This window comes from Paracoccus stylophorae (assembly GCF_028553765.1).
Lineage (GTDB): Bacteria > Pseudomonadota > Alphaproteobacteria > Rhodobacterales > Rhodobacteraceae > Paracoccus > Paracoccus stylophorae.
Window position 1 is genome coordinate 3,474,592 of record NZ_CP067134.1, and the last position, 56,786, is coordinate 3,531,377.

A 56,786-nucleotide genomic window follows, 5' to 3' on the forward strand; every position below is an offset into this window, starting at 1 on the left:
TCCCTGCCGCCCCGACAGGGTCGCGCCGCTGTCCATCGCGGCGGCGTTGGCCAGATCGCGGCCGCGGCCCAGAAAGGCGCGCCGGTCGGTCTCGGCCTCGGTCGCGGGGGTCAGCGCGCCGTCGGGGCCGGTCACCAGATGCGCCAGATACAGCGACTTTCCATGCGGATCGCGGGGCCGGCGCCGCGCCACGATCAGCGCGCCGTCGTTGCGGATCTCGGTTTCGACGAACATCTTGGAAAAGGCCGGATGGGCGCGGTCGGATGCCGGATCGTCCAGCACGATTTCGCCGTAAGATGTCACCTCGATGGTCCGGTCGCGGCCCGACAGGTTGCGCAGGGTCAGGCGGCGGCCGTCGGCGTTGCCCTCGGTCGCGGCGATGATCTCAAGCCGGCTTTCGATCGCGTTCGCGGTCTTGAAGAATTCCGCCTTGTGGTCGGAAAAGACCGCCGTGCTGCGTTCGTCGGGGCCGCTGCACGGGGAATGGGTGGCCGACCACCATTCGCTGGACTGCATGTCGCGCATGAACAGATGGATGCCGCCATCGTCCCGCGTCGGGTCGGGCGACCAGCGGTTCAGCGCGACATTGCCCAGCATCGCCCGCCCGGCGCCGGTCGAGGACACGAAGACCGTGAAGGCGGCGGTGGACATCAGCGCGACCTCGCGTTCGGCCCGGCCGGGTTCGGTGACGATGGACAGCGTCTCGCCCCCTGTCAGCAGCGCGTCGCGCCCCAGACCGGGCGCGGCCGGCGCGCGCGTCACCGGCGTGATGTCGCGCGGCGTCTTTTCCTGCAACAGCAGTTCGGAGGCGCGCACCACCGGATCGGCGTGGAACCGTTCGCGATGGATGCCGTCCAGAACCGCGTTGGCGATGGCCATCATCGACATGCCGTGATGATGGGCCATGACGTTCTTCACGACGCTGTGGCTGGTCCCCTCGCGCTGGCGGGTGGGGGTGAAATCGACCGCGTCATAGAACCCGAACCGGCCTTCGGCGCCCAGATCGCGCAGCGCGGCTAGGTTGCGGATCGCCGCCTGCGGATTGATCTGCGCCGCCAGGATCGAGGCATAGGGCGCGACCACGTAATCGCCGCCCGACCGCTTCAACGCCAGGCGCGGAACGCCGAAGGCGTAATACTGATAGTTCATGTCGCGGTCGCGCGCGTTGAATGCGCTTTCGGAGATGCCCCAGGGCAGGCCGTGCGACCGGCCCCATTCGATCTGCACCGTCACCGCCATCTTGTCGGCCAGGTTCAGGATGCCGCCCTGCCGTTCTTTCAGCAACAGCGGCGGCATCAGATATTCGAACATGCTGCCCGACCAGGACAGCAGCGCGCCCTGATGCCCGATCATGGCAAAGGGCCGGCCAAGGCGCGACCAGTGTTCCTTGCCCAGATCGCCCTTGGCGATGGCCAGAAAGCTGGTCAGCCGCGCCTCGGACGCCAGCAGATCGTAGCGGCTGCCGTCCAGCGTCTGGTCGTCGGCGCGATAGCCGATGGACATCAGCGATTTCTCGGGATCGACGAACAGCTTGAAATCCATGCGGAACGCCAGCAGCCGCGCGCGTTCGGCCAGAAGCCTTGTCTGCTGCACGAAGCTGTCCAGCGACGCGTTGCCGTTGGCGGCCGGGCCCAGCACGTCGGCGGTGTCGCGCGCCAGCGCCTTCGACCAGGCCAGCACCTCGGCCGCCTCACCGCCGGGGGTGGCGGCGTCCAGTTCCCGCGCCAAACGGCAGATCGCCTCGGCCCGGCTGTTCAGCTGCGCGGCGGCGACCGGGTCGGACAGCGGCCCGTCCAGCGTCTGGTCCAGCGACTGGGCATAGCCCTGCAAGGCCGCGGTCAGCGCCCCCTGAAGGTCGCGCAGCGCGCGGCGGTCATCGCTCAGCCGGTCCAGCTCGTCGCGCAGGATGTCCAGCGTGTCGCGCAGGCCCAGCGTGACGGGCATCCGCACCGAGGGCGCGTTGGCGGCCCATCCGCGCAGCCCCGCCGACAGCGCGATCAGCATCCCCGCCAGATTGCCGCTGTCGACCGAGGACAGATAGGGCGCGGGCAGCACCGCCAGCGTTCTGGTGTCATACCAGTTGAAGAAATGCCCGCGCAGCCGCGACATCCGTTCCATCGTGGCGATGGTGGCCTCGATCCGGGTCAGCGCCGTGTCCAGCCCGATCCAGCCGAAATCGCGCGCCGACATGACCGACATCAGGTAAAGGCCGATATTGGTGGGCGATGTGCGCTCGGCCAGTTTGGGCGCAGGCAGTTCCTGATAATTGTCGGGCGGCAGGTGGTGGGTCGTCTCGTCCACGAACTCGTCGAAATAGCGCCAGATGCGGCGGGCGATGCGGCGCAGCTCGGCCTTGTCCTCGGCCGAGATCTGCAACTTGTCCACGGTCTCCAGCGACCGCGAGGCGCGCGACGTGATCAGCGGTGCGGCGATCCACAGCGCCCCGAACAGCAGCGCGACCGGCAGGGCGGTGGGGTTGATCGCGGCGGTCAGCAGGATCGCGCCGCCGCCGATCAGCGGCGAGACGATCATCCGCCGGTATTCGGCCGCCACATCGACGCCGCCCGCCCGGCCGGCCTGCTGCGAGGGCGTCCATTCCAGCAGGTTGCGGCGCGTGACGATCAGCCGCCACAGCGTGCGAAAGATCGCGTCCAGCGTCGATCCGGCGCGGTGCGCGATCGTGGCCAGCCGCAGGCCGAACTGCGTGAACGAGATGCGGGCGTCGCGCAGCACCTGATGGATATGGTATTCCCACGACACGCCGTATTGGCGGCGGATCACCTTGGTGTCGATCTGCAGGATCGGCACCAGCACCATCAGCAGGATCAGCGCCAGTTGCCAAAGCGCGGCCGTGGTGCCGGGCAGCAGCAGCCACCCCGCGACCGAGGTCGCAAGCCAGCCCGGCGCGATCAGCGAGCGGCGCAGATTGTCCAGCATCTTGAACCGCGCCAGCCCGTCCAGCCCGTTGCCCGGCGTCAGGATCATCGGCAGCAACTGCCAGTCGCCGCGCATCCAGCGATGCTGCCGCGCCGCCTCGGTCGCATAGCGGATCGGGAAATTCTCGACCACCTCGATATCGGATACCAGCGCCGCGCGCGCCAGGCTGCCTTCCAGCAGATCGTGGCTGAGAACGGCGTTTTCCGGCACCCGCCCCGCCATCGCCGCCTGAAACGCATCGACATCGTAGATGCCCTTGCCGGTAAAGCTGCCCTGCCCGAACAGATCCTGATAAAGATCCGAGACGGCAAAGACATAGGGGTCCAGCCCCCGGTTGGCCGAAAACGCCCGCTGGAATACCGACGCATCTGTCCCGGTCGTCAGGGACGGCGTGACGCGCGGCTGCATGATCGCATGTCCTCGGATCACGATGCCGTCGGGGTCGCTGACAGGCGTGTTGACCGGATGCGCCATCTTGCCGGCCAGTGCCGCGACCGTGTCGCGCGGCAGGCGCGTGTCGCTGTCCAGCGTCACGACATAGCGCACCCCCTCGGGCGGGGTCGGGCCGGTGGACACGAAGCTGGTGCCGGTCTGGCCGCGCAGCAGCATGTTCAGTTCGGTCAATTTGCCGCGCTTGCGTTCCCAGCCCATCCAGACCCGGTCCGAGGCGCTCCACTGACGCCGGCGATGCAGCAGGAAAAAGCGCCGGACGCCGCCATGGGCGTAATGCTCGGCCAGCTCCTCGATCCGGTCGCTGGCATGGTCCAGCAGCGCCTGGTCGCGCGGCCGGGTCTCGGTCGCCGCATCGCCCCAGTCGCTGAGCAGCGCGAAAAAGATCTCGTTCTGCGGATTGGCCAGGTAATGCGATTCCAGCGTGTCCACCAGCTCGTCGATCTCGTCCATGCTGGTGATCAGGCAGGGAATGACCACAAGGGTCCGGGCCTCGGCGGGCAGGCCGTCGCGGAAATCATAGCCCGCCAGACAGCGCGGCGACAGGCTGCGCGCGGCCAGAAACGCCAGCGCCTGCATCGCCGTCTCGCTGGCTGGCACCAGCGCCAGCGCCAGCAGGACCCCGAACTGCCAGCCCGGCAGGTTCTGGGGCAGCGCCCACGCCATGATCGCCAGCAGGGCCACGGTCAGGATCAGCAGCGGCAGTTGCAGCGACCACCAGCCCAGCCAGCGCGTCAATGCCCCGATCATCTCGTGCAGCGATTTGCGCCCGCCCGCCAGCTTCTGGAATCGGAACCGGTCCTCGCCGACCAGAAGATGGCCGATTTCGACCTGCCCGTTCACGTCCGGCCCGCGCGCCCCGCCCCGGTCGGCGGTCCGCCCGGCATCGGCGGCGGCGGTATCCAGCGCCAGTCTTGCGACCTCGATCTCGCTCAGCTTGGATCGGCGTGCCGTCCGCTCGACCGCCGAGCGATAGGCGGTGCGTGTCGTCTGGTCCAGCCGCGTGAATTCGGATTCCCGCGACAGCATCCGGTCGACATGGCTGACATCCTCGAACCAGTCCAGCCAGTCGATTTCGCCCATCCGCCGCAGGCTGTTGATGATGTTGCCCACCGTGACGTTGCCGGCCGATTGCTGGGCGTATTCGCGCTGCACCGCGCGTTCCAGCGCGCGCTGATCGCCCCATCGCCGTTCCAGCGCGGACAGCGCCGCCTGCGCGTCCGCAGCCCCCTCGCGCAGGCGATACAGCAGCTGCGCGGCGACGGTGTCGCGAAAGACCAGATCGCCGTGCCGCTCGATGATGGCGGCGGCGTTCTGGGGATGGTCGGCCACCGAATCGGCGATCTCGTTGGCGGTGTTGCGGCATTTGCGCGCCAGCGAGACGCGGTCGGTCATCCGCCGCAGGTTTTCCACCAGAACATAGCGCAGAAACGCGGGCACCGCCCATAATTCCGCAATGTCCAGCGTCGCCACCGACTGGAACCCATGCAGGAATTCGGACAGGTCGGCCGCCTTGACCTCGGAATTGGTCAGCGCGACGAAATACCACGCGATCAGCAGGCTGCGCGGCGTGCGCCCGCCGCCGGACAACACCACCTCGTGCTGGCGCCGCAGGAACGCGCCGTCGAACCCCTGCCGCAGCTGGCGCAGGTTTTCCTCGACCATGTGATAATTGTCGATCAGCCATTCCGCCGCCGGGGTGATCAGCTCGTCCCGCTCGGCCGCGGCGACGGTGTCCAGATAGTTGCTGCGGATCGCGGCCTGATTGTCGATCAGCCGCCTGACGGGCGCGACCGGAACCTCGGCAAATTCGGGAAAGCGGTGCGCGGCCAGATCGCGCCCCGCCTCGGACAGCGACTTGGCGGTCCACAATTCGACCCGGATCGGCGCCGAGATATCGGGGATCGCCGACATCCCCTGACCGTCCCACGCGCCGCCCTTGATCCGGTTGAACATCCTGCAAACTCCCTTCGCCGTGGCGGGACATCCCGACTGTAGCACAAGACCGGATCGAAGCGCCCGCTTTCGATGATCGGCGGGCGGGGCGATGGAAACGCAAAGCGCGACCATCATCCGAAGGCATTACGGGATGATGCATGTCGTCGCGAAACGGCGAACTGTGATGCAAATCGGCCGGATTTGCGGTAACGTGGCCTTTATCCCGAAGGCGATTTTCTGCGAGGTTTCATGACAGCACATCGTGTCGGAAGAACGGCAGCGGCGGCGGTGGTGTGGCTTGGTTGCGCCACGCTGGCCCCCGCGGACGAGATCGAGCGGTTTCACAACAACTACACCTTCGACGCGGCCCAGCGGTTCAAACCCGCAGAAGCAGAACAGGTCGCCGTCGATCCAGAGGTTCTCGCCAAGGCGCTTGAGGATTACGAGATCGCCGTGAAAAAGCGCCTTGCGAAGAAAAAGCTTGAAATATCGCGTCCCGATGGGGTGTTGCGGTTCGTCCTGCGATGGGACGACTACGATACGACCGACACCACCATCGACATGAAGTTCAAATCCGATCAGGCCGCCTGCTTTGAACGCAATGACGTGTTGCGGTGCTATGTGCTTGTCAGTTTTCGAAAGATCACCAATCCCCGTGACCGGATCGAATCGCGAGCGTTCAGTGATTATCAGGCTGAATACGTGATCGACAGGCAGGAGGATGGGTCGCTCCGTCCCTTCGCCGTCTGTCAGCAGGATCGCTGTCCGGGCGTGACGTGGAAATGATAATGGCGCTCGCCCTGTCCGCGATCCTCTGCCTTCTCTCGGGATTCGCGTTTGCTGGACCGTTCCTGGAATCGGATTTCGAGGCCGCGCCCGGCATTCTTCCCGACGGCCAGTTTGCCTTTGCGGTCAGAGTCGTTGAAAGCGGCAATACCGAACTTGCGGAACGCGGTATTCCGCCGGGAACGCTGATCACCCATCTTCATCGGATATCTCCGGACAAGGTCGTCCTTTCGGACGGACCTGACGGCATGATCGAGAACCTGTCGTCGCTGATGCCCGGCGACAAGCTGATCATCACCTGCTATCTTCCCGGCAACGCGGAGAAATCGGAAATCACCGTCTATCTGCCCTCAGCGGCGGAACGGTTTGCGGCGCAGCGCGCGGCGCTGATCCAGACGCAGACAGCAGCGGCCCGGGCAAGCATGAATGCCGGCGATCCCTTCGGAAACGCCTATTGGGGTGTCCGCCTCAGGCTGTTCTCGCTTGGGTATTTCGAGACGCTTCGCGACCTGCTTGACCAAGAGGGCGCGGCCTGGGGAACGGCCATGGACAGGCTGGGCGGCGACACCCTGCCCTGGTTCGGCGATCTCGTCGAGTTGTCGATGCGGCTGGAAAGTGCGACCTCACCCTATGGCGGCGTTCTCTCGGCCTACGCCGTCACCCGTCTGTCCGTGCTGGGCGATTGCGGAGAGCCGGTGGACCGTCTTACCGCGACCCGCACCGAGTGGACGGAATATCGCAACGGTCTTGGCACGTATCAGGGAAGTTCTTCCAAGACGGTGACAAGCGAGGATCTTGAGGTTCCGGCCGGGTTTGGCGACATCCTTCGTCGCAACGGCAGCGGAAGTGTCAGCTTCGTCGCGCGATGGGATCTGGTTCCGATCGTGCGCGCGCTTGGCTGCGACAGCGACACGCGCCGCCGGATGGAGGCCAACATGCTGGCCTTCTATCACGCAAGATCGCCGGTTTGGCGTGCACCGACAGACGTCGATGCGCCCTGAGATGCGCCATGAATTGCCCGCACTGACCACTGACTCTAACCAGACGATCACCGCACGCCGCCGCTAGTCTCCGCTCACCGCGCCGGCTTTGACAGATGCGGCCGCGTTGGACATGCTGTGGCGCATGAGCAGACATCGCCCCCACGAGATGCGGTTCGGCGCCGATCTGCGCGCTGCCTGCGGTGCGTTCACGGTGGTCGGCGGGGTGGCAAAGGGTGCCTTCGTGCGCAAGCGCAGCCTGTGCGGACGCCAGGCGGTGCAGGTGGCGACGGCGCGCAACGCCATCCTGCACGACGAACGGGTCGCGCGGTCCGAGGATCGGGCGCATTATTTCCTGATCCGTCAGCTGGGCGGATCGGCCCGCATGGATCAGGGCCGCTCATCCGTGCTGTCGCCCGGCGATTTCTTTCTGGCGACCTCGCGCGAGGGGTCCGAGTTCTCCTATCCCTCGGCCTCGCTGCAACTGTCGATCCATCTGCCGCATGACGAATTGTCGCGCCTGATGGGCACGACGCTGGCCGTCGGCCGGCACATCGCGTTCGACAGCGTGATCGGCCGCGCGCTGGATCGCGCCTGCCGCGGCGGCGGCGCGGATCGCGGGTTAGAGGATTTGCTGGCGCTGGCGGTGCGCGACGGCGCCGCGCCCGATCTGGATCTGGTCGATGCGGCGATCGGCCTGACCGCGCGCCGCGCCCGCGACATCGCGCTGACCCCGCGCGACCTGGCAGACTTGCTGGGCGTCAGCCTGCGCAGGCTTCAGCGGGCATTGGCGGCGCAGCAGCTGACCGCGGGCCGGCTGATCCAGCAGGCGCGGCTGACGCATGTCCGGCGGCTGCTGGCCGAACGTCCCGACCTGACCATCCTCGCCTGCGCGACCGAGGCGGGCTTTGCCGACATCTCGGGCTTCAACCGCGTCTTTCGCCGGGAATGCAACATGACGCCGGGCCAGTTCCGGCAGGCGGCGTGTCGCGATTCACCAAGACGACGCTGATCGGTGCCGCCTAGGCTGGCGTGACGGTCAACCTTGGGGAGGAGCCATGACCATCTTTGCCAATATCATCGACGGGGCGGAGGACACGACCGGCGCGACATTCGACGTCGTGAACCCCTCCACCGGTGCGGTGGTCGGACAGGCCGTGTCGGCGGATGCCGCGGCGCTGGATCGCGCGGTGGCGGCGGCCCGCCGCGCCCATCCGGGCTGGGCCGCGACGCCTTGGGCCGACCGGCAGGACGCCTGCAACCGGATCGCCGCCCTGATCGAGGCGAACGCGGACGAGCTGGCGCGGCTGTTGTCGCAGGAACAGGGCAAGCCGCTGAACGGCGTCGGCGCGCGGTTCGAGATCGGCGGCGCGCAGGCCTGGACCGCCTATACCGCCTCGCTGACGCTTGAGCCCGAGATCCTTCAGGACAATGACGAAGGCCGGGTCGAACTGCACCGCGTGCCCATCGGCGTCGTGGGCGCGATCACGCCGTGGAACTGGCCGGTGCTGATCGGCATCTGGCATCTGGTGCCGACCATCCTTGCGGGCAACTGCGTCATCATCAAGCCTTCGGAAAACACCCCTTTGTCGACGCTGCGGCTGGTGCAGATCATGCAGCAGGCGTTGCCTCCGGGTGTCGCGCAGGCGCTGGCGTCGGATGGCGGGCTGGGATCGCAGATGACCGCGCATGAGGGGATCGACAAGATCAGCTTCACCGGCTCGATCCCGACCGGATCGAAGGTCATGCGATCCGCGGCCGGCACGATCAAGCGCATCACCCTGGAACTGGGCGGCAACGACGCCGGCATCGTGCTGCCCGACGTGGACCCGGACGCCATCGCCGAGGATCTGTTCTGGGGCTGTTTCATCAATAACGGCCAGACCTGCGCGGCGCTGAAGCGGCTTTATGTCCACGAGGACGTGCATGACGGCGTGGTCGATGCGCTGGTCCGGGTGGCGACGGGCCTGCCGATGGGCGACGGGCTTGACGAGGCCAATGTGATCGGCCCGGTCCAGAACCGCGACCAGTATAATATCGTGCGCGATTTCGTGCAGGACGCGCTGGATCAGGGCGCGCAGATCGCCTGCGGCGGCATCCCGCAGGGCAACGATCTGTTCTTTCCCACGACGATCCTGACCGGGGTCGGACCGGGGATGAAGCTGCACGATCTGGAACAGTTCGGCCCCGCCATCGGCATCACCCGATGGCGCGACGAGGATGCGGTGATCGCGCTGGCCAATGACGACCGGTGCGGGCTTGGCGCCTCGGTCTGGTCGTCGGACCCGGATCGCGCCCGCGCCGTGGCCGACCGGGTCAGCGCCGGAACCGTCTGGATCAACAAGCACGGCGCGATCCAGCCCAACGCCCCCTTCGGCGGCGTGCGCCAGTCGGGCATCGGCGTGCAGTTCGGGGTCGAGGGGCTGCGCGAATGCACCAACGTGAAAACGATCATCCGCTGATCGACAATCCAAGGGAGGACACCATGAAACATCACCTGACGGCCGGATTTCTGGCCGCCGCGCTGCTGGGCGGAACCGCCGCCGCGCATCCTCTGGACGGGCTGACCGGAGAGGAAATCAGCCGCGCCACCCAGATCCTGCGCGATTCGGGCGAGGCCGACGAGCAGACGCTGTATCCGCTGATCGAACTGAAAGAGCCGCCCAAATCCGAGGTGCTGGCCTTCGACGGCGAAAACGCCCCCGACCGCCGCGTGATCGTCGATTACGCCACGCCCGAGGGCTTCAGGCGCGCCACCGTCAACCTGACCAGCGGCGAGGTCGAGGAGACCGCCCCGACCGAGGGACAGCCGATGGTGCTGTTCGACGAATTTCTCAGCGCCATGAAGATTGCCGTCGCCGATGACCGCATGGTCGCGGGGCTGGAAAAGCGCGGCGTGACGCCGGACCAGGCCTTCTGCCTGCCGCTGACCGCCGGCAATTTCCTGACCCCCGAATATGCGGGCAAGCGGCTGATGAAGGTGCCCTGCTACGAGGCGCCGCAGGAAAGCTCGAACTGGTATGCCAAGCCGCTCGAGGGGCTGTATGCCGTCGTGGACCTGGCCGAACGCACGGTGATCGAGGTCATCGACGAAGACCCCATCGCCAAGCCGACCGATCCCTGGGGCTATACCGAGGACGAGATCGCCGAACGCGTGCCGCTGCGCGAAATGGGCAACCCGCCGCAGCTGAGCCAGCCCGGCGGGCCGAATTTCACCCTGAATGACGGGCTGGTCGAATGGGACATGTGGCGCTTTCGTTTCCGCACCGACAAGCGGCCGGGGCTGGTGCTGTCCAATATCGACGTGAAGGACGGCGACGACTGGCGCAGCGTGCTGTATCAGGCGCATCTGTCCGAGGTGTTCGTGCCCTACATGGACCCGTCCGAAGGGTGGTACTGGCGCACCTATATGGACAGCGGCGAATACGGCTTCGGCCTGTTCCTGACGCCGCTGCGCAAGAACGTGGATTGCCCGGCCTATGCGACGTTCCTGCCCGCCATCGTCAATGACGATGCCGGCAACGCGCTGGAAATCCCCGATGCGATCTGCATCTTCGAACGCGCTTTGGGCGACCCGGCCTGGCGGCATTTCGAGGTGTTCGCGCAGGGCGAGGGCCGGTTCGTCCCGGCCGAGGGGCGGCCCGAGACCGAACTGGTCGTCCGCTCCGCCTCCGAGGTGGGCAATTACGACTATCTGATCGACTATCGCTTCAAGACCAATGGCGACATCTATATCAAGATCGGCGCGTCCGGGCTGGATGCGGTCAAGGGCGTGGAATCGACCAGCATGGACGATCCGACCGCGGCCGAGGACACGAAATACGGCACGCTGATCGCCCCGCATCTGGTCGCGGCCAATCACGACCACTATTTCAACTTCCGGCTGGACTTCGACATCGACCGGCCTGAAAACATGGCCTCGACGCTGGACATCGTGCCGGCGCAGGATCTGCCCGACGTGCCGCGCAAGTCGATGTGGGCGGTCAGCGAGGACATGGCCGACAGCGAACTTGACGCGCGCTATACGTTCAGCGCCCTCAAGCCGCGCTATTTCCACGTGATGAACGGCGGCCGCAAGACCGATCTGGGCCACCACCCGTCCTACATGATCCATCACGGTTCGGTCGCCTACGGGCCGTACGATTTCGACAACGACCCGCCGTTCAAGCGCAACCGCTATCTGGAATACAGCCTGTGGAACACCGTCTATGACCCGGATCAGCGCTATGCGGGCGGCACGTTCGCGATGCAGTCGGACGGCTCGGACACGCTGGCGCAATGGGTCGAGGATGACCAGTCGCTGAAGGATGCCGACATCGTGTCGTGGTTCACCGCCGGCTTCCACCATATCCCGCGGGTCGAGGACTGGCCGGTCATGTCCACCGACTGGAAGACCATCCATCTGATGCCGATGAACTTCTTCGGCATGAACCCCGCAGCCACCCTTCGCCTGCCGCAGGGCGCGGACGCACCCGAGGCCGATGCCGCCGCCCCGACCGACGCAGGCGAGGCCGCCGAGACGGCAAGAACGTCCGAGGACGGCGACGAGGCGACGACCGAATGACCACGATCTCCGCGCCGCCCCCGGCGGCGCGGAGAAACGGCCCGGCGCGCATGGGACGCCACCCGCGCGCAGCCGGGGCCGCCCGCCGCGCGATTTGCATGCGCAGGCCGTTTTTCCCTTTCCTGACGCGCGGTCATGGTCAAAGCTGACCGGACCATGGACCACGACCACCGGCGGCGATGACGCCGGGTCGTGGCCGCACGGGTCAGAAACGGAGGTCTCATGTTTCGCACCGCAGCCCTGGCCGGAATGGCCGCCTTCCTGTCGCAGGCCGCTTTCGCGCAGGTGACAGTGTTCGAGAATGTCCGGATCTTCGACGGCACCTCGGACCAGCTTTCGCAGCCGATGCATGTGCTTGTCCGCGACAACATCATCCAGCAGATCGCGGCCGACCCGATCCCCGCGGACCGCAGCGGCACCACCACGCTGATCGACGGCGGCGGACTGACGCTGATGCCGGGACTGATCGACGCGCATACGCATCTGGTCATGGGCTCGATTCCGCAAGGCGCGGTGCTGAGCCGCGACCAGAATTACGTGATGCTGCGCGCGGGTGCCGCAGCCGAAGACTATCTGATGCGCGGCTTCACGACCGCGCGCGACGCGGGCGGGCCGACCTTCGGGCTGAAAGAGGCGATCGACGAGGGGTTCGTTGTCGGGCCGCGCATCTATCCCTCGGGGGCGACGATCTCGCAGACCTCGGGGCACGGCGATTTCCGCATGCCGCTGGAACTGCCCGCTGCGGGCGACAATCCGCATTTCTCGGAACGCTATGGCTATGCGACCATCGCGGACGGGACGGATGCCGTCCTGCGCGCCACGCGCGAGAACCTGATGCGCGGCGCAAGCCAGATCAAGGTGATGGCCGGCGGCGGCGTCGCCTCGAATTTCGACCCGCTGGACGTGACCCAATACACCGAGGAAGAGATGCGCGCCGCCGTCGATGCCGCCGCATCGTGGAACACCTATGTCACGGTCCACGCCTATACCCCGGCGGCGATCCAGCAGGCCATCCGCGCGGGCGTGAAATCGGTCGAACACGGGCAGCTGGCGGATGAGGACACCATCAGGATGATGGCCGAAAACGATGTCTGGCTGTCCTTGCAACCCTTTCTGGACGACGAACACGCGATCCCCTTCCCCGAAGGCTCGGCCAACCGCGAAAAGCAGCTGTCGATTGTCGCCGGCACCGACACTGCCTACGACCTCGCCCGCAAGCACGGGGTCAAGCTAGCCTGGGGCACGGACACGCTGTTCGATCCGGAACTGGCCACAAAGCAGAATGAGCAGCTGACCAAGATGACCCGCTGGTTCACTCCGGCCGAGGTGCTGAAGATGGCGACCCACGACAACGCCCAGCTTTTGCAGCTGTCAGGCCCGCGCAACCCCTATCCCGGCAGGCTGGGTGTGGTTAAGGAAGGCGCGCTTGCCGATCTGCTGCTGGTCGATGGCGATGTGATCGCCGATCTGGAACTGCTGGACGACCCCGAGGCGAACCTCGTGGTGATCATGAAGGACGGCAAGATCTTCAAGAACACGCTTTCCGCGGACCAGTGACAGGGGCGGCCGCGTCCTGACAAACGGCGCCGGCGGATGGGCTTTCGCCGGCGCGACCGTTTCGCTCAACGGGTCCGGGTCTGGTCGCCCATCTGCTTGAAGACATAGATCGGCAGCAGGATCGACGCGACAAGGCTGCCCAGCCAGACCAGCAGCGTGGCGGCCAGCCAGTTCGAGATGCCGCCGATCACCATGCCGTCCATCAGCAATTCGGTCACGAACAGGCCGAAAAAGATCGTCACCAACGCGATCCCGCCCATCAGCTGCGGGAATTTCTTCAGCGAGATCTTCGTGATCAGCGGCCCGAAGATCGTCTGCACCACCGAAAAGATGACGACGGCCAGCAGAAAGGACAGCGCGTTGATCTGAAAGCCGGGCAGGAACAGCACGGCCAACAGCAGACCCACGGCATTGGCGATCAGATAGGATACGGTGGAAATCGCGAAACGGACCAACGATCTTTTCCTTTACGCAGGGTCAAGTTATCCGCTCACGTTAGGCGGAACGCCCTGGCCTGACAACAGGCTTTCCCCGCTTGGCGCGCACCTGCTTCCCGCCGACCTCACAGACCGTCCAGGAACTGGCGTGTGGCGCGGGTCGCGGCGGCGGTGGTTTCGGCGTTGAACTCCAGACTGCTGAGAAAGGATTTCTCCTCCTGATCGAAGCTGTGGGTCGCCCCCTCATAGGTGGTGACCGCGACGGTCGCGCCCTGCGACAGCAGCGATCCGGCGATGGTCAGGCAGCGCCGTTCGTTCGTGATCGTGTCGCCATCGACCAGCAGGAACAGATAGGCCAGATCCGCCGGCAGCCTTGCCGCCGACCCGACCGAGGCCAGCCCGCAATAGGGATAGAACAGCGCCGCGCCGCGAACCCCGTCATGCGGGCGCGCAGCCATGGTTTCGGGCCAGTCAGTCAGCAGCGGCGGGACGGTGCCGGCCTCGGCCAGCGCCAGGAAATCCAGCGCGGCCCAGCCGCCATGCGACAGGCCGATCAGGGCGATCCTGTCGGCCTGCACGTCGGGCCGGTCGCGCAAGATGGCCAGCGCCACCGCGATGTCCGACGCCCGCTCGGCCCCGTTCAGGATCTGTCCGGCGCAGACCAGCCGCCACAGCTGCGCATCGTCCAGCCCGCGCGGCCCGTGGCTGTCCACGATCACCGACAGCCAGCCGGCGGCGGCCAGTTCCGCCGCCAGACGGTTCAGGTTCGACTGCGGCCCGTCGCAGCCCGACAGAAGCATCGCGGCGGGAAACGGCCCCTCGCCCTCGGGCACGACCCAGGTGAAACCCGGCGCGATCTGCTGCGCCAGGTCCGCCGGCGTCTGAACCATCGCGGTCCAGCCCAGCCTGCCGCGAAAGCTGTTGACCGCGACCAGGATCGCGATCACCGCCACGGCCAGCCCGATCCACAGCCAGATGCGCCTCATGCCGCCATCCCTGGCGCGGCGTCGGCGGGTCCGGGCGCATCAGTCATTCGTGCACCCCATCTGAAAGCCGTTGTCGCAATGCGCCTTCAGCCGTTCGGTGTCGGCATCGGTCCAGTCGGCGGGGGCGGTGACCTGAACCCACGGCGCGATATAGTCCTGCGCGTAATAGGCATGGCCGTGACCGGGCGGCGCGCCAAAGCTCAGCGCCATGTCCAGCGCCAGCTGGAACTGGGTGACGATGGGCATGAAGCTCATGTGGCTGGACGCGTCCTCGGCCGGGGGTTCGTTCATCCAGGGCGGCGCGCGCCACAGCGAATAGGGATCGTAGAACACGATCGGATCGCTGGAATATTGCAGGAACACGATCCGCATGTCGCCCCAGTCCGCCGCCGCGTCCGAGGCGTCGGCGACATGCGAGGCATAGCGCACAAGCGAGCCGTCCCCGATCCGGGGCAGCACCCACGGGCTGTCCGGATCGCGCGCGTTCTGGACATAGTTCCAGAAATTCGACGGAAATGGCGGGCCGGCCCACAACGCGCCGTCGATGGGGTCGTTCACCAGCCGGAACAGGTTGGTCGCATACATCGACGACCATGCGCCAAGGCTCAGCCCGTGGACATAGAAACGCGGGCGGTCGTCCGGCGGCAGCGTCTTCCAGTAATCGTGCACCACCTCCAGCAGCGCCGTGGCCGTGTCCAGCCCGGTCGTCGTCTCGAGGATCAGCGCCAGCGGCGATTGCAGATAGGAATATTGCGCCGCCACCGTCGCGATGTCGCCGTCATGCATGTATTCCAGCGGATCGTGGCTGCCCGGGTCCAGCCAGCCGGTGCCGGTGGGGCTGGCCACCACCAGCACCTCGCGGTCGAACGCGCCCAGACGCTGCAACTCGGCCAAGGCCAGCCGGGCGCGTTCGTGCGCCGTATCGCCGTCGGCCCGGCCGACATAGACGCGGATGGGGTCCAGCGCCGGACGGCCGGTAAAGGCGGCAATGGCCTGCGCATCGGGACCCGAGGTGACGAACTCGCGCCCCGGCTGTCCCATCGCGCCCCAGTCGATCAGCGATTCCGGCCCGCCGGGCACCCCGGCCTGCGCCGGCGGCGGCGGCGCGGTATCGAACAGCTCCTGCGCGGCGGCATATCCCTCGTCCAGCCCGGTCACGACGCGGTCAAGGATGCCGTCGCGCGTGATCACGAACAGGATCAGCGCGACCGCGATCACCCCCAGCACATTGGCGCGGCGCGGCGGCATGATGCGATAGAACCAGGATCGCAGCCGGCGGAACAGCCACGCCACCGCCGCGCCGATGGCAAAGGCCAGCGCGAAGGTGACAGCGGCCGCCAGCAGCATCACCAGCAGACCGCGTTCGTCCGACAGCTTCATACCCATCTTGGCCCGCAGATCGTTCTGCCAGCCCATGCTGGACATCAGCGTCCAGCCGAACAGCACCAGCACCGCCACGCTGCACAGGATCACGGCCCACCGCGCCGCCTTGCCGGTCAGCACCGGCATGTCCGCCGCATACCAGATCAGCGCGACGATCCGCGCCGCCAGATACCCCAGCGCCGTGACCAGCCCGCCCAGCACCCCCTGGATCAGCGGGCCGCGCGGGATCATCGACGGCGTCAGCGAGGCGGCGAAGAACACCAGCCCCACAAGCAAAGCGGGGATCGAGAACAGCCGCAGCCGGGTCATGCGCATCGCCTTCCTTTCGCTGTCCACGCGGCGCGGGCTCATGCCTGCCGCTCCTCGAAGGCCGACACATCCTCGGCCAGCAGCACCGCGATCGGGCGCGTCTGCGGGAACGCCGCCAGCACGATGGCGATCATCGAGGTCAGCGGCACCGACAGGATCGCGCCGGGAATGCCCCACAGCAGCGTCCAGAAGGTCAGCGTCACCAGCACGACAAAGGGCGACATGTTGACCTTGCGCCCCACCACGCGCGGCTCCAGCACGTTGCCCACCCAGGTCTGGACCAGGATCAGCAACGCCGTCACCAGCAGCGTCACACCCACCGATCCGGTCTGCGCCAGCGTCAGCATCACCGGAAACGCCACCCCCAGATACGATCCGACATAGGGGATATAGTTCAGCAACCCGATGACGATGGCCCAGAACAGCGCGAAATCGACGCCGAAGACCAGCAGGATCGCAAGACACATCACCGCCAGGACGATGTTGATCAGCGTCTTGATCGCCAGGTAATCGCCGATGCTGCGATTGATCCTGCGCACCGTGTCATGGGTCAGCGCCGCACGGTCGTCGGGAAAGGCCGCGTCGATCTTGTGCGCAAATCCGGCCCGCTCGCTCATCAGGAACATGGCATAGATCACCACCATGAAGATCGTGCCCGCAAGCGAGCCCAGCGAGGACAACAGCAGCGACAGCAGGTCCTGCAGGCTGACCGGCGGCAGCGCCGCCATCGTGCGCGCGGCCCAATCCTCGGGCAGCGACGCGCCGAAAGAGGCCGCCGTCTCCTCGACCATGCGCCGCAGATTGCCGATATAGAGGGGCAGGCGCGTCTGCAATTCCTGCGCGGTCGAGACGACGACCGACCCGAAAACGGTGATGACCCCGACAAAGCCCAGCAGGACAAAGCTCCGCCGCGCGATCTCGGGCAGCCGGCCGATCACCGGCTGCCGGCCCAGCCAGGCCGAGGCTGCGGTCAGCACATAGACCGAAATCACCGCGATGACGATGGGCAGCAGAAAATCCTTGCCGATGACCAGCAGCCAGCCCGTCACCGCCGCCAGCACCACCGTCGCCGCAATGGTCCGGATCGCGGCGCCCGGACCGGGGGAAAACGTGTGGCGGATCGGGGGGCCGGGCTGCATCTCAGTCCGCGGGGCCGCGCGACGTCATGCCCGCCTGCCACGGGATGCCGGCGATGAGAGACGGAACGGGGCCGGACATCGGGTCTCTCCTCGGCAATCGTCCATCCGCGATGGCGCGGATGGAAAAACATTCCGGCCCTTGGCGGACGGGACATCAGGCTGAGAACGCCCGCCCGTCAGGGTTGATGAAAGCTAACCCGGTTTGCTGCATCCGCGCAAGCGAGGGTTTGAGGTTCCCACCGGCGGATGCGATCCTGCATCGGTCGCGCGACCAGGCGCCCGGATCATCTTCCCGCAAGTGTCGTGCCGGTCCAGCCCGGCGGGTCCGAGGCCGGGAAGGAATCGCGCGACGCCAGCATCACCGGATCGCGTTCCTCGCTGTCCGACACCGCCTTGCGCGATCCGGTCCGCCGGCGCGGAACCGGCCCGTCAAGCCGTTCGGCCGGCCGGAAGATCGGCTCTGGCATCGGCCGCGCGGCGCCGTCCGGGTCGTCGCGGACGATGTATAACCAGTCGTTCCGCAGGGCATAGTCGATGGCGCTGTCGCGGTCGGGAAAGCTCAGCCGGATCGGCTGGAACGGGTCGCGCGTCTGCGTCCAGCCCATCAGCGGCTCGATCCCCGGCGCATGGGCAGGCTCGAATTCCAGAATCCAGTGGCGCGGGCGCGGCCCCGATTGGGTGGGCCCGCGCGACGGGCGATAGATGACGGCCGTCGGCACGTCCGGCCCGCGCAGATCGCTGCCCGGAAGCCGGGGCCGGAACGGCGGCCGGTTATGCCCGGATCTGTCGAACATGCTGACCTCCTGTTGCCAGAACTTGTGCCTGCCTCCTGCGCGGAACGCGCCATACCCGCCCGCGCAGGACGATCCTGGTGCCGGACAGGCCGGGTCGACACGCGCCCGGCCCGCCGTCACCTGTCACGAGGTCTTCACCTCGATCCGCTTCACCCGCGCCCGCGCCTCTTCGGTCTTGGGCAGCGTCACCGTCAGCTCGCCGCGCTTGAACTCGGCCTCGGCCTTTTCGGAATCGACGCCGGGCGGGATCGGGATCATCCGGTGAAAGCTGCGGCGCGACTGCGAGGTGAAACCTTCCTTCTCGGTCTTTTCCTCGCGCTCGCCGCGGATCGTCAGCATGTCCTCGGTGACGTTCACCTCGACATCCTCGTCGTCCAGTCCGGGCAGGTCCACCGACACCAGCATCGCATCGTCGGTTTCCGAAATATCGGTGCGCGGACCGGCCGCGGGCAGGCTGCCGTCGAACGGGCTGTCGAAGCGGCCCCAGAAATCCTCGAACACGCGGTTCAGGTCCCGTTGCAGCGAGACCATGGGGTTCTCATCGCCCTCGCGCCGGGCCGGCACCCGGTTGCGGTCCCGGTTCCAGCTCCAGGGAATCAGATCGCTGAATGCCATGATCGTTTCCTCCTTTCTCTGTCGTCTCGGGCGGTCCCGGCCGCGTCAGGCGGCCTTGACCTTGATCTGTTTCGGCTTGGCGGCTTCGCTTTTGCGCAGGGTCAGCGTCAGTACGCCGTCGCTGTGGCTGGCCTCGATCCCCTCGGGGTCGATCGTCTGGGGCAGGCTGAAGGCCCGCTCGAACGTGCCGGGCGCGTATTCCGCATAGATCCGGCGATAGCCTTCGGGCGCCGGCGCATCGATGGCCCCGCGCACGGTCAGCGAACGGTTCTCGACCGAGACATCGACGCTGTCAGGCGTCACCCCCGGCATGTCGATGGTCAGCGTCACCACATCGTCCTTTTCGAAAATGTCGGTGGCGGGGCGAAAGGTCGGGCCGGTCGCAGGGGTCTGCCGGTCATCGGTCCGCGCCACCTCGCCGCCGGTTTTCTGCATGTCATGTGCCATTGTCGTTCCTCCTTTCCTCGGGTCCGGGTCAGCTTGCCTTCACGTCGATCTTGCGGGGGCGTTCGGCATCGGGGCGGCCCATCTCGACCTCCAGCACGCCGTTCTTCACCCGCGCCTCGACCTTGTCGGGATCGACGCGCAACGGCAGGCGGATCGAGCGCGAGAACTCGCCCCAGGGCCGTTCGCGGCGATGCCATGCGGCGTCGTCGTCATCGGTCGCGGGGCTGCGCCGGCCGGCGATGACCAGCGTATTTTCGCGCACGGTCAGATCGATATCGTCCCTGCCGACGCCGGGCATCTCGGCGGTCACGACCAGGCTGTCGTCGCCCAGCCACAGATTGACCGGCGGCCAGGCACCGCCATCCTGACGCGAGGCGCGCTGATCGCCCTCGAACATGCGGTTCATCTGGGACTGCAACTGCCGCAATTCGGCAAAGGGGTCCCAGGACATTCCCGACAATCCGTAATTCAGCATCGTTTCCTCCTCTTGCAGTTCGGCACAACGCGATTGCCCGCGCGGCGGCGCGGACAGCGCGGGACTGTCGCTGAGGAAGGGTGGATCGCGTGCGATCCGGCACGAAGACGCATGGCGACCACGTGTGTCGATACGCAAGGCTGACAACGACACCTTGCGGTCGATGACGGGACCGGAACGCTGCATCCTGCACACGCCCGGATTGTGCCACCATCTTCGGGACCCTCAATCGGCATCCCGCGCCCGTGATCTGGGAATCCCCCGCAGCCTTGTCAAGAGGTCTGGCAGCACGCGCGCGCGGGAAAACGCGACCGGCGCGCGGTGCGTCAGATCGGCTGTCGCCGCATCCCATGGCCGCAGCAGACCCGCGCCGTCAGCGCAGCCGGCGCGGCAGCGCCAGGCGCGTCAGCGCAGCCGGCGCGGCAGCGCCAGGCGCGTCAGCATGGTCATCATCGCGCGGAACCGGGCGCCATAGGGCGGGGTCAGCAGGCCCAGCCCGTTGATCCGCGACTGGATGAAGGTGCCGCGCAGATGCGAGAACGTGTCGAACCCGTATCGGCCGTGGTAATGGCCCATCCCCGACGCGCCGACGCCGCCAAAGGGCAGATCGGTCTGCGCCACATGCATGATCGTCTCGTTGTAACACGCGCCGCCCGAGACGATGCGCGCCGACAGCGCCTCGATCTCGGCCCGGTCTTGGGAAAAGTAATAGGCGGCCAGCGGGCGCGGACCTGCATTCACGCGCGACACCATCTCGTCCGTCGACTCGACCGCGATCACCGGCAGGATCGGGCCGAAGATTTCCTCGGTCATGACCAGGCTGTCCTCGGGCGCGCCGGTCACGATCAGCGGCGGGAACAGGCGGCTGTTCCGGCCCGCCTCGTGATCGCTCAGCCTGTGCAGTTCGGCGCCCCGCGCCACGGCGTCGTCGCGCATCCGCACCAGACGCCCGAACTGGCGGTCGTCGATGATGTGGGTGACGTCGGGATTGCCGGCGATGTCGGGATAATGCCGCGCCATCCATTCGCGCGCGCCGGCGATGAACCCCTCGCGCAGCGGGCGGGCGATCAGCACGTGATCGGGCGCTACGCAGGTCTGGCCCGCGTTCAGCATCTTGCCGGTCATCACCCGCGCCACGGCACGATCCAGATCGGCGTTTTCCGTCACCAGCACCGGCGACTTGCCGCCCAGTTCCAGCGTGACCGGCGTCAGGTTCCGCGCCGCCGCCTGCATCACCTTGCGCCCGATTTCGGCATTGCCGGTGAAGAACAGGTGATCGAAGGGCAGCACCGAAAATTCCGCCCCGATCTGCGGGCCGCCACGGATCACCGCAAGCTCGTCGGGGGCAAAGTGCCGCGCCGCCGCGCCGGCCAGCCATGCGGCAAAGTTCGGCGCGTATTCCGATGTCTTGACCAGCGCCCGGTTGCCGGCGGCGAATGCGCCCACCAGCGGCCCGATCATCAGAAACAGCGGATAGTTCCACGGCCCGATGATGCCCGCCAGACCCTTCGGCTGCGGCACGATCCGCGACCGGCCGGGCCGGAACCACACAGCCGTCGGCACCTTGCGCGGCCGCATCCAGCCCTTGCCGTGGCGCAGGGCATGCGCGATCTCGGCATAGCTGGGGAAAATCTCGGCCATGCGGGTATCGGCGGCGGGGCGCTGGCCGAAATCGGTGGCGATGGCCTCGATCACCCCGGCCTCGTCGGCACGCAGCATCCGCGCCAGCCGTTCCAGCCGGTCGCGGCGAATGTCCCATCCCGGCGCCGGATCGGCCCGCGACGCGGCCATCGCCGCCTCGAACCGCGCGATCAGCGTCCGGCTGCTGTCCCAGTCCTCTTCGCGGATCATGGCTCCTCCCATCCCGCACGGCGCGGCCCGCCCGCGCCGACTGGCGGGGTTCAGCCCGCCGCCAGCGCGGCCACGATCCGGTCGCCCATCTCGGCCGTGGATACCGGCGTGCCGCCATCGGGTCCCATCAGATCGGCGGTGCGGACACCGTCGGCCAGCACCCGTTCCACCGCCCGTTCCAGATCGGCCGCCGCATCGCCCCGGTCGAAGGAATAGCGCAGCGCCATCGCAAAGCTGAGGATGCAGGCGATCGGGTTGGCCTTGCCCTGCCCGGCAATGTCGGGCGCGCTGCCATGCACCGGTTCATACATCGCGCGGGGACGCCCGTTTTCCATCTTCGCCCCCAGGCTGGCCGAGGGCAGCATCCCCAGGCTGCCGGTCAGCATCGCCGCCGCATCCGACAGGATGTCGCCGAACAGATTGTCGGTCACGATCACGTCGAACTGCCGCGGATTGCGGACCAGCTGCATGGCGCCGTTATCGGCATACATGTGCGACAGCTCGATGTCCGGATATTCGTTGTCGTGGACCCACTGCACCTCTTCGCGCCACAGGATGCCCGATTCCATCACGTTGGCCTTTTCCATCGAACAGACCCGCCCCGACCGCTGCCCCGCCAGATCGAAGGCGGAACGCGCGACGCGCCGGATCTCTCCGCTGGTATAGCGTTGGGTGTTCACGCCCACCCGCCCGCCCTCGTTGTCGGGGTTGTTGTCGTCCGCGTGGATGCCGCGCGGCTCGCCGAAATAGACCCCGCTCGTCAGTTCGCGCACGATCAGGATATCCAGCCCCGCCACCACCTCGCGCTTCAGCGACGAGAAATCGGCCAGCGCGTCGAAACACTGCGCCGGCCGCAGATTGGCGAACAGGTCCAGCTCCTTGCGCAGGCGCAGCAGGCCGCGTTCGGGCTTCACGCTGAAATCGAGGCTGTCATATTGCGGCCCGCCCACCGCGCCCAGCAACACCGCATCGACCGACAGCGCCTTCTCCAGCGTCTCGTCGGCGCAGGGGCTGCCATGTTCGTCATAGGCCGCGCCGCCGACCAGATCCTGCGTCACCTCAAACGACATGCCGCGATGGGTCTGGAACCAGTCGATGATCTTGACGACCTCGACCATGACTTCGGGGCCGATCCCGTCGCCGGGCAGGATGAGAAGCGAATAGCTGTCGGACATGCGGTATCTCCCTCTGGCGTCCAGCCGGGTTAGACCCGCCCCCGCGCGCGGTCAAGATCACGCAGACTTGGCTTGCCAACCGCGCCCGGATCGGGCGGGATGGGGCCGGGCAGAAAACAAGAAACCAAGGCAGGAACGGAACAGGCCATGAAACTGTGGGATGCCGTGATGATCGCGGCGGTGGCGGCAGGCGCATTGCTGCTGGCCACGGCCGACATGTCGGCGGGGCAAGGGCACGCGGACGCAGCCCCGCCCCAAATTTCGGTGCCGGACGCAGACCGCGCGCAGCGGCCGGACGCCATCGCGACCCGGACCGCACCCGCCGCCGGCGACCGAGCCGACCCCCGCCCCTGACCTCTTGCGTCCGCCGCGCCGCTGGCGCAGCCTGCCGCGCGGGAAAAACGCGGGAAGACCAGCATCATGCCAGCCTTGTCGGCGGGAATCTTCAGCCTTGCGCTGGGATACACGCTCAGCCAGTTCTATCGCGCCTTTCTGGCGGTGCTGACGCCGCTGCTGCGCGACGGGCTTGGCGCCTCGGCGGGCGATCTGGCGCTGTCCTCGGGGCTGTGGTTCGCGACATTCGCGCTGATGCAGATGCCGGTCGGCTGGGCGCTGGACCGGCTGGGGCCGCGCCGGACGGTGGCCACCGCCCTGGCGCTGGGCGGCGGCGGAGGCGCGGCGGTCTTTGCGCTGGCGCAGGCGCCCTGGCACCTGCATGTCGCGATGGGGCTGCTGGGCATCGGCTGCGCGCCGGTGCTGATGGGGGCCTATTACATCTTCGCCCGCGAATACCCCGCCGCCGCGTTCAGCGCGCTGGCCGGCATGTTCGTGGGCTTCGGCTCGGCCGGCAACATCCTGGGGGCCGCGCCGCTGGTCTGGCTGATCGACGCGGTCGGCTGGCGCGCGGCGCTGTGGGGGATGGCCGGCTTCACCCTGATCGTGGCGGCGCTGATCGCGCTGTGGGTGCGCGACCCGCCCGCCCCGCAGGGCCATCATCCGAAAGGCAGCATCGGCCAGATCCTGCGGCTGCGCGCGCTGTGGTTCATCCTGCCGCTGCTGTTCGTGAACTACGCCGCCTTCGGGGCGGTGCGCGGCCTGTGGGCCGGCCCGTTCCTGGAACAGGTCCACGACGCCGACGCGCGCACCATCGGGCGGGTCACGCTGGCCATGGGCGTGGCGATGATCGTGGGCAATTTCCTGGTCGGGCCGGCGGTGCGTCTGGTCGGCGACCTGCGCCGCACCGTGCTGATCTTCAGCGCCATGACGGTCGCGGTGATGGCGACGCTGTGGCTGTTTCCCGGCGCCGGGCTGGCGCAGGCCGGCATCCTTCTGGCGCTGGTCGGGCTGTCGGGCGCGGGCTATCCGCTGCTGATGGCGCATGGCCGATCGTTCTTGCCGCCGCATCTGGTGGGGCGCGGCGTCACCTTTCTGAACATGATCTCGATCGGCGGGGTCGGCATCATGCAGTTCGCCTCGCGCCCGCTTTATGGCGCGGCCAGCGCGGCCTATCCCCCGGCGCAGGCCTTCGCTATGCTGTGGCTGTTCTTCCTGATCCCGCTGACGGTCGGGTTCGCGCTGTATTTCCTGACGCCGGAGGCCGAGATTGGCTGACACCCCGCTGGTCGTTGCGCCCAATCTGAAACGCCGCCTGTCGGGCGTGACCGCGACGGTGGTCCGGCTGATCCCGGTGCAGGCGCGGCTGATCGACATCCGCGCCACCGGCCCCGGCCTGCCGCCACAGGTGCCCCATATCCCGCTGTGGCGCGCAGCCCTGATGCCGCGCGACCGCTGGCGGGTCTGGCACGCGCGGCGCAACACCGAAATGGCGCTGGGGCTGATCCTGCGCCGCCTCCTGCGCCGCAGATACCGGCTGATGTTCACCTCGGCGGCGCAGCGCCGCCATACCGGCTTCACCCGCTGGCTGATCCGCCAGCAAGAGGCGCTGGTGGCGACCACCCCGCAGGCCGCAGGCTATCTGGAACGTCCCGCGCAGATCGTCATGCACGGCGTCGATACCGACATCTTCCATCCGCCCGCCGACCGCGCCGCGCTGCGCCGCGATCTGGGGCTGGACCCGGACGCGGTGCTGATCGGCTGCTTCGGGCGGGTGCGCGAACAGAAGGGCGTCGATCTGCTGGTGCAGGCCGGTTTGCGCCTGCTGCCCGACCGGCCGCGCGCGCAGATCCTGTTCACCGGCCGCATCACGCCGGAACATCGCGGCTTTGCCGACGATCTTCAGGCCCGCATCGCCGCCGCCGGGCTGGCCGACCGCATCCGCTTTCTGGGCGAACTGCCCTGGGACCGGCTGGTGGCGCATTATCAGGCGCTGGACCTGTTCGCCGCCCCCGCGCGGTGGGAGGGGTTCGGCCTCACCCCGCTCGAGGCGATGGCCTGCGGCGTCCCCGCCATCGGCAGCCGCGTCGGCGCGTACGAGGCGCTGATCCGCGACGGCCAGACCGGCAGCATCGTGGACACCGGTGATGCCGGGTCGCTGACCGATGCACTGGCGCGCTGGCTGGACGACGATGCCGCCCGCGCGGCGGCGGGACGCGCGGCGCGCGCCCATGTCACCGCCCGCCACAGCATCGCGACCGAGGCCCGCGCCCTGGTCGACATCTATTCCGTCCTGCTGGCGCGGCCATGAACCGGCTGCGCTTTCACACCGCCCGCCTGCTGCGAAACGAGGCCGCATTGCGCGCCATGTCGGTGCCGCAGGGCAATCTGCTGGCCGATCTGGAGGGCCGGACGGTGGCGCTGATCGGCAATGCCCGCGCCCTGACCGGCGGCGACAGCGGCGCGCGGATCGACGCCGCCGATCTGGTCATCCGCATCAACCGCGCCCCGATCCCCGCGCCGGCCAGCCATGGCAGCCGCACCGACTGGCTGGCGCTGGCCACGCGGCTGAACGAAGCCGACCGCGCCCGCCTGTCCCCCGACCGCATCCTGTGGATGTCGCCCAAGCGCAAGCGGCTGGACTGGCGCAGCGCCGCCAGCCCCGGCTTCTACCTGCACCCGCTGGCCGATTACGCCGCGCTGCGGGACCGGCTGTCCGCCCCCCCCACCACCGGCGCGCTGACCGTCGACCTGCTGCTGCGGTCGCGCCTGCGCAGCCTGACGCTTTTCGGCTTCGACTTCTTCGCCTCGCGCAGCCTGTCGGGCCGCCGCAGCGCGCAGCAGGTCCCGCATGATTTCGCCGCCGAAGCCGCGTGGGTCGCGGATCTGTCGCGCCACGACCCCCGCCTGACCCTGATCCGCGCCGAAGAGCGCGCCGAAACCGGGCAGACACGGACCACGCCCTCACCCGCGCTGGACTGACACCGCGCAGCCCGCCGAAACCCCTCCGACCTTCAGAAAGCGCCTTCGGCAGGCTCCCAAAGCTTGAATTGAACTCAATCCATTTCGTAGGTGGTTCAGCCTCTGCCTTACGCATCCTTGTTCCACGCCTCTCGTCCTCGCAAATCGGCCTCACCGCCTGACCGCCCCCCCACGCAACAGCACCGCCCGCAGTCTGTGCACATGCTGTGCACGCCCGGTGCCGCCCCGGTGGACGCCGCGTGCGGCCGGAAACCCTGCATTTGCTGGCCCTTTCCGCGCCCCGCCGCAGCCGTTGCCGATCCGTGCCGTGCAACGCCCGCGCCTGGCCGCAACGGGCCTGCCCTTCCATCCCGCGCCCGCCTGCGGTAAACGCCGGCAACCGCAGAAAACAGGAGTCCCCAATGGGCTACAAACTCGTTGTTGCCGGCGCCACGGGGAACGTGGGCCGCGAGATGCTGAACATCCTCGACGAACGCCAGTTCCCGGTCGACGAGATCGCCGTTCTGGCCAGCCGCCGCAGCCAGGGAACCGAGGTCAGCTTCGGCGACCGGACGCTGAAGATCCAGGATATCGACCAGTTCGACTTTGCCGGATGGGACATGGCGCTGTTCGCCATCGGCTCGGACGCGACAAAGAAATACGCCCCCCTCGCCGCCAAGGCCGGCTGCGTCGTGATCGACAACTCGTCGCTCTATCGCTATGACCCCGACATCCCGCTGATCGTCCCCGAGGTGAACCCCGAGGCGATCCAGGGCTATGCCAGGAAGAACATCATCGCCAATCCCAACTGCTCGACCGCGCAGATGGTGGTGGCGCTGAAGCCGCTGCACGAACGCGCCCGGATCAAGCGCGTGGTGGTGTCGACCTATCAGTCGGTCAGCGGCGCCGGCAAGGACGGCATGGACGAATTGTGGAACCAGACCAAGGGCATATACGTGCCGGGGCAAGAGGTCGAACCCAGCAAGTTCCAGAAACAGATCGCCTTCAACGTCATCCCCCAGATCGACGTCTTCATGGAGGACGGGCAGACCAAGGAAGAATGGAAGATGGTCGTCGAGACGAAGAAGATCGTCGATCCGTCGATCAAGGTCACCGCGACCTGCGTGCGCGTGCCGGTCTTCGTGGGCCACGCCGAGGCCATCAATATCGAGTTCGAGGATTTCCTGGACGAGGACGAGGCCCGCGACATCCTGCGCGAGGCGCCCGGCCTGATGGTGGTCGATAAACGCGAGCCGGGCGGCTATACCACGCCGGTCGAATGCGTGGGCGATTACGCCACCTTCATCAGCCGCATCCGCCAGGATTCGACCGTGGAAAACGGGCTGAACCTGTGGTGCGTGTCCGACAACCTGCGCAAGGGCGCGGCGCTGAACGCGGTCCAGATCGCCGAATTGCTGGGCAACCGGGTGCTGAAGAAAGGCTGATCCGGCGCCAGCCCTTCGCGGGTCCGGTCCGGGGCGGCGTGGCATCTGCCATCGCCGCCCTTTGACCGCCGGCCTCAGCCGCCGCGCCGTGTCAGATGGAGATCCAGCGCTGGCCGGCATCCTCGGCCTGCCACAGCGTGCCTTCGCGGATGTCGTGGACCAGCCCGTGCAGCGACAGCGCCCCGTCCTCCACCGCGGCCTCGACGAACGGAAACGTCATCAGGTTCTCGATCGAGATCATCACCGCCTCGCGCTCCAGCGCGGGGATCTGCTCATCCTCGGGCAGATCCTTCACCCGCTCGTATCCCGGCCGCAGAATGTCCATCCAGCGCCCGACAAAGCTGGTCTTTTCCTCCAGCGCGGGCGCTTTTCCCGAACACATCGCATGACAGCCGGCGACGCCGCCGCAACTGGTGTGGCCGACCACGATCACATGCGCGACCTTCAGCGCCGTCACCGCGTATTCGATCGTCGCCGAGGTGCCGTGCTGCAACCCGTCGGGCGCATAGGGCGGCACCAGATTGGCGATGTTGCGGTGAATGAAGAACTCGCCCGAATCCGCGCCGAAGATGCTGGTCACATGCACCCGGCTGTCGCAGCACGAGATCACCATCGCCCGCGGGCGCTGCCCGTCATCGGCCAGACGGCGATACCAGCCGCGGTTGTCGGCAAAGGATGTGGCCTTCCAGCCGTGGAACCGGCTGACCAGATATTGCGGCAGGGGGCGGACGTTGTGCATGCTTGACCTCGCGCTTTTGCCCGTGTGTTACGACGGGTTTGAGGAAAATTCGAGCGGTTTCTTCGCCGCCGATCAAGCGTTTCTTCACCGCCGCGCGTCATCTTCTCGCCACATGTGGCAGAACGAGTTCTCGGAGGTGCAGATGGCACAGATCACGTCGCTGGCGATAACCGAGCCTGTGCGCGTCGATGCAAGGCGGGTGGGCGATATCGTCGGCGAGCTGGGCGAAACCGCCGCGCAGAACGTCATCGGACTGGCGCTGGAACAGCTTGCCGTGGCGCTGACCGCCACCGATGCCGCGCTTGAGGCGGGCGATCTGGCGCTGGCGGTCGGTCACGCCGACCGGCTGTCGCGGCTGGCCTGGCAGATCGGGCTTTTGTCGCTGGCCGGTGTCGCGATGGATCTGGGCGCGCTGGCCGAACGCGGACAGGCGCCGGCGCTGTCGGCGGTCCGCGCCCGGCTGTTGCGGGTCGGCAACCGGTCGCTGACCGCGATCTGGGACCGTGGCGGCACCGGCTGAGCCGGGGTCTTGCAGGGCCGCCCGCAGCTTGTAGTGTGGCCGCACGATCAGCCAAGGAAACCGCCATGACCCCGGAATTCGCCCCCGCCACGGATGAGTCGCTGCCGATCTGGCCGGTCTGGAAGGACGATCCCATCCCGCCGCAGGCGCAGGCGGGCGACTGGCCGGAACGCTGCGGCTTCACCGGCGCGTCGGGCGAAACCTGCCTTCTGCCGGACGGACAGGGCGGTCTTGCCGGTGCGCTTGTGGGGCTTGGCGCGCGCGATCGCGCGGACCGCCAGCGGTTCGGCTTTGCGCGCGCCGCCGACCTTCCCCGCGGCGTGTGGCATCTGGCCGAAACGCCCGACGGGTTCGACGCCGAACAGGCCGCGCTTGGCTGGCTGCTGGGCCAGTATCGCTTTGCCCGCTACAAGTCCGCGCCGTCGCCCGCCGCGCGCCTTGTCTGCCCGGACGGTGTCGATGCCGCCAAGGTGCAGGCCATCGCCGCCGGCGAATACCTGACCCGCGACCTGATCAACACGCCGGCCAGCGACATGGGGCCGCAACAGCTTGAGGATGGGGCGCGCGATCTGGCCCGCGCTCTGGGCGCCTCGGTCGAGGTGACGACCGGCGCGGCGCTGCTGACCGCAAACCTGCCGATGATCCACGCCGTCGGGCGCGCGGCGCAGGACGCGCCGCGGCTGATCGACATCCGGCTGGGCGATGGCGCGGGTCCGGCGCTGACCATCGTCGGCAAGGGGGTCTGCTTCGATACCGGCGGGCTGAACCTGAAGCCCGGTGCGTCGATGGGGCTGATGAAAAAGGACATGGGCGGGGCCGCGACCGCGCTTGGCCTGCTGAAAATGCTGGCGGAGACCGGCGCGGCGCAGGGCCGCCGCATCCGCGTGCTGATCCCGGCAGTCGAAAACAGCGTGGCCGGCAACGCCTTTCGCCCCGGCGACGTGCTGACCAGCCGCAAGGGGCTGACGGTCGAGGTGAACAACACCGACGCCGAAGGAAGGCTGGTGCTGGCCGACGCGCTGACGCTGGCGGCCGAGGAAAAGCCCGATCTGATGATCTCGTTCGCGACGCTGACCGGGGCGGCGCGGGTGGCGCTTGGCCCCGACATTCCGCCCTTCTACTGCGACGACGACACGACCGCGCAGACGATCCAGTCGGCCGCGATGCAGGTCGCCGATCCGCTGTGGCGGATGCCGTTCTGGGCGCCCTACGAGTCGCTGATCGAACCGCAGATCGCGGATCTGGACAACGCGCCCTCGGGCGGCATGGCCGGCTCGATCACCGCGGCGCTGTTCCTGCGCCGCTTTGCCGAAGGGGCGGGCCGTTACGTGCATCTGGACATCTATGGCTGGCAGCCGACCGCCGCGCCGGGCCGGCCCAAGGGCGGCGTCGGTCAGGGCGCGCGCGCGATCCTGGCCGCGCTGCCGCGGATGCTGGCATGAGCCTCGACCGTCGCCTGACGCCGGCCACCGAGCGGGTCGCGCTGGCCAGCCTGCGGGGCATCCTCGACCGGCCGGCCTACAGCGCGGGCGATCCGGCGCGCGTCGCCGTTCCCCTCGCCGATCTGATGAGCGCGCCGGACGGTCGCCGCGACCGGCAGGTGAATTTCGGCGCCGACGCGACGGTGATCGACCGCGACGGCGACTGGGCGTTCGTGCAGATGGCGCTGGACGGATATTGCGGCTGGCTGCGCCACGATGCGCTGACCGACGATATGCCGCCCGTGACGCATCGCGTGATCGCGCCCGCCACCCATGTCTATCCCGCCCCCGACATGAAGCGGCACCAGATGCACGCGCTGTCTTTGGGCGCGCGCCTGTCGGTGACCGGGACCGAGGGCGGGTTCGCGCGCCTTGCCACCGGCGGCTATGTGCCGCTGCCCCATATCGGCGACCGGCCCGCCGCCGATCCGGTCGCGGTCGCGGAACTGCTGATCGGCACGCCCTATCTCTGGGGCGGCAACAGCGACTGGGGCATCGACTGTTCGGGGCTGGTGCAGGCGGCGCTGACGGCCTGCGACATCCCCTGCCCCGGCGACAGCGACCTTCAGCGCGCGGCCTTTCCCGCCGCCGACAACATCCGGCGCGGCGACCTGCTGTTCTGGCCCGGCCATGTCGCGCTGGCCGTGTCGGACACGCAGATGATCCACGCCACCGCCTGGAGGATGGCGGTCATGTGGGAGCCGATAGCGAACGCCATCGCCCGCATCGAGGCGGCCGGCGACGGCCCGTTTCAGGGCATCCGAAGACCCGTCAGGGGATGATGTTGCCGACCCAGTTGCCATGAACCCAGCCAAGGCCCCTGCCGGAAATCTGACGACGCGGCCCGACCCTCTGGCAGACATCCGCCTGATCGATCTGTCCGCCCGGCACCGCGATGCCATACCAACCATCGCGACCCTCGAAGATCGTCAGGCGATCACCATTATGAACTTCGCCCAACTTGCGGTAGTTGCTGCCCGGCCCGCTGCGGACGGCCAGAAAACCGTCGCCATCCGTCTTCAGCCCCATCACGGTCCCCTGGCTGCAATTCGCGGCCTGACCGTCCGATTCGTATTCGTGGATCGGAACATCCAGTTGCTGCGCCATCACGACCGCGCCGCTGATCACCAGCGCCAATGGGGCAAGGACAAGGCTGTAAAATCTCATCATGCCCACAATGCTAACCCAGCCGGTGTCGTCTGGCTATCCTCAACAGACCGCAAATGGGTCAGAGGTTGAACACGCGCTCGGGCTGGACCTTGCCGCCCTGATAGCGGCCGATGCAGACCGGGCCGCGCGCATCCGCGACCCACACCAGCTCGCCCCATTCCGCCCCGCCTGTCACCTCGCCGGGATTGCCGTTGCGGATTCGCACCGCGCCCTCTGGCGTCGCGCGCAGCATCGGCAGATCGTCCAGCGCCGATTCCAGCGGCAGCAGCCGCGATTCCAGCCAGTCCTGCGCATCCCGGTCGACGCGGTCGAACGTCACCCCGTCCTCGACCTCGAACGGCCCCGACCAGACCCGCCGCAGGGCGGCGACATGGCCCAGACAGCCCAGCTTGCGCCCCAGGTCGCGGGCGATGGCGCGCACGTAGCCGCCCTTGCCGCAGACCATCTCCAGCCGCGCGGTGTCGCGCTCGGCCTGAAGCAAGGTCAGGCTTTCGACCCATAGCGGGCGCGCGGCGAGGTCCAGATCGGCCCCCTCGCGCGCCAGGTCATAGGCGCGTTCGCCGTCCACCTTGACGGCCGAAAAGGCGGGCGGAACCTGCATGATCTCGCCCGTGAAATCCGGCAGCGCGGCGTCGATGTCCGCCCGGTCCGGGCGGGCGTCGGACTGCCGCAGCACCTGGCCCGAGGCATCGTCGGTCGTCGTCTCGGCCCCCCAGTTCACGGTGAAGTCATAGCATTTCAGCGCATCGGTCAGGATCGCCGCGGTTTTCGTGGCCTCGCCCAGGGCGACGGCCAGAACGCCGGTGGCGTCGGGGTCCAGCGTGCCGGCATGTCCCGCCTTCTTCGCGTCCAGCGCCCATCGCACCTTGTTGACGACCGCGGTCGAGGTGACGCCTGCCGGCTTGTCCACGATCAGCCAGCCGGTGATGTCGCGGCCCTTCTTGCGTGCCATAAGGCCCCTCCTGAAGACAAACGAAGCCGGCCGGATAGCCCCGGTGCCGGCAGGGGTCAACCGGCGCGGATGACCCGGACCGGATCACTCGGCGGTACCGACCAGCCCGATCATCGGCCCCAGGCTGCGCCCGAAATCCGCCCGGTTCACCGCCGGCGCGTAAAGCCGGCTGATCGAGCCGTCCAGATACAGCGCGTCGCGCACCCGCAGCCCGTCGCGGAACAGCCGCCCGAATTCGTGAAATGTCACCGGCCGGTCCGAGATGGCAAACCACGCCGTCTGCCCATCCGGCGCGACGCCGACGCCGTTGCGGATGTAGCGGCTGTCGGAATCGACCAGGAACCGCGGATGCAGCGCGCCGTCGATGACCAGCATCGGGCCCGATTGCGTCGCCAGCCGGCATTCGGGCTGCGCGGCGGCGAATGCCCGGCTTTCGATCACCTGAAACGGCCGCGCGCCGCCGGTGCAGAACACCCCGTTGGGCAACATCCCGAAATTGCCGCCGCCCGCCTGCGTGTTGACCGGCTGGCGTTCCTGCCCGTCGATCACCAGCAATCCCACGGGCCGATAGTCGGGGTGGAACATGCCCGCGTTCATAGCGAAATCCAGCGTCTCGCCGGGCGCCAGCGTCTTGCGCAGATTGTTGAAATTGTTCAGGGGCCGGCCGTTTCCATCGTCCTGCCACAGCCGCAGCCCGGCCTCATGCGCGGCATCGACCTGACAGACGACATAGCCCTGACCGTCATGGTCGACCCGTCCGCACCCCTCGGACGCGACCGGCAGCGCCATGGCGAACACCATCCCCGCAATGACGCCCAACTGCCGCTGCAGTTCAAGCATCGTTGCGATCATCGTCCGCGTCCGGCGCCTCGACATCGCGGCGCACACGCTCATCGGCGAACATGCGGCGGGTGTCGTCCAGCCGGTCGAAGGTCTCGTCCAGCTGGAACCGCAGCTGCGGCGCGTATTTCAGCGTCAGGCCCTTGGCGACAAGGTGGCGCAGTTCCGGCGCGTTGCGGCGCAGCGCGGCCAGCGCGTCCTCGGCGTCGTGACCGCCAAGCGGCAGCACATAGGCGGTCGCCACCTTCAGGTCGGCCGAGGTGCGCACCTCGCCCACGGTGATCGAATGACGGTTCAGGTCGGGGTCATGCACGTCCGCGCGCAACAGCACGTCCGACAGGGTGCGGCGGATCAGTTCGCCCACCCGCAGCTGACGCTGCGACGGGCCCGGGCCATGGGAAAAGCGGTTCTGTGCCATGATCCCCGATGTAGGGGGTCGCGAGCCGAGCCGCAACGGGATATGAGGCAGCAAAGCGCAGAGGTGAAGCATGAGCGATTTCCAGCAGACCGACACCGGCGAGGTGCCGGGCATCGTCGTGACCGGCGCCTCGGGGCGGATGGGGCAGATGCTGATCCGGCTGATCCTGACCGACGACAGGGTGCGTCTGGCCGGCGCGCTGGAACGCGACGGCCATGCGTGGATCGGCCGCGACATCGGCGAGGCGATGGGCGGCCAGCCGGCGGGCGTTCTGGTCAGCGACGATCCGGTCACGACCATCGCGCGGGCGCAGGCGGTGATCGACTTCACCGCCCCCACCGCCACCGCGGGCTTTGCGGAACTGACCGCGCAGGCCCGCGCCGTGCATGTGGTCGGCACCACCGGGCTGGACGCGGAGGATCTGGCCAAACTGTCGGCAGCCGCCCGTCACGCGCCCATCATCCGCGCCGGCAACATGAGTTTGGGCGTGAACCTGCTGGCGGGGCTGACCCGCAAGGTGGCCGCAGCACTTGGCGAGGATTGGGACATCGAGATCGTCGAGGCGCATCACCGCATGAAGGTCGACGCGCCCTCGGGCACCGCGCTGATGCTGGGCCAGGCCGCAGCCGAAGGCCGGGGCGCGGCCCTGGACGATCTGCGCACGCCCGCGCGCGAGGGGATCACCGGCGCGCGCGAGGCGGGCCGCATCGGCTTCTCGGCCGTTCGGGGCGGCGACATCGTGGGCGAACACGACGTGATCTTCGCCGGCACGGGCGAGCGTCTGATCCTGCGCCATGTCGCCACCGACCGCGCGATCTTTGCGCGCGGCGCGATCCGGGCGGCGCTGTGGGGGCAGGACAAGGACCCGGGCGAATACGACATGGCCGACGTTCTGGGGCTGACCTGACATGACACAAGATTCCTGCCTGTTCTGCCGCATCGCCGCCGGCGATCTGCCCGCCCATGTCATCCACCGCGACGATCGCATCGTGGCCTTTCTGGACCTGCACCCGATCCGCGAGGGTCACGCGCTGGTCATCCCCCGCGACCATCATGTCTGGTTCGAGGATCTGCCCCCCGGACTGGCCACCCGCATCACCAGCTGCGCCCAATCCATCGCCCGCGCGATGAAACGGCTTTACGACGTGCCGCGCGTGTCGATGTTCTATACCGGCATCCATGTGGCCCACGCCCATGCCCATGTCGTGCCCATGCATCACGTCCACGACGTCACCTCGCTGGCCTATCTGGCCGAGGGGCCGGACGGGTTTTCCGCGCCGCCGCAACTGCCGGCGGACCGGATGCAGGACATCGCCCGGCAACTGCGCGACGCGATCTAGGGCTGGATCGAACAGCAGCCCGACAGAAGCTGCGGCGAAGGCCCGTGCCGGATCAGGCTGGCGCGCAGGCCGAACAGGCGGTCGGACATGCCGTCCGAACAGATCTGCGGCGTGGCGATCAGGGTCAGGTCATCGGCCAGCACGGCGCGCATCGGGTCGCGAAAGACGCCGGTGCCAAGGATCGCGCCGATGTCATGGCGCTGCGCGGGCAGATCCACCCCGTCCAGCACCAGTTCGCCGCCATCGGTGGCGACGTTCCAGAACGGCTCGGTCCCGTGACAGGAAAACCCCTGCGGCAGCGCGCCGTCCTGCCAGACATCGGTGCGATAGGCCAGAAAGCGCAGCGACACCCAACCCGACCGCTCGCCGGCATTGACCCGACCCCATCCGCGCCGCTCCTCGACCACCTCGATATGCGTGGCATCGGGGGCCAGCGCGCCGATGATCGGGGCCGAGGCATCGGGGCCTTCGCGCAGGTTCAGCACGTCGTCGGCGGCGACACCGGTCACGTCGAACAGCGTCGGCAGGATATATTCCTGCGTCGCATGGGCCGGACCGGCCAGCAACAGGACGACAAGGGCGGCGCGCAGCATGGCAGTCTCCTTCACGGGTGATCGACGCGGCCGCGATCATCGCATGCCGGAACGCATTTGCACCAGCCCGCCAACGGGCTAGAAGCAGGGCATGACGACACTGCGCCTGACCGCCGATCAAGACATGACTGCCGCCTTGGCGCGGATGCTGGCCGCCACCGCGCGGCCCGGCGACACGATCCTGCTGGACGGGCCGGTCGGGGCCGGCAAGACCCATTTCGCACGCGCCTTCATCCGCGCCCGGCAGGGGCCGGCGGCCGAGGATGTGCCCAGCCCGACCTTCACGCTGGTCCAGACCTATGACGACCCGATGGGGACCGAGGTCTGGCACGCCGACCTGTATCGCCTGACCGATCCGGCCGAGCTGGACGAGCTGGGCCTGGACGAGGCCCGTGACAGCGCCATCTGCCTGATCGAATGGCCGGACCGGATGGAAACGCTGCCCGATACGGCGCTGACGGTCGCGATCATGCCCGACGATGACCCGGATCTGCGCCGGATCGCGCTGTCCGGCCCCGATCTGTCGCGGGCGGTCGCGCGGGCGCGGTTCGTCCGGGGTGCCGGATGGGCGGACGCGCGGGTCGTGCCGCTGGCGGGCGATGCCTCGGCCCGCCGCTATTTCCGGCTGACGGGGCCGGATGGGGCTGCGGTGCTGATGGACGATCCGGCGGGCGATTGCGGGCAATTCGTGGCGATGACGCACTGGCTGCGCGAACGCGGCTTCGGCGCGCCCGAACTGCTGGCCGCGGACACGGCGGCGGGGCTGCTGCTGGTTCAGGATCTGGGCGACGATCTGGTCGCGCGGGTGCTGCGCGACCGGCCGGCGCAGGCGCAGGCGATCCATGACCGGATCACCAATCTGCTGGTCGCGCTGCACCGCCACGAGGTGCCGGACTTCGTCCCGGCGCTGGACGGGCCGGCGCTGGCCGAACAGGCGGGGCTGTTTGCCGACTGGTATCCGCAGGCGGTGGACCAGACGGACGGTTTCGGCCGCGACATCGCGCCCGTCATCGCCGCGCTTCACGCCGATCTGGCCGCAGACCAGCCGCCGGTGCTTGCCCTGCGGGATTTTCATGCCGAAAACCTGATCTGGCGCGGCGAGGCGCCCCTGGGGCTGATCGACTATCAGGACGCGGTTTCCTGCCATCCGGCCTATGATCTGGTGTCGGTGCTGCAAGATGCCCGCCACGAGGTCGCCCCGGCGATCGAGACGGCCAGCATCGCCCGCTATCTGGCCGCGACCGGGCTGGATGAGGGACGGTTCCGCGCCGCCTATGCGCTGCTGGGGGCGCAGCGCAATCTGCGCATCCTGGGCATCTTCACGCGGCTTTGCGTGCGCGACGGCAAGCCACGCTATCTTGATTTCATGCCGCGCGTGTGGGGCTATGTGCAGCGCAACCTGGCCCATCCCGCGCTGGCGCCGCTGGCCCGCACCCTGACCGGATTGCCCGCGCCGGACGGGGCCACGCTTGACAGGATCCGCCGCCGATGCGCCCGCTGATGATCTTTGCCGCCGGTCTGGGCACGCGGATGCGGCCGCTGACGCAGACCCGGCCGAAACCGCTGATCGAGGTCGCGGGCCAGACCCTGCTGGATCGGGCGCTGCATCTGGGCCGTCAGGCCGGCTGCGCGCCCATCGCGGTCAACACGCATTATCTGGGCCAGCAGATCGCGGATCATCTGGCCGGTCAGGACGTGGCGATCAGCGATGAGGCCGGCGCGATCCTGGATACCGGCGGCGGTTTGCGCAAGGCGCTGCCCCTGCTGGGGTCGGGGCCTGTGATGACGCTGAACCCGGACGTGGTCTGGACCGGACCCAACCCGCTGGAAACGCTGGCCCGCGAATGGCGCGACGGGATGCAGGCGCTGCTGGCGCTGGTGCCCATCGACCGGGCGACGGCGCGGCAGGGCGCGGGCGATTTCGCGCTGGACGGCGCGGGCCGGATCGCGCGCCGCGGCGATTTCGTCTATGCCGGGGCGCAGATCGTCGACCCCGACCTGCTGGCCGACATCACGGACGACGTCTTCTCGCTGAACCGGGTCTGGGACGCGGCGATTGCGCGCGGAACCGGTTTCGGCACGGTCCATCCCGGCGGCTGGTGCGATGTGGGCCGGCCCGACGCGATCCCGCTGGCCGAGGCGCTGCTGCATGGCTGACTGGCAGAACGGCCTGTTCGCGCTGCCGCCCGGCGTCGATTTCGCGGGCGAATTCGTGCGCGGCTTTCTGGATCGCATGACCGGCCAGCCGCCCGAGGCCGTGGCCCGCGTCACCATCTATGCCAACTCGACCCGGACGCTGACCGCGTTGCAGGCGGCCTTCGACGGCCACGGCCCGCTGCTGCTGCCGCGACTGCGCGTCGTCACCGATCTGGGCGCGGGGCCGGCGGCGGGGATGGGTCCGCTGGCCGCGCCGCTGGCGCGACGGCTGCAACTGGCGCGGCTGATCGACGTGTTGCTGCGACAGCGGCCGGATCTGGCGGCGGGACATTCGGTGCCGAACCTTGCGCGGTCGCTGGCCGATCTGATGACCGAGATGCAGACCGAGGGCTGCGGCCCCGACGCGCTGGAACGGATCGACACCGGCGATCACGCGCGGCACTGGCAGAACGCGCTGGCCTTTCTGCGCATCGCCGCCGGGTTCCACCTGTCGGGCGAGGTCGTGGACCGCGCCGCCCGCCAGCGCGCCGCCGCCGAACGCTGTCTTGCCGACTGGTCGGCGGGACGCGATCTGCCGGCCGACCCGCTGATCGTGGCCGGATCGACCGGCTCGCACGGGGCGACGCGGCTGTTCATGCAGGCGGTGGCGCGGCTGCCCAACGGCGCGGTCGTGGTGCCCGGCTTCGACGCCCATCAGCCGCAAGAGGTGTGGGACCGGCTGGACGTCACCTCCGAGGATCATCCGCAGGCGCGGCTGGCGCCCCTGATCGCGGCGGTCGGGCGGCCCCGCGCCTGGACCGACGCGCGCGCCGCCGCGCCCGACCGCAACCGGCTGGTGTCGCTGGCGCTGCGACCGGCCCCGGTCACCGATCAATGGATCGCCGAGGGGCCGGCGCTGCCCGATCTGGGGCCGGCCTGCGCCGGGCTGACCCTGATCGAGGCCGATCAGCCCGGACACGAGGCCGCAGCCATCGCGCTGGTCATGCGCGATGCGGCCCGCACCTCGCAGCCGGTGACGCTGATCGCCGCCGATCGCGGCCTGATCCGGCGGGTCAATGCGGAACTGGATCGCTGGCATCTGCGGGCCGATGACAGCGCCGGGCGGCCGTTGCCGCAGACGCCGCAGGGGCTGTTGCTGCGCCACATCGCCGGGCTGTTCGGCCAGCCGCTGACCATCGACCGGCTGCTGATCCTGCTGAAACATCCGCTGACCGCGACCGGATCGCCCCTGATCGGCGCGAACGAGGCGCGCCGTCAGGCCAGGGATCTGGAACTGGAACTGCGGCGGCGCGGACCGGCCTTTCCGACTGGCCAGGCGATTCGCGACTGGGCGACGCGGGGCGACGATCTGCGCAAGATCTGGGGGCATTGGGTCGCGGGGAGCGCGGACCGCTTCAAGCTGGTCGAAAACAATGCCGATGCCCGCCCCATCGCCGACCGGCTGGCCGAATTGCGCGGCCTGGCCGATACGCTGGCGGCGGGGCCGGACGGGGACGCCGAGACCTCGGAGTTGTGGGCGCAGACGCCGGGGCGGCTGGCGCGCGCGGTGATGGACCATCTGGCCGATCATGCGGCGCAGGGGCCGGATCTGGACCCGGGGGATTTCGCCAGCCTGATCTACGACGAGATGCAGGCGCTGGCCGACCGGAGCGACACCGGACATCACCCGCTGCTGAAGATCCGCGGCCCGCGCGAGGCGCGGATCGCGGGCGCCGGCACGATCATCCTGTCGGGCCTGAACGAGGGCGGCTGGCCGCAGGCCCTGACCCCCGATCCGTGGCTGTCGCGGCAGATGCGGTTGCAGGCCGGGCTGACCCTGCCCGAACGGCAGATCGGGCTGGCCGCGCATGATTTCCAGCAGGGGATGGGCGCGGCGCGGGTGATCCTGACGCGCGCGCGGCGCAACGCCGAGGCGGAAACCATCCCCTCGCGCTGGCTGAACCGGCTGACGAACCTGATGGCCGGCCTGCCCGAACGCGGCGGCGCCGAGGCGCTTAGGGCGATGCGCGCGCGCGGCCGGGACTGGCTGGCGCTGGCCGAGGCGCTGGCCCGGCCCGCAGCGCGGGTGACGCCCGCGCCCCGCCCCTCGCCCGTTCCGCCGGCGCCGGCCTTCGACGAACTGCCCGTCACCGACGTGGCGCTGCTGATCCGCGACCCCTATGCGGTCTATGCCAAACGGGTGCTGGGGCTGCGTCCGCTGAACCCGCTGCGCCCCGAACCCGACGCCGCGCTGCGCGGCCAGACGCTGCATACCATCGTCGAGCGGATGCTGAAGACCCGCCCGCAGGCCGACACGCCGCCGGATGCGCTGCGCCGGACGTTCCTGCGCATCACCGCCGAGGTGCTGGAGGATCAGGTGCCTTGGCCCTCGGCCCGCGTGTTTTGGCAGGCGCGGATGACGGCCATTGCGGACCGGATCGTGGCCGACGAACTGGCCCGGCTGGCCGAGGGCAGCCCGCAGGTGATCGAACAGCGCGGCGCGGTCGGCGTGGCGGGGATGACGTTCCGCCTGACGGCCAAGCCCGACCGGATCGACCTGCTGCACGATCAGCGGGTGATGATCTATGACTACAAATCCGGCAAGCCGCCGACGGACCGGCAGATCGCGCATTTCGACAAGCAGCTTGTGCTGGAAGCCGCGATGGCGCGGCGCGGCGGCTTTCCCGATCTGGGGCCGGTCGATGTGGCCGGCATCCGCTATATCCAGCTTGGCGGCGAGGGCGGCACGCATGAGCGCGAGTATTCCGCGCAGCTTGAGGCCGAGACATGGGACGGCTTCGTGCGGCTGATCGCGTCCTATCTGACCGGCGGCACCGGGTTCACCGCGATCCGCGCGCCGCAGCTGCGCGCCTGGGCCGGCGATTACGACCATCTTGCCCGCTATGGCGAATGGACGCTGGCCGACGACGCGCATCCCGAAAGGGTCGGACATGACGGATGACGCGACGCTGAACCAGATCGCCGCCGCCGATCCGCTGCGGTCCACCTGGCTGACGGCGAATGCGGGGTCGGGCAAGACGCGGGTGCTGACCGACCGGGTCGCGCGGCTGCTGCTGTCGGGCTGCGCGCCCGAACGCATCCTGTGCCTGACCTATACCAAGGCCGCGGCGACCGAGATGCAGAACCGCCTGCTGCGGCGCCTGGGCGGATGGGCGATGCTGCCCGAGCCTGACCTGCGCGCAGCCCTGGCCGATCTGGGCGCGGGCGAGGCGCCCGATCTGGCGCAGGCGCGGCGGCTGTTCGCCCGCGCCATCGAGACGCCGGGCGGGCTGAAGGTGCAGACCATCCACAGTTTTTGCGCCACCCTGCTGCGGCGTTTCCCGCTGGAGGCCGGCGTGCCGATGGGCTTTGCCGAGCTGGACGACCGCAGCGCCCGTGCGCTGCGCGCCGAGATCGTCGAAGAGATGGCGCGTGACGGCCACCCGGCGATGGACGACCTGACCGCGCTGCATGGCGGCGACAATCTGGACGCGTTCCTGACCGGGCTGTCGCAGGCCGACCATGAACGCGCGCCCGACGCGCAGGCGATCCGCGCCGCGCTGGACCTGCCCGCCGGTCTGACGCTGGACAGTCTGCTGGACCATGTCTTTTCGGGCGGCGAGGGCGATCTGTTCGACGCGCTGCTGCCGATTTTCCAGACCGGCGCGGCGACCGACCTCAGGCTGGCCGGGCGGCTGCGCCACGGCAACTGGCGCGCGCCGGGCCTGGCCGAGCTGGACCTGCTGACCGGCGCGCTGCTGACCGGGTCCGGCACGGCCGCACCCTTCACCGCCAAGATCGGCAAGCTGCCGACCAAGGCGCTGCGCACCGGGCCCTGCGCGCCCTTCATGGCGGAGCTGGAGGATCTGATGCTGCGCGTGCAGGACGCGCGCGCCGATGCCCTGGCGCTGGCGCTGGCGGACAAGACGCTGGCGCTGCACCGCTTTGCCCATGAATTCACCCGCCGTCTGGCGCGGCGCAAGGCGGCGCAGGGCTGGCTGGATTTCGACGACCTGATCCGTAGGACCGCGCAGCTTTTGCGCGAATCCAGCATGGCGCAATGGGTGTTGTGGCGGCTGGATGGCGGGATCGACCATATCCTTGTGGACGAGGCGCAGGACACCAGCCCCGAACAATGGCAGGTGATCCGCAGCCTGACCGACGAATTCACCAGCGGCGCGGGCGCGCAGGACCGCACGCGGACGCTGTTCGTGGTGGGCGATCCCAAGCAGTCGATCTATTCCTTCCAGGGTGCCGACATCGCCGTGTTCGAGGAGATGCGCGCCCGCTTCGACCGCGATTTCCGGGCGGTGCAGCAGCCGATGCAGCAGCGCGACCTGACCCATTCCTTCCGCTCGTCGCCGGCGATCCTGTCGCTGGTCGATGCGGTGTTCCGGGACGATGCGGCACAGGGTCTGGGCGATCCGCCGCGCCATATCGCCTTTCGCGATGCGCTGCCGGGCCGGGTCGATATCTGGCCGCCGCTGCCCGAACCCGACAAGCCCGATCCCGGCGACTGGACGCGGCCGGTCGATGCGCCGGCGGAAAATGCCGCCGACACTGTGCTGGCGCGCGCGATCGCGGCGCAGATCGCGGCGATGATCGGCACGCCGCTGCCGGATGCGAAAACCGGCGCGACGCGCACGGTCGGCCCCGGCGACATCCAGATCCTGGTCCAGCGCCGCGCCGGGCTGTTCGACGATCTGCTGCGCGAACTGAAGGCCGCCGGCCTGCCCGTCGCGGGCGCGGACCGGCTGAAGCTGGCCGCCGAACTGGCCGTGCGCGACATCACCGCGACCCTGTCGGTGCTGGTCACGCCCGAGGACGATCTGTCGCTGGCCGCCGCCCTGCGCTCGCCCCTGTTCGGGCTGTCCGAGGATGCGCTGTACCGTCTGGCCGCCGGGCGCGGACGCCGGACGCTGTGGCAGAAGCTGCGCGAATCGGATCACGGGCGCGCGCGCGACGTGCTGTACGATCTGGCCGGCCAGACCGATTTCCTGCGGCCCTATGACCTGATCTCGCGGCTGCTGACCCGGCATGGCGGGCGCGCGGCGCTGATCGCGCGACTGGGACAGGAGGCCGAGGACGGGATCGACGAATTGCTATCGCAGGCCTTGGCCTACGAATCCGCCGAAACGCCGTCGCTGACCGGGTTTCTGGTCTGGCTGTCCGGCGACGAGGTCGAGGTCAAGCGGCAATTGCCCGGCGGCGCGGGCGGGCTGATCCGGATCATGACGGTGCATGGCGCGAAGGGGCTGGAAAGCCCCATCGTGATCCTGCCGGAAACGATGAAGCGTCGCCCCGACACCCGCAGCCGCATCGTGCGCATGGACGGCAGACCGATCTGGCGCGGCATCGCCGCCGAACGCCCCGATCCGGTGGCCAGGGCGGTCGCCGAACAGCAGCGCCTGCAGGAAGAGGAACGCCGGCGGCTGCTGTATGTCGCGATGACGCGCGCGGAAAGCTGGCTGATCGTGGCGGCGGCGGGCGACACCGGCAGCGGGCTGGACAGCTGGCACGCGATGATCGTCGAGGGCGCGACGCGCGCGCCGCTGGAGCGGGCCGAGATCCGGATCGAGGGCGTCGGCACGGCGCTGCGGCTGTCCTTTGGCGACTGGCCCATGGGTGCTGCCCGCGCCGACGGCCCTGCCGCCATGCAGGTCGCGGTGCCCGACTGGGCGCGCGCGCCCGCCCCGGTTCCGCCCGATCCGCCCCGGATCGTTGCGGCGACCGGGCTTGGCGGGGCCAAGGTGCTGGGCCGGCCGGTCGCGGACGCCGACCACGAGGCCGCGATGCTGCGCGGCACAAGGCTGCATCTGCTGCTGGAACATCTGCCCGACGCGCCGCCCGACAGATGGCCGGACCTGGCCCGCGCGGCCCTGGCCGGGGCCGAGGGCGGCCTGCCCGACGCCGAGGAATTCGCCGCGCTGCTGGACGAGGCGCGGGCGGTCATCACCGCCCCGGCGCTGGCCGATGTGATGCGGACGCCGCCCGGCGCGACCGTGCTGCGCGAGGTCGGGCTGACCGCGCCGCTGAACGGGTCCGACATCCTGCACGGCACGATCGACCGGCTGCTGGTCGGCGCGACCGAGGTGCTGGCCGTCGATTACAAATCGAACGCGCAGGTTCCGGCCACGCCCGAGGATGTACCGACCGGCATCCTGCGCCAGATGGCCGCCTATCGCGCGGCGCTGCGGGCGATCTATCCCGGCCGCGCGGTGCGCTGCGCGATCCTGTGGACCGCTTCGCGCAGCGTGATGGAGCTGCCCGATAAGCTGATGGACCGGGTCGCTGCCGCCCTTGACCCCACGTCCGCGCGTCCATAGCTGTATTCCACCCCGACCGCCGGAGCCCCCGGCCCCCGCCGTTCAAGGAGAGATCAGCATGGCAACCGTCCACGTCAATGACAGCGAATTCGACGCCGAAGTGCGTCAGGCCGACACCCCGGTGATCGTCGATTTCTGGGCCGAATGGTGCGGTCCGTGCAAGCAGATCGGTCCCGCGCTGGAGGAATTGTCGGACGAATACGAAGGCAAGGTGAAGATCGTCAAGGTGAACGTGGACGAGAATCCCGAACAGGCCGCCGCGCTTGGCGTGCGCGGGATTCCGGCGCTGTTCATGTTCAAGGATGGCGAGGTCGTGTCGAACCGGATGGGCGCGGCGCCGAAAGCCGCGCTGAAAAGCTGGATCGACGAATCGGTCTGATCGCGGCCCGCCAAGGGTTCAGGGTGGCTGGTCCTGCACGGGCCAGCCGCCTTTTTTCATCGCCGTCAGCAGCCTTGCATCGGCGTCCGGTGCCATCATGTCCAGGCTTTGGCCGCGCAGGAACCAGTGCAGATAGCCGGCAAAATCGGGGCGGTGGTCGGGGGCGCGGGCCAGCGCCTCGTCCACGCCCAGATCGGCCACGTTCAGCGCGATGTGATGGAAATCGATCTGCGCGAACAGCACCGCCGGCTTGCCCAGAAGATAGCCGTCAAAGGCCACGGCGCTGTTCTGGGTCGCCACGAAGGCGCAGCCGCGCAGCAAATCCGGTCGCGGCGCGGCGATGACCAGGTTCGGATGGCGCCGCGTCAGGTCCTCCAGCGCGGCCCGGTCCCGCGCGTCATAGCGTTCGCGGGGATGCAGCGTCGCGATGCAGGGCCGGCCGCTGCGCGCCACCGCGTCCAGCATGGCGACCGGACTCATGGTCTGGAACGAGCGCTGCTGGCGGATGCGGCCCTGAAGCGGGATCAGCACGTGATCGCCCGGCGACGGATCGGGTCCGGGCAGGACGCGCCGACGCAGCCTGTGCGCGAAATCGCGCGCCGTCGCGGGGTCGGTCGCCGGCTGGAAGATGCGCCGCGCCACCGGCCAGCGCCAGCGTTCGGCCACCGCCTCCAGCCGCCAGAACGGATAGTGATAGGCCAGACGGAATGTCAGCGCGCGGTCATGGGTGGGTTTTTCCATGTGAAACAGCCCGTAGCCCGGCCGCGTCGGCGCGTCCCTGCGCGCCTGCCGGCCCGACCGGGCGATCCGGACCTGCCAGCCCTGCGCCGTCAGCAGGCCGCACATCCGGTTGAGAAAGCCCAGTTTTCCGGCCCGTGCCGTGTGCAGGATCGGCGGGTGCAGATAGATGCGCAGGATGCGGGGCGGGCTCATCCGCGCAGGCTAGGACCGGGGTCGATCGGGCGCAACTTCTTGCGCTGCCGGGCCTGCGCCCATATCTGAGCCGGAACGAGACAACGGAGGTTCCCGAATGGCGGATGACAGGTTTCCCGGCTGGCACGGCACGACGATCCTGGCCGTGCGGCGCGGCGGCAAGGTGGTGATCGCGGGCGACGGGCAGGTCAGCGTGGGCCAGACGGTGATGAAGGGCAGCGCCCGCAAGGTCCGCCGCCTGACGCCAGGCGGACGCGAGGTGCTGACCGGGTTCGCAGGCTCGACCGCGGATGCGTTCACCCTGCTGGAACGGCTTGAGAAGAAGCTGGAAGGCGCGCCGGGACAGTTGCAGCGCGCCTGCGTCGAACTGGCCAAGGACTGGCGCACGGACAAGTATCTGCGCAATCTTGAGGCGATGCTTCTGGTCACGGATGGCGACCAGATCTTTGTCGTGACCGGCGCGGGAGACGTGCTGGAACCCGAACATGACGTCGCAGCCATCGGCTCGGGCGGCAATTTCGCCCTGGCCGCGGCGCGCGGGCTGCTGGAAACAGATCTGGACGCCGAAGAGGTCGCCCGGAAGGCGCTGGCCATTGCGGCCGATATCTGCGTCTACACCAACGGAAACCTGACCGTCGAGACGTTGCAGGGGTAAAGGGGGCGCTGCCCCCTTGGCCCGTGCCGGGCCTCACCCCCGGGATATTTTGACGCCAAAGACAGCCAATCGAGGCATTGACATGACCGACCTGACGCCGCGCGAAATCGTATCCGAGCTGGACCGTTTCATCATCGGCCAGAAAGAGGCCAAGCGGGCGGTTTCCGTCGCGCTGCGCAATCGCTGGCGGCGCAAGCAGCTGGGCGACGATCTGCGCGACGAGGTCTATCCCAAGAACATCCTGATGATCGGCCCGACCGGCGTCGGCAAGACCGAGATCAGCCGCCGGCTGGCGCGGCTGGCCAACGCGCCCTTCATCAAGGTCGAGGCGACGAAGTTCACCGAAGTCGGCTATGTCGGCCGCGATGTGGAACAGATCATCCGCGATCTGGCCGATACCGCGATCGTGGATACGCGTGAGCGGATGCGCGAGGCCGTGAAGGCCAGGGCGCATGATTCGGCGCAGGAGCGGGTGGTCGAGGCGCTGGCGGGCGAAGGCGCGCGCGAGGGCACGCGGCAGATGTTCCGCGACAAGCTGAAGCGCGGCGAACTGGACGACACGGTGATCGAACTGGAATTGCAGGATCATTCGAACCCGCTTGGCGGGCTGGAGATTCCGGGCCAGCCGGGCGCATCCCTGGGCGGGATGATGGATCTGTCGGGGCTGATGAAGGCGTTCGGCGGGCGGCGCGTCCGGCGCAAGGTGACGGTCGCAGAAAGCTATGACCTGCTGATCGCGGAAGAGGCCGACAAGCTGCTGGACGACGAGGTGGTCAAGGCCGCGGCGCTGGAATCGGTGCAGGAAAGCGGGATCGTCTTCATCGACGAGATCGACAAGGTCAGCGCGCGGTCGGACGCGCGCGGCGGCGATGTCAGCCGCGAGGGGGTGCAGCGCGATCTGCTGCCGCTGATTGAGGGCACGACGGTCAGCACCAAATACGGCCCCGTCAAGACCGATCATATCCTGTTCATCGCCTCGGGCGCGTTCCACGTCGCCAAACCAAGCGACCTGCTGCCCGAATTGCAGGGCCGGCTGCCGATCCGGGTCGAGCTGCGCGCCCTGACCGAGGAGGATTTCATCCGCATCCTGACCGAGACCGACAACGCCCTGACGCGCCAGTACAGCGCGCTGATGGCGACCGAGGGCGTCACCGTCAGCTTTACCGAGGACGGCATCGCGGCCTTGGCCCGCATCGCCGCCGAGGTGAACGGCGCGGTCGAGAATATCGGCGCGCGCAGGCTTTACACCGTGATCGAGCGCGTGTTCGAAGAGCTGTCCTTTGCCGCCCCCGACAAAAGCGGCGAAAGCGTCAGCGTCGATGCCGATTATGTCGAGAAGAACCTGGGCGACCTGGCGCGGTCGGCCGATCTGTCGCGCTATGTTCTGTAGGCGGAACCCGCAGCGCCGGTTCGGTGTTGGCGTTGCGGGATCAGCAAGGGAAGGCGATCATGGAATATATCTTCGGAATCATCATCTTCGTTCTGGATATCTGGGCAATCGCGCAGGTCATCAACACGAATGAAAGCACCGGGACCAAGATCCTGTGGATCGCGCTGATCGCGATTCTGCCCCTTGTCGGCCTGATCATCTGGTATTTCGCCGGACCGAAGTCGAATTATTCGGCCTGATCAGCCCGCCGCCCGTCTGAGATAGACGTAATAGGCGCCTTCGCCCCCGTGCCGGTAATGGGCGGGGGCGACCTGCTGGACCGCGGCCGACAGCGGCGGGCTGTGCAGCCAGTGCGGCACCTGATGGCGCAGCGCGCCGGGCCGGGTCGGCAACGGGCCGTGCCCGCCCTTGCCCTTGCCGGTGATCACCAGCACCAGACGCATCCCCCTGCGCTGGCAGGACAGGATGAAGCGGATCAGTTCGGGATGGGCCGCGGCCAGTGTCATGCCATGCAGGTCCAGCCGCGCCTCGGGGCGCAGCTTGCCCTGCGACATGCGTTTGTGCACCTTGTGATCCATCCGCACCGGCGCGCCCGACAGCCGTTCCGCCGGGCTTGGGGCACGGTCGTGCATGGACGGACCGGGGCGGGTCGCCTGACCGACCCGGAACATCGTGCCCGAGGTCGCGGCCGGATCGGGGGCGGGCTGGGCCGGCGTCTGGCGGACATGGCGCGACGAATCGGCGCCGGGATCGGCCTTGGGATGCGGCCGCGTGTCGGGATCAAGCGGTGTGGCGCTGCGGGCGATGCGGTCCCACAACGCCCGTTCCTCGGCGGACAGACGACGCCGGCGCCGTGACATCAGCCGGTGGCGACCAGCTGCCAGTTCGGGTCGTTCTGGCCCATGCGGCGGGCGAAGGTCCACACATCGCGCTGCTTGCGCGGGGTTTTCGGCTCGCCCTCGACCACGTTTCCGTCGGCATCCCGCGTGGCGGCGATCAGTTCGCCCACGAACCGGACCGAGACCTCGGCCTCGCCGCTGTCGCGGTCGAATTCCGCCCCTGCCAGCGCGGTGTCGCGAATGCCCAGAAACTGCGCCTCGACGGTCTGGCCCTGCGCCTTGCGGGCGTCGATGACCGACTGGAACGCCTCGGCCACGGGATCGTCCAGAAACGGCCGCACCTCGGACAGATCGCCGCGTTCGAACGCCATCAGGATCATCTCATAGGCGGATTTCGCGCCGGTCAGGAAATCGTGAACGCCGAAGGACGGCTCGGCCCGTTTCATCGCGGCCAGCGCCTCGGCGGCGGGGCTGCCGGGTTCGGCGTGGTCGATGATGTCGTGATCGGGTTCCTCGGCGGTGCCCTCGATCACCTCGAAACGGCGCTTGGGCTCGGACGTTTCGACCTTGGTGGGTTCGAAGCCGTCGCGCGTGCCCAGAACATTGCGCAGCCGCAGGATCAGGAAGATCGCGATCGCGGCCAGCACAAGCAACTGGATCAGCGGGTTGGACATGGCGACAGCCTCGATTCTGGTCAGATCGGTTGGTATCTCTGCTCTGCATTACTATGTAGGGGCCGGGCCGGGCCAAGTCCAGTTTGCGCGCCGGCAGAAAGGGAATTCGCATGTGGCTTTTCTGGCTGTTCGTGGCCGTGCCGATCGTCGAGATCGCGCTGTTCATTCAGGTCGGCGGTCTGATCGGCCTGTGGCCCACGCTGGCCATCGTGGTGCTGACCGCCCTGGTCGGCACCGCGCTGATGCGCAGCCAGGGCGCCCATGCCTGGGCCGAGATCCAGCGCAGCTTCAGCGAGATGCGCGATCCGACGCGGCCACTGGCCCATGGCGTGATGATCCTGGTCGCCGGCATGCTGCTGCTGACGCCGGGGTTTTTCACCGACACGCTTGGGCTGTTGCTGCTGATCCCGGCGGTGCGCGATGGGGTCATGCGCCAGATCGCGCGGCGCGTCCGCGTCACCCGCGTCGAGATGGGGGGGATGCGTCGCGAACCGCATCGGCCGCCGCATGGCGACGGCGTGATCGACGGCGACTATGTCGTCGAGGATGACGCGCCGCGCCGCCCGTCCGCGCCGCCCGATCATCCCCGCGATCCCGGCCGCGGCGGCACGTCGGGCTGGACGCGGCATTGAGGCCGGTTGACGCCCCTGATAGAACCGGGTGCAACTTCGAACCGGCAAGGAAGCATCATGGCTGACGAGAATACCCCCAACGGCGAGGCGCAGACGCAGCCTCAGGTCCGCATGCAGATTCTGGCGCAGTATATCCGCGATCTGTCCTTCGAGAACGCGGTCGCCACCAAGGGCGCGCCGCAGGGCGACGTTCAGCCCGAGATGACCGTTCAGGTCAGCCTGGACGCCCGCAAGCGGCAGACCGAACACCAGTACGAGGTGATTTCCAAATTTCGCGTCACCTCGGTCAACAAGGGCGACGGCCAGACGATGTTTCTGGCCGAGCTGGATTATGGCGGCGTCTTTCACATAGAAGGCGTCCCCGAGGATCAGATGCACCCGTTCCTGATGATCGAATGTCCGCGCATGCTGTTTCCCTTCGTGCGCCGGATCATTTCGGATCTGACCCGCGATGGCGGCTTTCCGCCGTTCAACATGGACCCGGTCGATTTCGTGGCGCTGTATCGTCAGGAACTGGCGCGCAGGGCCAAGTCGCAGGCCGAGACCGGCGCGCCGGCCGATCAGAAACTGTCCTGACGGCAAACCGATATGCCGCCGCGGCCGCGTCGTGCCTGGCAGCGCATGCTGTCGGGCCGGCGCCTTGACCTTCTGGACCCGACGCCGTTCGACATCGAGATCACCGACATCGCGCACGGGCTGGCCTTTGTCGCGCGCTGGAACGGGCAGACCCATGGCGACTGGCCCTATTCCGTGGCCGAACATTCGCTGCTGGTCGAGGATATATTCTCGCGGCTGAATGCGGGTTGCGAGCCGAAATGGCGTCTGGCCGCGCTTTTGCACGATGGGCCTGAATATGTGATCGGCGACATGATATCGCCGGTCAAATCGGCCTTGGGCCGCGAATATGGGGCGATGGATGAAAGGCTGGCGGCGGCAATTCACCGCCGTTTCGGCCTGCCCGCCGCCCTGCCGCCGGCGATCAAAAGACGGATCAAACAGGCGGATCGCATTTCCGCACGGCTTGAGGCGGTTCGGATCGCCGGTTTTGCCGAACCCGAGGCGCGGCGTCTTTTCCCGTTGCAGAACGAAGCCATCCTGTCGACTCTGCACCTGGATCTGCGCCCGCCGGTCGAGGTGCGGCGGGCGTTTCTGGACCGTTTCGAGGCGCTGATCGGGATGATCGACGCCGGAACCGGTTCCGGCGGCTGATACCCTCCGCGCGGTCCGGCAGTCTGTCCGTCAGATCAGCAGGTCTTCCAACTGCTTGCCCTGATCCAGGTTTTCCTGCACCCAACGCGGTTTGCGTCCGCGTCCGGTCCAGGTCATCGTCGGGTCCTGCGGGTTGGCGTATTTCGGCGGCACGGTGCCGGCGCGGCGCGCCTTGCCGCCGGTCAGATCGGCCAGGTTGAAGCCATGCTCGCGCGCGGCCTCTTCGACGGCATTCAGGGCTTCGCGGCGTTTGCGATCCTCATAGGAATTGATCGCGCGGTCCAGCTTGGCGCGCAAATCGCGCATTTCCTTTAGCGACATGTTATCGAAGTCGGTATTCATCTTTTCGTCTTTCATTTTCGTCATGATGCGGAAACTATATCAGAACCGAAAAGTTTCAAGACGAAATATCCGAAATCTATCTTGGACCGCGCTTGGCAAGAATTCGCTGAAGGGTGCGGCGGTGCATATGCAATCGCCGCGCCGTTTCACTGACATTCCGGTCGCATTGTTCGTAAACCCTTTGAATATGTTCCCACCGGACGCGATCCGCCGACATCGGGCTTTCGGGCGGGGGCGGCAATGTTTCGCCGCTGGCCAGCAGCGCGGCCATCACGTCATTGGCATCGGCGGGTTTCGCCAGATAATCGGTGGCGCCCATCTTCACCGCCGCCACCGCCGTCGCGATGGCGCCATAGCCGGTCAGCACGATGATGCGCGCATCCTCGCGCGCGGCGCGCAGCGTCTCGACCACGTCCAGACCGCTGCCATCCTCAAGCCGCAAGTCGATGACCGCATAGGCCGGCGGCTGCTGGCCGATCAGCGCGATGGCGTCGGCCACGCTCAGCGCGGTGCGCGGCCGGAAGCCGCGCTTTTCCATCGCGCGCGCCAGCCGCGTCACGAACAGTTCGTCGTCATCCACCAGCAGAAGGGACGGGTCCGCGCCGATCCTGTCGGCTTGCTGATCATTCATCTCGTGTCCTCACATGCCGCCGCGATAGCGCATGTTTGGGCATGAAGCGCGTCCGGCGCAAGTCGAACGGGTCAGGACGCCGCGTCGAGGAAGCAGCCGACGCCCTCGGCCATCTGCTGCGGCGTGACCTCGCGCCGGAAGAATTCGACCGTCCGGTTTCCGGGCATGACCAGATAGGTGTGGGTCATGTGATCGACCAGATAATATTCGTCGTCCTGATCGTCGTGCAGCTTGAAATAATTGCGCCAGCCCTTGTTCACCGCGGCGATTTCCTGCGTGGAACCGGTCAGCCCGATCATGTCGTCGGAAAACAGATCGGTGAAATCGGCCAGAACCTGCGGCGTGTCGCGCGCCGGATCGACGGTGATGAACACGGTCTGCACATCGCGCCCCTGTTCGGCCAGCAGCGCCTGCGCCTCGGCATTGCGGGCGGTGTCCAGTGGGCAGACATCCGGGCAGAACGTGTATCCGAAATACAGAAGCGTGGGCCGGGTAAAGACTTCATCGGCGGTCACGCGCTGGCCATCGTCGCGCGTCAGGGTGAAATCGGTGCCGAAACTGTCCAGCCCGCCGGCGACGGTGCTGGCGCGACACTGGGCGAAACGGTCGCCCGATTGCTGGACAAAGACATAGGCGCCGCCGGCGATCAGCAGCGTCACGGCGGCCACCGTTCCCGTAATCAGCAGCATCTTGCGGTCTGGCATCGGTTTTCCTTCGCAATTGCGCGGCATGTTTCGCGCGCATTGATCGCCCATCGCAGGACGGGTATCAAGTGAAGCAATGTCGCATCGGAACCCCAGATGAGCGCGCCCGACGGCCCGGCCCCCTCTGCCACCCTGACCAGACCGCGCAACCCCGAGCCGATCCGGATGCGCACCGTCGTCCTGTTGCGATGGGTCGCGATCGGCGGGCAGCTGACCGCGGTGATCGTGGCGCGGGCCATGGACATCATGTTTCCGTGGGGGCCGGTGCTGCTGCTGATCGCGGCCGCCTGGGCGATGAATATATGGCTGTTCGTGAACCCGCCGCGCCGCATCTCTCCGCGGCTGGCGGTCGGTCAGCTGGCGTTCGATCTGGTCCAGATCTCGGCGCTGATCGCGCTGACGGGCGGCATGTCCAACCCCTTCGCGCTGCTGGTGCTGGCGCCGGTCACGGTCGCGGCGACCTCGCTTACGTCCCGGCAGACGCTGGCCCTGGGGCTGGCGACGGTGGTGCTGATCACCCTGACGGCGATGCTGGCGGTGCCGCTGCACGATGCGCAGGGACAGCCGCTGAAGCTGGCGCCGATGCTGACGCTGGCGCATTGGCTGGCGCTGATCATCGGCGTGGCGTTCTTCGGCGGCTATACGCACCGGGTGGCGCTGGAACTGGACCAGACATCGAACGCGCTGTTTGCCACGCAGATGGCGCTGGCCCGCGAACAGCGGTTGCAGCATCTGGGCGGCGTGGTGGCCGCCGCCGCGCACGAGATGGGCACACCCCTGGCCACCATCAAGCTGATCGCGGGCGAGCTGGCGGACGAGCTGGCCGACAGGCCGGACCTGCGCGACGACGCCATGGCGTTGCAGAAATCGGCCGACCGGTGCGGCGCGATCCTGCGCAGCATGGGTCAGGCCGGCAAGGACGATCTGATGCTGCGCACAGCCCCCCTGCGCGCGGTTCTTGAGGACGCGGCCAGCCCGCACGCGAATCGCGGCCCAACCGTGCAGATCGTGGCCGACGGGCCGGGCATCCGCCGCGACCCGGCGGTGATCCACGCGCTGCGCAACCTGATCCAGAACGCCGTCGATTTCGCCCATTCCTGCGTCGTCATCGAGGGACGCGAAAGCGCAAGTCACCTGACGGTGACGATCCGCGACGACGGCCCCGGCTATCCGTCCGCGCTGCTGCCCCGGATCGGCGATCCCTATCTGACCAGCCGGCGCGGCGGCGCGCAGCGCGGCGATTACGAGGGGATGGGGCTGGGCCTGTTCATCGCCAAGACGCTGCTGGAACGGTCGGGCGCGCGGCTGACCTTTGCCAATGGCGGACCCGGCGCGATGGTGACGGTCCGGTGGCCGCTGCATCGCATCCTGGCCGAACAGCGCGCGCCGTTGGGCGAGAATCCGATGTTTCTGCCGTAAGGTTTAACTTTCTGTTAAACACCGTCGCCTTATGGTCGGACAAAATGCAGGAGGATCGGATTCTGTGACGGTTGAAACGGGTGTGACGGCGATCACGGCGCTTCTTGCAGGGACGTTTTCGGTCTTGCTGGCGATTGCGGTGCTGCGGCGTTGGGATCGCGGCGGTGCGGGGTGGCGCGGACATGGCCGCGCCAACCGGCTGGATACGCGGCTGCAACCGATGGTCTTCCTGTTCCGCAAGCACCAGCTTGTCGATGCGACGGCGCCGGCGCGCACGCTGCTGTCGCGGATCACCGCCCCCGACAACGACTGGCAGCGCGTGCTGCAATGGATCGGGCCGCGCTTTCCCGACCTGGGCGCGCGGCTGGACCAGATCGACCGTCTGGGCCGGATCGAGGCGGTGGGCACCATCGGCAGCGGCAGCGCCATGCTGCGCGTCGTGGCCGAGGATCTGGGCGACGATCTGCTGCGCATCGCCATCACCGACCCCGAGGCCGAGAATGCCGGCATCGTGGTCGATTCGATGTCGCAGCAGGCGATGGAGGACGAGCTTGACCTGCTGCGCCGGGCGCTGGACCAGACGCCCATGCTGGTGTGGCGGCAGGACGAGGCCGAGCGTGTGACCTGGGCCAACGCCGCCTATCTGCAACGGGCCGAGGCGCGCGGCGACGGCGTTCTGGGATGGCCGCTGCCGCGCCTGCTGGACACGCCGCGCCCGGTGCCGGGGGCCGGCACCTCGACCCGGCGCGCGGCGCTGGAAAACAACGGCGCGGTATCGTGGTATGACTGCCACAGCCACCGGATGGGCGATCAGACGATGATGTTCGCCCTGCCCGCCGACGCCGCCGTGAGGGCCGAGCGCAGCCTGCGCGAATTCGTGCAGACGCTGACCAAGACCTTCGCCGACCTGCCCACCGGGCTGGCGATCTTCGACCGGCAGCGCCATCTGCAACTGTTCAACCCGGCGCTGATCGACCTGACCGGCCTGCCCACCGGCTTCCTGACCGCGCGGCCGACCCTGTTCGACCTGCTGGACAAGCTGCGCGAGTTGCGGATGGTGCCCGAACCCAAGGATTTCCGCAGCTGGCGTCAGCAGATGGCCAATCTGGAAAGCGCGGCGGCCACGGGCCACCATTCCGAAACCTGGTCGCTGCCCGGCGGCCAGACCTATCGCGTGACCGGCCGGCCCCATCCCGACGGTGCCGTCGCCTTCATGTTCGAGGACATCACCAGGGAAATCTCGTCCACGCGCAAGTTCCGGGCCGAGTTGCTTCTGGGCACCCATGTTCTGGACGGGATCGAGGATGCGCTGGCTGTGTTCGCGCCGAACGGCCAGCTGATCATGCAGAACCGCGCCTATCGCGAATTGTGGGGCAAGGCCGCCGACACGCTGGCCGACGCGCTGGCGCAGTGGGAATCGCGCATCGACGCCGGCGCGGGCTTTGTCGCCCTGCGCGCGCGGCTGACGCAAAGCGATGACCAGGCCCGCGACAACGGCGCCATGACCGGCCCCGATGGCGGTCTTCTGGCATGGACGGTGTCGCGCCTGGGCGGCGGCCGCCAGTTGCTGCGCTTTCGCCGGCCCGAGGCGATGCGCGATCCCGCCCTTTCGGTGGCCGAGACGCGCACCGAACGCGCCCGCGCCGTCGGTGCCGACTGAGACCGAGCACCCGCCCCGCCCGCAGGCCGAACCCGCGACCGGACCGGGGGCGACGCTTAATAATCGCGCTCGAAATAGATGCCGATGGTGTTGTTGCCATCGCTGCCGGCGGACCCGCGCGCCCGCAGATGTTCGGAAATATCGAGGTTGAGGTTGATCGTGCTTTGCCCGTTATCGCCGACCGAGATATCGGTATACAGATTCTCGCTGAGATATTTGCCGGCGCGGACCTGCACATTGCCCTCGTCGTCGGTCTGCAGGTCCAGATCGTCCAGCCCCACCTGATCGCGCAGCCTGCCCACGATCCCCTCGCCGCCCCGTCCGGCCAGAACGGCCAGCGCATTGGCCAGCTGCGCGGCCTGAAGCGGGCTGATGCTGTCCAGCCCGCGACCGAACAGCAGTTGCGACAGAACCTCTTCCTCGGGCATTTCGGGTGAGGCTTCAAACCTGATATCGGGATCGCGCGCCTCGCCGTCGATGATGATGCGGGTGGTCACGCCGTCCTGGCTGGTCTCGGCGACCAGCCGGATGACGGGGATCAGGCTGCCCTGCAATTCGACCAGCCCTTCGGTCAGGTCGAACCGCTTGCCCAACAGATCGACGCGCCCCCGGATCAGTTCCAGATGGCCGATGGGAACGACGTTGCGGGGTGTGCCCCGGACCACCAGATCGCCCCCCATCTCGGCATCGACGCCACGGCCGCGGATGAACACCCGGTTCGGCGCGCTGATGACCAGATCCAGCCGCGGCGGATTGGCCGGCGGGGTCGAGGCCGGCCCGCCCATCTCGGCATCCCGCGATGCTTCGCTGGGATAGGGTTCCAGCCCCGCCTTGGCGCGCGTGGCCCGCACCGGCCGGCGGTCGCCCACGTGGTTGATGTCGGGGATCGCCTTTGCCCCGCCCAGGCCGGTCGAGGGGATGCGGATCTCGGTCTCGCCCAGTTCGATCCGCCCCGAGATGACCGGGCCTGCGGCCAGGCGTCCGGCAAAGCTGACCTGCCCGTTGATCTCGGTCTGATACAGGTTCGGGTCGCGCGCGATCACGCGGTCAAGCCGAACGTCCAGATCGACGGTCCCCGCCGTCAGATCGACCGGCCCGTTCAGGGTGATGCGCCCGCCGGCCGCGACATTCGCGGCGGCGTCCACGTCGATCCGGCCGTTCCGGAAGCCTGCGGTGACGTCCATCTGTTCCAGCCGCAGCCCCAGACCCGGCTCGGCCAGTTCGCCGCCCTGCAAGCGCAAC

At 68.2% G+C, this 56,786-nt stretch carries 53 protein-coding genes (2 of these 53 only partly in view); 29 read left to right on the forward strand and 24 right to left on the reverse strand.

What is annotated here, in order from left to right:
* Positions 1-5,343: the 5' portion of a glycoside hydrolase family 94 protein gene (locus JHW45_RS17175; RefSeq protein ID WP_272858799.1), read on the reverse strand. Its footprint begins 3,141 nt before the window's first position; 5,343 of the gene's 8,484 nt are visible here — the first part of the coding sequence; its start codon is at positions 5,341-5,343; its stop codon lies off the left edge, out of view.
* 231 nt (positions 5,344-5,574) lie between these two features.
* Here JHW45_RS17175 and JHW45_RS17180 point away from each other — a divergent pair, with 231 nt between their 5' ends.
* The 6 genes from JHW45_RS17180 (at position 5,575) to JHW45_RS17205 (ending at position 13,212) form a co-directional block, all read left to right on the forward strand.
* Positions 5,575-6,111: a hypothetical protein gene (locus JHW45_RS17180; RefSeq protein WP_272858800.1), complete on the forward strand. Its 537-nt coding sequence runs from the start codon at positions 5,575-5,577 to the stop codon at positions 6,109-6,111.
* A 2-nt stretch (positions 6,112-6,113) separates the two neighbouring features.
* Entirely contained in the window at positions 6,114-7,112 is a 999-nt protein-coding gene (locus tag JHW45_RS17185) for a hypothetical protein (protein WP_272858801.1), read from the forward strand.
* A 124-nt stretch (positions 7,113-7,236) separates the two neighbouring features.
* Positions 7,237-8,103, forward strand: a complete 867-nt coding sequence (locus JHW45_RS17190) for a helix-turn-helix domain-containing protein (protein WP_272858802.1) — start codon at positions 7,237-7,239, stop codon at positions 8,101-8,103.
* A 46-nt stretch (positions 8,104-8,149) separates the two neighbouring features.
* A complete protein-coding gene (locus JHW45_RS17195) occupies positions 8,150-9,553 on the forward strand; it encodes an aldehyde dehydrogenase family protein (protein ID WP_272858803.1) in 1,404 nt (467 codons plus the stop codon).
* Positions 9,523-11,655, forward strand: a complete 2,133-nt coding sequence (locus tag JHW45_RS17200; protein ID WP_272858804.1) for a copper amine oxidase — start codon at positions 9,523-9,525, stop codon at positions 11,653-11,655. Before JHW45_RS17195 ends, JHW45_RS17200 begins: the two co-directional genes overlap by 31 nt.
* A gap of 222 nt (positions 11,656-11,877) precedes the next feature.
* The gene (locus tag JHW45_RS17205) at positions 11,878-13,212 is read left to right on the forward strand and encodes a metal-dependent hydrolase family protein (RefSeq protein WP_272858805.1); all 1,335 of its coding nucleotides are present in this window, start codon (positions 11,878-11,880) and stop codon (positions 13,210-13,212) included.
* Positions 13,213-13,277: 65 nt separating this feature from the next.
* On the opposite strand, the gene JHW45_RS17210 is transcribed toward JHW45_RS17205, so the two are convergent.
* The 10 genes from JHW45_RS17210 to leuB all read right to left on the reverse strand — a co-directional run bounded on the left by JHW45_RS17210 (position 13,278) and on the right by leuB (position 22,823).
* Positions 13,278-13,667, reverse strand: coding sequence for a phage holin family protein (locus tag JHW45_RS17210; protein WP_272858806.1), 390 nt, complete (start codon positions 13,665-13,667; stop codon positions 13,278-13,280).
* A gap of 107 nt (positions 13,668-13,774) precedes the next feature.
* Positions 13,775-14,635: a dienelactone hydrolase family protein gene (locus JHW45_RS17215; protein WP_272858807.1), complete on the reverse strand. Its 861-nt coding sequence runs from the start codon at positions 14,633-14,635 to the stop codon at positions 13,775-13,777.
* A gap of 39 nt (positions 14,636-14,674) precedes the next feature.
* A complete protein-coding gene (locus JHW45_RS17220) occupies positions 14,675-16,369 on the reverse strand; it encodes an alpha/beta hydrolase (protein WP_272858808.1) in 1,695 nt (564 codons plus the stop codon).
* A complete protein-coding gene (locus JHW45_RS17225) occupies positions 16,366-17,466 on the reverse strand; it encodes an AI-2E family transporter (protein ID WP_272858809.1) in 1,101 nt (366 codons plus the stop codon). Before JHW45_RS17225 ends, JHW45_RS17220 begins: the two co-directional genes overlap by 4 nt.
* A gap of 284 nt (positions 17,467-17,750) precedes the next feature.
* The gene (locus tag JHW45_RS17230) at positions 17,751-18,260 is read right to left on the reverse strand and encodes an NADH dehydrogenase ubiquinone Fe-S protein 4 (RefSeq protein WP_272858810.1); all 510 of its coding nucleotides are present in this window, start codon (positions 18,258-18,260) and stop codon (positions 17,751-17,753) included.
* Positions 18,261-18,383: 123 nt separating this feature from the next.
* Positions 18,384-18,875 carry an Hsp20/alpha crystallin family protein gene (locus tag JHW45_RS17235; RefSeq protein ID WP_272858811.1) on the reverse strand — a complete coding sequence of 164 codons (492 nt, stop codon included), beginning with the start codon at positions 18,873-18,875 and terminating at the stop codon, positions 18,384-18,386.
* A 45-nt stretch (positions 18,876-18,920) separates the two neighbouring features.
* Entirely contained in the window at positions 18,921-19,322 is a 402-nt protein-coding gene (locus tag JHW45_RS17240; RefSeq protein WP_272858812.1) for an Hsp20/alpha crystallin family protein, read from the reverse strand.
* Between the two features lie 28 nt (positions 19,323-19,350).
* The gene (locus JHW45_RS17245; RefSeq protein WP_272858813.1) at positions 19,351-19,797 is read right to left on the reverse strand and encodes an Hsp20/alpha crystallin family protein; all 447 of its coding nucleotides are present in this window, start codon (positions 19,795-19,797) and stop codon (positions 19,351-19,353) included.
* 405 nt (positions 19,798-20,202) lie between these two features.
* Positions 20,203-21,648, reverse strand: coding sequence for a coniferyl aldehyde dehydrogenase (locus tag JHW45_RS17250; protein ID WP_272858814.1), 1,446 nt, complete (start codon positions 21,646-21,648; stop codon positions 20,203-20,205).
* 50 nt (positions 21,649-21,698) lie between these two features.
* Complete coding sequence (gene leuB / locus JHW45_RS17255) at positions 21,699-22,823, reverse strand: 3-isopropylmalate dehydrogenase (protein WP_272858815.1); 1,125 nt, start codon at positions 22,821-22,823, stop codon at positions 21,699-21,701.
* Positions 22,824-22,970: 147 nt separating this feature from the next.
* Here leuB and JHW45_RS17260 point away from each other — a divergent pair, with 147 nt between their 5' ends.
* The 5 genes from JHW45_RS17260 to JHW45_RS17280 all read left to right on the forward strand — a co-directional run bounded on the left by JHW45_RS17260 (position 22,971) and on the right by JHW45_RS17280 (position 27,562).
* Positions 22,971-23,177 carry a hypothetical protein gene (locus JHW45_RS17260; protein ID WP_272858816.1) on the forward strand — a complete coding sequence of 69 codons (207 nt, stop codon included), beginning with the start codon at positions 22,971-22,973 and terminating at the stop codon, positions 23,175-23,177.
* 66 nt (positions 23,178-23,243) lie between these two features.
* On the forward strand, positions 23,244-24,434 hold the full coding sequence (locus JHW45_RS17265; RefSeq protein WP_272858817.1) for an MFS transporter: 1,191 nt from the start codon (positions 23,244-23,246) through the stop codon (positions 24,432-24,434).
* The gene (locus JHW45_RS17270; protein WP_272858818.1) at positions 24,427-25,467 is read left to right on the forward strand and encodes a glycosyltransferase family 4 protein; all 1,041 of its coding nucleotides are present in this window, start codon (positions 24,427-24,429) and stop codon (positions 25,465-25,467) included. Before JHW45_RS17265 ends, JHW45_RS17270 begins: the two co-directional genes overlap by 8 nt.
* Entirely contained in the window at positions 25,464-26,138 is a 675-nt protein-coding gene (locus tag JHW45_RS17275; RefSeq protein WP_272858819.1) for a glycosyltransferase family 29 protein, read from the forward strand. The genes JHW45_RS17270 and JHW45_RS17275 overlap by 4 nt, the downstream gene beginning before the upstream one ends.
* A gap of 401 nt (positions 26,139-26,539) precedes the next feature.
* Positions 26,540-27,562 (forward strand): aspartate-semialdehyde dehydrogenase, encoded by a 1,023-nt coding sequence (locus tag JHW45_RS17280; RefSeq protein WP_272858820.1) that lies wholly within the window; start codon positions 26,540-26,542, stop codon positions 27,560-27,562.
* A 91-nt stretch (positions 27,563-27,653) separates the two neighbouring features.
* Here the strand turns inward: JHW45_RS17280 and JHW45_RS17285 are convergent, their stop codons facing one another.
* Complete coding sequence (locus tag JHW45_RS17285; RefSeq protein WP_272858821.1) at positions 27,654-28,301, reverse strand: carbonic anhydrase; 648 nt, start codon at positions 28,299-28,301, stop codon at positions 27,654-27,656.
* 142 nt (positions 28,302-28,443) lie between these two features.
* Here JHW45_RS17285 and JHW45_RS17290 point away from each other — a divergent pair, with 142 nt between their 5' ends.
* The 3 genes from JHW45_RS17290 (at position 28,444) to JHW45_RS17300 (ending at position 31,084) form a co-directional block, all read left to right on the forward strand.
* The gene (locus tag JHW45_RS17290; protein ID WP_272858822.1) at positions 28,444-28,821 is read left to right on the forward strand and encodes a hypothetical protein; all 378 of its coding nucleotides are present in this window, start codon (positions 28,444-28,446) and stop codon (positions 28,819-28,821) included.
* Positions 28,822-28,886: 65 nt separating this feature from the next.
* Positions 28,887-30,263 carry a leucyl aminopeptidase family protein gene (locus JHW45_RS17295; protein ID WP_272858823.1) on the forward strand — a complete coding sequence of 459 codons (1,377 nt, stop codon included), beginning with the start codon at positions 28,887-28,889 and terminating at the stop codon, positions 30,261-30,263.
* Positions 30,260-31,084 (forward strand): C40 family peptidase, encoded by an 825-nt coding sequence (locus JHW45_RS17300; RefSeq protein ID WP_272858824.1) that lies wholly within the window; start codon positions 30,260-30,262, stop codon positions 31,082-31,084. The genes JHW45_RS17295 and JHW45_RS17300 overlap by 4 nt, the downstream gene beginning before the upstream one ends.
* Here the strand turns inward: JHW45_RS17300 and JHW45_RS17305 are convergent.
* The 4 genes from JHW45_RS17305 to rbfA form a co-directional block, all read right to left on the reverse strand.
* Complete coding sequence (locus tag JHW45_RS17305) at positions 31,074-31,472, reverse strand: SH3 domain-containing protein (RefSeq protein WP_272858825.1); 399 nt, start codon at positions 31,470-31,472, stop codon at positions 31,074-31,076. The genes JHW45_RS17300 and JHW45_RS17305 overlap by 11 nt on opposite strands.
* Positions 31,473-31,530: 58 nt before the next feature.
* Positions 31,531-32,424, reverse strand: coding sequence for a tRNA pseudouridine(55) synthase TruB (gene truB / locus JHW45_RS17310; protein ID WP_272858826.1), 894 nt, complete (start codon positions 32,422-32,424; stop codon positions 31,531-31,533).
* A gap of 84 nt (positions 32,425-32,508) precedes the next feature.
* Positions 32,509-33,255 (reverse strand): phosphodiester glycosidase family protein, encoded by a 747-nt coding sequence (locus JHW45_RS17315; RefSeq protein WP_419181872.1) that lies wholly within the window; start codon positions 33,253-33,255, stop codon positions 32,509-32,511.
* 1 nt (position 33,256) lies between these two features.
* Entirely contained in the window at positions 33,257-33,682 is a 426-nt protein-coding gene (gene rbfA / locus JHW45_RS17320) for a 30S ribosome-binding factor RbfA (protein ID WP_272858828.1), read from the reverse strand.
* Between the two features lie 70 nt (positions 33,683-33,752).
* Between rbfA and dapB the strand changes: the two genes are divergently transcribed.
* Positions 33,753-34,589 carry a 4-hydroxy-tetrahydrodipicolinate reductase gene (dapB, locus tag JHW45_RS17325; RefSeq protein ID WP_272858829.1) on the forward strand — a complete coding sequence of 279 codons (837 nt, stop codon included), beginning with the start codon at positions 33,753-33,755 and terminating at the stop codon, positions 34,587-34,589.
* A gap of 1 nt (position 34,590) precedes the next feature.
* Positions 34,591-35,022 (forward strand): HIT family protein, encoded by a 432-nt coding sequence (locus JHW45_RS17330; protein WP_272858830.1) that lies wholly within the window; start codon positions 34,591-34,593, stop codon positions 35,020-35,022.
* On the opposite strand, the gene JHW45_RS17335 is transcribed toward JHW45_RS17330, so the two are convergent.
* A complete protein-coding gene (locus JHW45_RS17335; protein ID WP_272858831.1) occupies positions 35,019-35,615 on the reverse strand; it encodes a COG3650 family protein in 597 nt (198 codons plus the stop codon). The genes JHW45_RS17330 and JHW45_RS17335 overlap by 4 nt on opposite strands.
* 91 nt (positions 35,616-35,706) lie before the next feature.
* Between JHW45_RS17335 and tsaE the strand changes: the two genes are divergently transcribed.
* From tsaE to trxA, 5 genes are read left to right on the forward strand one after another with little or no spacing between them, the layout of a single operon-like run.
* Positions 35,707-37,116, forward strand: coding sequence for a tRNA (adenosine(37)-N6)-threonylcarbamoyltransferase complex ATPase subunit type 1 TsaE (tsaE, locus tag JHW45_RS17340; RefSeq protein ID WP_272858832.1), 1,410 nt, complete (start codon positions 35,707-35,709; stop codon positions 37,114-37,116).
* Positions 37,104-37,772: a nucleotidyltransferase family protein gene (locus JHW45_RS17345; RefSeq protein ID WP_272858833.1), complete on the forward strand. Its 669-nt coding sequence runs from the start codon at positions 37,104-37,106 to the stop codon at positions 37,770-37,772. Before tsaE ends, JHW45_RS17345 begins: the two co-directional genes overlap by 13 nt.
* Positions 37,765-40,713, forward strand: a complete 2,949-nt coding sequence (gene addB, locus JHW45_RS17350) for a double-strand break repair protein AddB (RefSeq protein ID WP_272858834.1) — start codon at positions 37,765-37,767, stop codon at positions 40,711-40,713. Before JHW45_RS17345 ends, addB begins: the two co-directional genes overlap by 8 nt.
* On the forward strand, positions 40,703-44,077 hold the full coding sequence (addA, locus tag JHW45_RS17355) for a double-strand break repair helicase AddA (protein WP_272858835.1): 3,375 nt from the start codon (positions 40,703-40,705) through the stop codon (positions 44,075-44,077). The genes addB and addA overlap by 11 nt, the downstream gene beginning before the upstream one ends.
* Before the next feature lie 58 nt (positions 44,078-44,135).
* Positions 44,136-44,456, forward strand: a complete 321-nt coding sequence (trxA, locus tag JHW45_RS17360; protein ID WP_272858836.1) for a thioredoxin — start codon at positions 44,136-44,138, stop codon at positions 44,454-44,456.
* Positions 44,457-44,474: 18 nt separating this feature from the next.
* On the opposite strand, the gene JHW45_RS17365 is transcribed toward trxA, so the two are convergent.
* On the reverse strand, positions 44,475-45,389 hold the full coding sequence (locus tag JHW45_RS17365; protein WP_272858837.1) for a hypothetical protein: 915 nt from the start codon (positions 45,387-45,389) through the stop codon (positions 44,475-44,477).
* Between the two features lie 97 nt (positions 45,390-45,486).
* Between JHW45_RS17365 and hslV the strand changes: the two genes are divergently transcribed.
* The 3 genes from hslV to JHW45_RS17380 all read left to right on the forward strand — a co-directional run bounded on the left by hslV (position 45,487) and on the right by JHW45_RS17380 (position 47,673).
* The gene (gene hslV, locus JHW45_RS17370) at positions 45,487-46,044 is read left to right on the forward strand and encodes an ATP-dependent protease subunit HslV (protein WP_272858838.1); all 558 of its coding nucleotides are present in this window, start codon (positions 45,487-45,489) and stop codon (positions 46,042-46,044) included.
* An 82-nt stretch (positions 46,045-46,126) separates the two neighbouring features.
* A complete protein-coding gene (gene hslU / locus JHW45_RS17375) occupies positions 46,127-47,434 on the forward strand; it encodes an ATP-dependent protease ATPase subunit HslU (protein ID WP_272858839.1) in 1,308 nt (435 codons plus the stop codon).
* Between the two features lie 59 nt (positions 47,435-47,493).
* Positions 47,494-47,673 (forward strand): PLD nuclease N-terminal domain-containing protein, encoded by a 180-nt coding sequence (locus JHW45_RS17380; RefSeq protein ID WP_272858840.1) that lies wholly within the window; start codon positions 47,494-47,496, stop codon positions 47,671-47,673.
* Here JHW45_RS17380 and JHW45_RS17385 read toward each other — a convergent pair whose 3' ends face one another.
* Both JHW45_RS17385 and JHW45_RS17390 read right to left on the reverse strand, forming a co-directional pair.
* On the reverse strand, positions 47,674-48,294 hold the full coding sequence (locus JHW45_RS17385; RefSeq protein ID WP_272858841.1) for a Smr/MutS family protein: 621 nt from the start codon (positions 48,292-48,294) through the stop codon (positions 47,674-47,676). It abuts the gene before it with no gap.
* Positions 48,294-48,947 carry a Tim44/TimA family putative adaptor protein gene (locus tag JHW45_RS17390; RefSeq protein WP_272858842.1) on the reverse strand — a complete coding sequence of 218 codons (654 nt, stop codon included), beginning with the start codon at positions 48,945-48,947 and terminating at the stop codon, positions 48,294-48,296. The genes JHW45_RS17385 and JHW45_RS17390 overlap by 1 nt, the downstream gene beginning before the upstream one ends.
* Positions 48,948-49,057: 110 nt before the next feature.
* On the opposite strand from JHW45_RS17390, the gene JHW45_RS17395 reads away from it, so the two are divergent.
* From JHW45_RS17395 to JHW45_RS17405, 3 genes are read left to right on the forward strand one after another with little or no spacing between them, the layout of a single operon-like run.
* The gene (locus JHW45_RS17395; protein WP_272858843.1) at positions 49,058-49,579 is read left to right on the forward strand and encodes an FxsA family protein; all 522 of its coding nucleotides are present in this window, start codon (positions 49,058-49,060) and stop codon (positions 49,577-49,579) included.
* A 57-nt stretch (positions 49,580-49,636) separates the two neighbouring features.
* Positions 49,637-50,155, forward strand: coding sequence for a protein-export chaperone SecB (gene secB / locus JHW45_RS17400; RefSeq protein WP_272858844.1), 519 nt, complete (start codon positions 49,637-49,639; stop codon positions 50,153-50,155).
* Between the two features lie 12 nt (positions 50,156-50,167).
* Positions 50,168-50,788: an HD family hydrolase gene (locus JHW45_RS17405; RefSeq protein ID WP_272858845.1), complete on the forward strand. Its 621-nt coding sequence runs from the start codon at positions 50,168-50,170 to the stop codon at positions 50,786-50,788.
* 30 nt (positions 50,789-50,818) lie between these two features.
* On the opposite strand, the gene JHW45_RS17410 is transcribed toward JHW45_RS17405, so the two are convergent.
* The 3 genes from JHW45_RS17410 to JHW45_RS17420 form a co-directional block, all read right to left on the reverse strand.
* Complete coding sequence (locus tag JHW45_RS17410) at positions 50,819-51,130, reverse strand: H-NS histone family protein (protein ID WP_272858846.1); 312 nt, start codon at positions 51,128-51,130, stop codon at positions 50,819-50,821.
* Positions 51,131-51,206: 76 nt separating this feature from the next.
* The gene (locus JHW45_RS17415; protein WP_272858847.1) at positions 51,207-51,761 is read right to left on the reverse strand and encodes an ActR/PrrA/RegA family redox response regulator transcription factor; all 555 of its coding nucleotides are present in this window, start codon (positions 51,759-51,761) and stop codon (positions 51,207-51,209) included.
* 71 nt (positions 51,762-51,832) lie between these two features.
* On the reverse strand, positions 51,833-52,465 hold the full coding sequence (locus JHW45_RS17420) for an SCO family protein (RefSeq protein WP_272858848.1): 633 nt from the start codon (positions 52,463-52,465) through the stop codon (positions 51,833-51,835).
* Between the two features lie 96 nt (positions 52,466-52,561).
* Here JHW45_RS17420 and JHW45_RS17425 point away from each other — a divergent pair, with 96 nt between their 5' ends.
* Positions 52,562-53,884, forward strand: coding sequence for an ActS/PrrB/RegB family redox-sensitive histidine kinase (locus JHW45_RS17425; RefSeq protein ID WP_272858849.1), 1,323 nt, complete (start codon positions 52,562-52,564; stop codon positions 53,882-53,884).
* Between the two features lie 64 nt (positions 53,885-53,948).
* Positions 53,949-55,544: a PAS-domain containing protein gene (locus JHW45_RS17430; RefSeq protein ID WP_272858850.1), complete on the forward strand. Its 1,596-nt coding sequence runs from the start codon at positions 53,949-53,951 to the stop codon at positions 55,542-55,544.
* A gap of 56 nt (positions 55,545-55,600) precedes the next feature.
* On the opposite strand, the gene JHW45_RS17435 is transcribed toward JHW45_RS17430, so the two are convergent.
* Positions 55,601-56,786, reverse strand: the final stretch of a protein-coding gene (locus JHW45_RS17435; protein WP_272858851.1) for a translocation/assembly module TamB domain-containing protein. The gene runs 3,299 nt beyond the window's last position; 1,186 of the gene's 4,485 nt are visible here — the last part of the coding sequence; its start codon lies off the right edge, out of view; it ends in the stop codon at positions 55,601-55,603.

Coding starts and splice junctions, on each gene's coding strand:
- JHW45_RS17250 (WP_272858814.1), bottom strand. CDS start 21,648: ATGATCCGCGAAGAGGACTGGGACAGCAGCCGGACGCTGATCGCGCGG.
- trxA (WP_272858836.1), top strand. CDS start 44,136: ATGGCAACCGTCCACGTCAATGACAGCGAATTCGACGCCGAAGTGCGT.
- truB (WP_272858826.1), bottom strand. CDS start 32,424: ATGGCACGCAAGAAGGGCCGCGACATCACCGGCTGGCTGATCGTGGAC.
- JHW45_RS17395 (WP_272858843.1), top strand. CDS start 49,058: ATGTGGCTTTTCTGGCTGTTCGTGGCCGTGCCGATCGTCGAGATCGCG.
- leuB (WP_272858815.1), bottom strand. CDS start 22,823: ATGTCCGACAGCTATTCGCTTCTCATCCTGCCCGGCGACGGGATCGGC.
- JHW45_RS17385 (WP_272858841.1), bottom strand. CDS start 48,294: ATGTCACGGCGCCGGCGTCGTCTGTCCGCCGAGGAACGGGCGTTGTGG.
- JHW45_RS17195 (WP_272858803.1), top strand. CDS start 8,150: ATGACCATCTTTGCCAATATCATCGACGGGGCGGAGGACACGACCGGC.
- JHW45_RS17335 (WP_272858831.1), bottom strand. CDS start 35,615: ATGCTGCGCGCCGCCCTTGTCGTCCTGTTGCTGGCCGGTCCGGCCCAT.
- JHW45_RS17365 (WP_272858837.1), bottom strand. CDS start 45,389: ATGAGCCCGCCCCGCATCCTGCGCATCTATCTGCACCCGCCGATCCTG.
- JHW45_RS17415 (WP_272858847.1), bottom strand. CDS start 51,761: ATGAATGATCAGCAAGCCGACAGGATCGGCGCGGACCCGTCCCTTCTG.
- JHW45_RS17245 (WP_272858813.1), bottom strand. CDS start 19,797: ATGCTGAATTACGGATTGTCGGGAATGTCCTGGGACCCCTTTGCCGAA.
- JHW45_RS17230 (WP_272858810.1), bottom strand. CDS start 18,260: ATGTTCGACAGATCCGGGCATAACCGGCCGCCGTTCCGGCCCCGGCTT.
- JHW45_RS17405 (WP_272858845.1), top strand. CDS start 50,168: ATGCCGCCGCGGCCGCGTCGTGCCTGGCAGCGCATGCTGTCGGGCCGG.
- JHW45_RS17180 (WP_272858800.1), top strand. CDS start 5,575: ATGACAGCACATCGTGTCGGAAGAACGGCAGCGGCGGCGGTGGTGTGG.
- JHW45_RS17185 (WP_272858801.1), top strand. CDS start 6,114: ATGGCGCTCGCCCTGTCCGCGATCCTCTGCCTTCTCTCGGGATTCGCG.
- JHW45_RS17330 (WP_272858830.1), top strand. CDS start 34,591: ATGACACAAGATTCCTGCCTGTTCTGCCGCATCGCCGCCGGCGATCTG.
- dapB (WP_272858829.1), top strand. CDS start 33,753: ATGAGCGATTTCCAGCAGACCGACACCGGCGAGGTGCCGGGCATCGTC.
- JHW45_RS17240 (WP_272858812.1), bottom strand. CDS start 19,322: ATGGCACATGACATGCAGAAAACCGGCGGCGAGGTGGCGCGGACCGAT.
- hslV (WP_272858838.1), top strand. CDS start 45,487: ATGGCGGATGACAGGTTTCCCGGCTGGCACGGCACGACGATCCTGGCC.
- JHW45_RS17235 (WP_272858811.1), bottom strand. CDS start 18,875: ATGGCATTCAGCGATCTGATTCCCTGGAGCTGGAACCGGGACCGCAAC.
- JHW45_RS17280 (WP_272858820.1), top strand. CDS start 26,540: ATGGGCTACAAACTCGTTGTTGCCGGCGCCACGGGGAACGTGGGCCGC.
- JHW45_RS17410 (WP_272858846.1), bottom strand. CDS start 51,130: ATGAATACCGACTTCGATAACATGTCGCTAAAGGAAATGCGCGATTTG.
- addB (WP_272858834.1), top strand. CDS start 37,765: ATGGCTGACTGGCAGAACGGCCTGTTCGCGCTGCCGCCCGGCGTCGAT.
- JHW45_RS17190 (WP_272858802.1), top strand. CDS start 7,237: ATGAGCAGACATCGCCCCCACGAGATGCGGTTCGGCGCCGATCTGCGC.
- JHW45_RS17425 (WP_272858849.1), top strand. CDS start 52,562: ATGAGCGCGCCCGACGGCCCGGCCCCCTCTGCCACCCTGACCAGACCG.
- JHW45_RS17295 (WP_272858823.1), top strand. CDS start 28,887: ATGACCCCGGAATTCGCCCCCGCCACGGATGAGTCGCTGCCGATCTGG.
- addA (WP_272858835.1), top strand. CDS start 40,703: ATGACGGATGACGCGACGCTGAACCAGATCGCCGCCGCCGATCCGCTG.
- JHW45_RS17265 (WP_272858817.1), top strand. CDS start 23,244: ATGCCAGCCTTGTCGGCGGGAATCTTCAGCCTTGCGCTGGGATACACG.
- JHW45_RS17390 (WP_272858842.1), bottom strand. CDS start 48,947: ATGTCCAACCCGCTGATCCAGTTGCTTGTGCTGGCCGCGATCGCGATC.
- tsaE (WP_272858832.1), top strand. CDS start 35,707: ATGACGACACTGCGCCTGACCGCCGATCAAGACATGACTGCCGCCTTG.
- JHW45_RS17275 (WP_272858819.1), top strand. CDS start 25,464: ATGAACCGGCTGCGCTTTCACACCGCCCGCCTGCTGCGAAACGAGGCC.
- JHW45_RS17260 (WP_272858816.1), top strand. CDS start 22,971: ATGAAACTGTGGGATGCCGTGATGATCGCGGCGGTGGCGGCAGGCGCA.
- JHW45_RS17200 (WP_272858804.1), top strand. CDS start 9,523: ATGCACCAACGTGAAAACGATCATCCGCTGATCGACAATCCAAGGGAG.
- JHW45_RS17300 (WP_272858824.1), top strand. CDS start 30,260: ATGAGCCTCGACCGTCGCCTGACGCCGGCCACCGAGCGGGTCGCGCTG.
- JHW45_RS17205 (WP_272858805.1), top strand. CDS start 11,878: ATGTTTCGCACCGCAGCCCTGGCCGGAATGGCCGCCTTCCTGTCGCAG.
- JHW45_RS17225 (WP_272858809.1), bottom strand. CDS start 17,466: ATGCAGCCCGGCCCCCCGATCCGCCACACGTTTTCCCCCGGTCCGGGC.
- JHW45_RS17380 (WP_272858840.1), top strand. CDS start 47,494: ATGGAATATATCTTCGGAATCATCATCTTCGTTCTGGATATCTGGGCA.
- JHW45_RS17345 (WP_272858833.1), top strand. CDS start 37,104: ATGCGCCCGCTGATGATCTTTGCCGCCGGTCTGGGCACGCGGATGCGG.
- JHW45_RS17305 (WP_272858825.1), bottom strand. CDS start 31,472: ATGATGAGATTTTACAGCCTTGTCCTTGCCCCATTGGCGCTGGTGATC.
- rbfA (WP_272858828.1), bottom strand. CDS start 33,682: ATGGCACAGAACCGCTTTTCCCATGGCCCGGGCCCGTCGCAGCGTCAG.
- JHW45_RS17285 (WP_272858821.1), bottom strand. CDS start 28,301: ATGCACAACGTCCGCCCCCTGCCGCAATATCTGGTCAGCCGGTTCCAC.
- JHW45_RS17215 (WP_272858807.1), bottom strand. CDS start 14,635: ATGAGGCGCATCTGGCTGTGGATCGGGCTGGCCGTGGCGGTGATCGCG.
- hslU (WP_272858839.1), top strand. CDS start 46,127: ATGACCGACCTGACGCCGCGCGAAATCGTATCCGAGCTGGACCGTTTC.
- secB (WP_272858844.1), top strand. CDS start 49,637: ATGGCTGACGAGAATACCCCCAACGGCGAGGCGCAGACGCAGCCTCAG.
- JHW45_RS17290 (WP_272858822.1), top strand. CDS start 28,444: ATGGCACAGATCACGTCGCTGGCGATAACCGAGCCTGTGCGCGTCGAT.
- JHW45_RS17420 (WP_272858848.1), bottom strand. CDS start 52,465: ATGCCAGACCGCAAGATGCTGCTGATTACGGGAACGGTGGCCGCCGTG.
- JHW45_RS17220 (WP_272858808.1), bottom strand. CDS start 16,369: ATGAGCCCGCGCCGCGTGGACAGCGAAAGGAAGGCGATGCGCATGACC.